Source organism: Acinetobacter sp. CY05 (assembly GCF_059515805.1).
The window spans coordinates 56,006-113,676 of the sequence record NZ_JCAKMW010000005.1 but is presented as its reverse complement, the minus strand read 5'-3'; the positions used below and the strand labels follow the sequence as shown (position 1 = coordinate 113,676).

Sequence of the window (57,671 nt, the reverse complement as noted above, 5' to 3'; positions counted from 1 at the left end):
CCAAAAGGTAGTTCCCACAGACCTGGGAATTTTACTTTGCCTGAAGCACCGTAAATTTTTGTGCCTGGATCTTTTGATTTACCTTGTGATAAACCAACATACCACTCAGGGCCACGTAGCATAATTGCCGGTAAGTTATTGTAAGTCTCTACGTTGTTGACAATCGTAGGACGACCCCAAGCACCAGCAACTTGCGGGAATGGTGGCTTAGTACGCGGATTCGCACGGCGACCTTCAAGCGAGTTAATCAATGCAGTTTCTTCACCACAGATATAACGACCCGCACCAGTATGCACGTGTAACTCAAAGTTCCAACCTGTACCTAAGATGTTGTCACCTAAATAACCTTTAGCGCGAATTTGCTCTAAAGCTTCATTTAAGTATTTTGCAGCTTCGATGTACTCACCACGGATAAAGATATAACCGTGAGTCGCTTCTAAGGTATAGCCTGCAATCAACATACCTTCGATCAATTGATGAGGAAGTTTTTCCATCAACAAACGGTCTTTAAAGGTACCTGGTTCCATTTCGTCGGCATTACAAATTAAGTAACGCGGGCCAGAGTTATCGTTTGGCGCCATCAGCGACCATTTGATCCCTGCTGGGAAACCTGCACCACCACGGCCTTTAACCGTTGCAGCTTTTACAACATCTAAAACTTCTTTCGGTTGCATTGAAAGGGCTTTTTTAAAGCCTGCATAACCGTCAAGTGCTTCGTAGTCATCTACACTACGCACAGCTTCCTGTTTGCTTAAACGCCACGTTAATGGGTGAGTTTCTGGGTTACCGTCGCCGTAAATCGGTTTTGGTTCAGTATTCATACATACTTCTCCAATAACTGTTTCACTGAAGAAACATCCACTAAACCGTGAGTGTCTTCATTAATCATCAAAGTTGGACCTTTGTCACAGTTACCTAAACAGCAAATTGGTAAGATCGTGAAACGACCATCCGCTGTAGTTTGACCAAACTGGATCCCAAGCTCGCGTTGGAACGCTTCTGCTAAAGTTTCCGCCCCCATTAAGAAGCACGCAATTGAGTCACATAATAAAATGACATTGCGGCCTACAGGTTGACGGTAAATACGGTTATAGAACGTTGCAACACCTTCTAAATCCGCCACGCTCATTGAAAGCATTTGTGCAATGGCATTCATTTGCGCATCATCTACCCAGCCATTACGGCGTTGTACACATTTGAGCGCATCTAAGCACGCTGCACGTGGGTACGGGTAGTGACCAATGTGATGTTCAATTTCATGAATTTCGTCAGCTGTCAAAATCCCTTCAACATTCACACGTGGTTTTTTATCAGTCAAAATCATCATAATGCGATTACCCCTTAGCGATCCACGTCAGCCATTACGACGTCAATGGTCGCTAAATAAATGATTAAGTCAGACATTAAGCTGCCGTTAATCACAGAAGGCATTTGCTGTAAATGTGTGAAGGTTGGTGTACGAATACGGGTACGGTAACTCATGGTTGACTTGTCTGAAGTCAAGTAGTAGTTCGATGCACCTTTAACCACTTCAGCCATTACAGACGCTTCGCCTGCTGGCATTACAGGACCCCAAGATACGCTTAAGAAGTGCGTAATCAAGGTTTCAATATCTTGTAATGTCTTATCTTTTGGTGGTGGAACAGCCAATGGATGATCCGCTTTGTACGCACCAGACGGCATGTTATCAAGACATTGCTTGATAATTTTTAATGATTCTTCAATCTCACGATAGTGAACCATCACACGCGCGTAAGCATCACCTTCGTACTCTAGTGGCACTTCGAAGTCGTAGTTTTCGTAGCCGCTATACGGACGATATTTACGCACGTCAAAGTCAATCCCTGTCGCACGTAGACCTGTACCTGTTACACCCCAAGCCAATGCAGATTTTGCATCGTATTGCGCAACATTACGGGTACGACCAATAAATACAGAGTTTTTCAGCGCTGCAGTATGGTATTCCTTCAAACGTTTTGGCATCCAATCCAAGATTTCACGGATTAAATGTTGCCAGTTGTTTGGAAGGTCGTGTGCTGTACCACCAATACGGAACCACGCTGGGTGCATACGGTAGCCTGTGATCGCCTCAATCGCGTCATAGATTTTTTGACGGTCAGCGAACATATAGAATACAGGGGTCATACCACCAGCATCTTGGATTGCGGTACCAATAAACAATAAGTGGTTATTAATACGGAACAATTCAGACATCATGACACGGATACATTGTGCACGGTCAGGAACGGTAATCCCTGCCATTTGCTCAACACCGAGTACATAAGGCATGTTCTGTGCACAACCACCTAAGTAGTCGACACGGTCTGTATACGGAATGAATGAATGCCAAGTTTGACGTTCAGCCATCTTTTCCACACCACGGTGGTGATAACCGATATCCGGCACACAGTCTTTAACTTCTTCACCATCTAACTGCAAAACAATACGGAATGCACCGTGCGCAGATGGATGGTTCGGACCTAAGTTTAGGAACATGAAGTCTTCGTCATCATTACCGCGTTTTAGACCCCAATCTTCAGGCACAAAACGTAAGTGCTCTTGCTCGTAGTCCTGTTTCGCTTGGTTCTGCATATACGGGGTATATTCAGTGGCACGCGCTGAATATTCTTTACGCAGCGGGTGACCTTCCCAATAGGTTGGTAACAAAATACGACGCAGCATTGGATGCCCTTCGAAATTGATACCAAACATATCGTAAGCTTCACGCTCGTACCAGTTGGCGTTTGGCCAAATGTTGGTTGCTGTAGGAATGTTAATGTCATTCTCATTCAACGCAACTTTAATACGAATGTCCGTGTTACGCTCAAGCGATAACAAGTGATAGAACACAGTAAAGTCAGACGCAGGTAAACCGTCGCGGTGAGTACGTAAACGCTCATCTACCGCAGACAAGTCGAACAACATCACGTAAGGACGTGACACTGTACGCAAGAACATTAAAACTTCTTGTACACGTGCGCGCTCAACCCAGACTGTTGGGAAATCCTCAAAAGTCGTTTGCACGTAAAAGTTCTCACCAAATTTGGTTTTGAGCTCTTCTACAATTGCAAATGCTGGGCGTGGATCAATTGGTGTTGATCCTGGCATAGCAATGTCTTCAGCCATTGGCTTGGCTTCCTATTTAATACAAATTCATTCAAACCTAAACGACAACAACACCCATAACGGGTGTAAACAAAAATCTTGTCGCTTAAATTATTTAATTTCATCCATAGAGCGCAAGTTTTTCACAGCCATACGCTGTTCATTCTTACGGTCACGTTCTGGCATCATCTTTGGCTTATAAATTGGCTTAAGATCATCACCAATCACCGCAGAAAGTGGACGGCGCTCTAATTGAATTTGGTCTTGTAATAGCATTAATGCTTGGATTAATGCTTCAGGACGTGGTGGGCAACCTGGGATGTAAACATCCACTGGAATAATTTTATCCACACCTTGTACAACTGAATAGATGTCGTACATACCGCCTGAGTTGGCACAAGCACCCATTGAAATGACCCATTTTGGTTCAAGCATTTGTTCATACAAACGTTGAATTACAGGTGCCATTTTCATAAAGCACGTACCAGCCACAATCATCAAATCGGCCTGACGTGGTGAAGCACGAATAACCTCGGCACCAAAACGTGACAAGTCATGCACGCCGGTTAATGTTGTTGCATACTCTACGTAGCAGCAAGATGTACCAAAGTTAAACGGCCAAACTGAGTTCTTACGACCCCAGTTTACTGCTGTATGTGCTACGTCCTCTAAACGAGTCATAAACACATTTTTATTCACTTCTTCTTGTAAAAGCGGGTCTTCTACGACAATACGCTCTTGAAGTGGATATTGGTCAGCATCCGGATTCGCACGGGTTAAGGTATATTTCATCCCGTATTACTCCTTGTCAGATGATATAGCCGGTGACTTTTGTTTCACACGACCAGAGGATTGCGCTGGGATTTGACCTGTAGGGTCAGTCACCAATTCTTCAATTGAGTTAAAGCGTGTAATTTCTGCAAGGTCCATATTTGGTGAACCAATTTTAGGTTTAATCCCTGCTGCTTTACGTTTATCAGAAGGTGCCCAGTTCAGTGCGCCAGTTGAAAATTCGTAAATCAAACCAACAAGTAAAACTAAAATAAATACAGCTGCAGTTGCAAAACCTACCCAACCTACTTCACGAACCGAAACGGACCATGCGTAGAGGTACAATGCTTCTAAGTCAAATACAACGAAGAAGATTGCCACCAAATAGAATTTTGCCGACAAGCGAATACGTGCACCACCTGCACCTACAACACCTGACTCAAATTGCTCCTGCTTAGCACGACCCCATGATTTACCCCCGAGGAGTAATGGGACAGTGAGCATAAAGACGCAAAGAAATGTAACGCCGATCACGAAGGCAATAATTGCCCATTCGTATGGAGTAATGGCACTCATGCGGGGATAACTCCTGGCAGGCCTAATTTATTAACAAAGAATGTATGTATTGGCCTTCAAATACACCAAACACAAAATTAATCCCGCCAATTGTACCTGATTTTGGATTTCACTTGCTAGCTTATCGGCCTTAGTCTTTTGGATGATTTTTTAACCACTTAAGCGTTTTTGCGCGCTTAAGTGCCTTGTAGTCGCACTTAATCGGTTTATTAAATTAAAAGCGTTAAGCTTATTATTTTTTTCAAAAATCTATGTTGATGTATTGACTGTAAAAATAGCGATTGCTTGCAAGAAATCATAAAAAACAAAAACTAACTGTGAGGCTGTTATTATCAAAATCGTCTCACTGATATAAATTTCTAGTGATCAAGCAACAAGGTGACAAAATTTAAATGCTATTTTTCTGTCTAGGCGGATGTTTTTTTTCACTTTCAAACTCATGAATAGGCCGTTAGCTTTCATGTTGTTTTTCTAAACAACTAAATCTGATTTCAAGCTGTTGCCCACCTCGCTCTTGTGTCAGTTAAGCCAGCTGACCTTTTGTCTTGTTTTTGCAACCTTTGCTGTTTTTTTATGCAGGTCATGCTATTTGTATTAAGCCCACAACAAAAACAGATCAAAATAAGGAGTAAAGACATGAGCTTGGCATTTACCCATAAACCGGATTATTTCTTATTTGCCCAGTTAATTATTCGTCATATTCAAAATTACGTGCAAAAGCATCCTGACAATAACAATGCGAGTTTTGACTTACGTGATATTTATGAGTTATTCCATCAAGATATGGCCTCTGCCACAACCAATTTAGATGGCATTATGAACATTGCAGATGAATATCAAGTTGAAACCTTAGACGGTGATCAGAAGCTGATTCGACGCTATGAAATTGATGGCAAAGAAAATAAATTACTGATTGATTTTGATCCCGCTGCCGTGACTGCACTGCGTAATGGCCGCCCGATTATTCCACCGGATGCCACTTTGCACGAGTAACATCGAGTTTATGATAGCGCTAAAAAAGCAGGCAAGGTGCCTGCTTGATGCATTTCGCTTAACTTTTACGATGCAGTAGGAACTCTGAGATACTGCGTAACTGCTCAGCACCGGTTTCAAAATGCTGTAATGCAGCAAAGGCTTGATCATGCAATTGCTGTGCATACGCCTGTGCTTGTTGTAAGCCCATTAATGCAGGATAAGTCGACTTTTCGACTTGCTGATCCTTGCCTGCAGTTTTTCCTAATTGCTCGGTATCAGCAATAATATCTAAAATATCATCTTGCACTTGGAACGCTAAGCCAATGGCTTGTGCATATTCACGTAGTTTTGGAATCGCTAAATCAGTGCCTTTAAACACCGTGACTGCTGCCAGCATAATCGCTGCGGAAATTAAAGCACCAGTTTTATTGCGATGAATATTTTCTAAGGCAGTTTGGTCAATCTGTTGCCCCTCAGCTTGTAAGTCTAACACTTGACCACAGACCATTTTTGAGCTTGCTGTGGCAAGAATTTGCATTTGTTTGAGCACAATGCCTTGATCCACCGCCTGAGCTTGATCAAACAAACGACTGCCCAACACTTCAAAAGCCATCGATTGCAAAATATCGCCTGCTAATAACGCCGTATCTTCACCAAATGCCACATGACAGGTCGGCTGACCGCGACGCAACAGGTCATTGTCCATACATGGCAAATCATCATGCGCCAGTGAGTAGCAATGTATGAGTTCAATGGCAACTGCTGCACGGCGTACTGCGGCAAAGTTTTGATTCGGGTTTAAGGCAGCTGTGGCATAACACAACGCAGGGCGAACACGTTTCCCACCTAACATCACCGCATGATGCACCGCAGCTTTTAAAGGTTCTGGCAGTGCAAAAGCCTGCAAGGTGGTCATGAGATCTTGTTGAATTTGTTGCTGTGCGGATATCAGTGCATTGTTTTGCTGAAGGGACACTTTCGCCTCGAATCAAGAAGTTAGGATTGCACGGCACATCATACTGTGTTCTGCGCCGAGATGCATCCAAGTTTAAAGAGCATGGTAACGATAAAATTCAGCATGCTGATAGTAATACACACTGTTTTTAAGCTGTTGTTTAGCCGTATACATGGCTTGATCAGCCTGCTCTAAAGCATGAATCACTGTATGAGCAGACGCAACTTCAGCCACCCCAGCTGAAATTGAAATATCGTTATTGGCGAGTGCAAACTCTTGATTTAAAGACAATACCGCTTGTCGAATCTGTTCTACAATCTGGCACGCTTCTGCTAAGTGCTGCTGCTCAAATAAAATCACAAATTCTTCACCCCCAATCCGGTACATGCTGGGCCAAGCATATTCTTGACTCAAACGTCGTAATAATTTTCCTAATTGGCTTAAGACACGATCAGCAAAAACATGCCCATATTGGTCATTTAATGTTTTAAAATTATCTAAATCCAAAATCGCCACAGTCAATGCATTATGTTGCTGCAGTTTTTGTGCAAAGGCATGGCGACTCGCAAGACCTGTGAGTTCATCACGATCGAGTTGCTGTTTTAAATGCCGATTAGATTGTTTGAGTTGGCGCTGTTTAGCAGTTAAATCACTGACATCGACCGCACAGACCAATACTGCCGTAAGATCATGCTTGGCATAATAAGGTTGAAAGCTTAAACGATGCTCGCGCCCTGCAAATACATGCTCAAAAGGTTGTAGCGCTTGCCCTTGCCTTAAAATTCTTAGGTCATTGCAATAGGATTGATAACAAGACTGATCAATCTGTTGTAAATAACGTCCAACTACCTCAGAGAAAGGCTTCAGAAAAAAATCTGCATAATGTTGATTGGCCGCCAGCACTTTTGCATCGGGCGCTAATAATACAGCGGCGACCGGTAAAACGTGGATTAAACCTTGCAATTGCTGCAAGGAATAGTCTTCAAAATCCGTTACTAACATACCATCACACAACCTTTGTCCAAGTTGCATGCTAACAAAATTTAGGACAAAGGTTGAGTTGGATTGAAATTTTTTCTTTAGTTAAGGGTATCTTGCGGAATACGTACCCAACCTTCCATCAAAACGCGGGCACTACGACTCATGACCGCTTTTTTCACTACCCATTGCCCATTTTCTTGAATGGCCTGCGCACCCACACGTAAAGTCCCTGATGGATGTCCAAAACGCACCGCTTCTCGTTCACCGCCACCTGCAGCTAAATTGACCAAAGTACCCGGAATTGCTGCTGCTGTACCAATGGCAACCGCTGCTGTACCCATCATGGCGTGATGTAGTTTACCCATTGACAAGGCACGCACCAGTAAATCACAGTCATGTTCTGTCAACTGCTTAGCACTTGAGGTGATATAAGCTTTAGGTTTGCTTACAAAGGCAATTTTTGGCGTATGCTGACGTTTTGTTGCTTCAGCTACATCATCAATTAAGCCCATGTATTTAGCGCCATAAGCACGAATGGTTTCTAAACGCGCTAAGGTTGCAGCATCGCTATTAATCGCATCTTGTAACTCAGTACCCTCAAAACCTAAATCTTCAGCGTTCATAAAGATGGTTGGAATACCGGCATTAATAAATGTAGCTTGGAATGTACCAATTTCAGGCACTTCAAATGTATCCACCAAGTTACCTGTAGGGAACATGGCACCCCCATCTTCACCATCATCGGCTGGATCTAAAAATTCAATTTGTACTTCTGCCGCAGGGAAAGTTACACCATCGAGTTCAAAATCACCGGTTTCTTGGACTTGACCATTGCTGATTGGCACATGCGCAATAATGGTTTTGCTGATATTTTTTTGCCAAATTTTCACGGTACAGATGCCATGTTCAGGAATTTTATCGGCATCCACTAAACCATTGCTAATCGCAAACGCGCCTACTGCTGCGGTTAAGTTGCCGCAGTTGCCACTCCAATCCACAAATGCTTGATCAATAGACACTTGCCCAAACAAATAATCAACATCATGATCGGTTTGGCTACTTTTGGCCAAAATCACCGTTTTACTGGTACTCGAGGTTGCCCCACCCATACCGTCAATTTGCTTCCCATAAGGGTCTGGACTACCAATGACACGGAGTAAAATTTGGTCACGAATCCGCCCCGGCACTTGCGCAGCTTCAGGTAAATCGTCGAGTTTAAAGAACACGCCCTTACTGGTTCCACCACGCATATAGGTTGAAGCAATTTTAATTTGTGGGGCAAAAGTCATTGTTATTTCATCCTTTTCATCATTGTTATTGGCAGTCACCCTGCTTGCGTTAAGAATACTGCTTTTTGCTTGCAATGACATTGTCTTAGGACTTAAGTATAAAAAATCAACATTTAAGCATCTTTTAAAAACATCAATATTTAAGGATTTCGCCAACCAATAAAATTAATCTATTGATTCAGCTATCATTTATAAAAAATAGAAGTATGATTTTTTTTTATACAAGGCATAACAAAAAATCAACATTAGCGCTCTACTAGGCGAATTGTTTGTGATCTATTACAATCAAATGACTTATCCATTGTCGGGCTGAATACTTTGAATAACGAGTCTTCGCAACTTCAGCGTGGCTTAAAGAACCGTCACATCCAACTCATCGCCATGGGCGGCGCGATTGGTACTGGCTTATTTTTAGGTTCCGCACAGGTCATCCAATCTGCAGGTCCTTCCATCATTTTAGGCTATGCCATTGGTGGTTTTATTGCATTCTTAATTATGCGTCAACTGGGCGAGATGATCGTTCATGAGCCCGTTGCAGGTTCATTTAGTCATTTTGCATATAAATACTGGGGTAAATTTCCAGGCTTTTTAGCCGGCTGGAATTACTGGATTTTATATATTTTAGTGGCCATGACAGAACTCACAGCCGTGGCTAAATATATCAATTATTGGTGGCCACATATCCCGGCATGGGCATCGGTTTTATTTTTCTTTGTGGTGATTACCTTAGTCAACTTAGGTAATGTGAAATTTTATGGTGAATCAGAGTTTTGGCTCTCTATCATCAAAGTGACTGCGGTCATTTCGATGATTGTGTTTGGTATTTACTTGCTCATGACCGCAGGCCCAGACTCAACAGCATCCTTTACCAACCTTTGGACTGCAGGTGGTTTCTTCCCCAATGGTTTTGAAGGTCTATTTTATATGCTGGCCTTCTTAATGTTTGCTTTTGGCGGCATTGAGCTCATTGGTATGGCAGCGGCTGAAGCTAAAGATCCACAAAAGACCATTCCTAAAGCGATTAACCAAGTGGTGTTTCGTATTTTAGTGTTCTACGTGGGTGCTTTAACCATTTTATTGTCACTTGTTCCTTGGAATCAGCTCGAACTTGGCGGCTTGGATAAGAGCCCATTTGTCATGATTTTCAGTCAATTGGGCATTGATTGGGCAGCACATTTGCTCAACTTTATTATCTTAACCGCCGCTTTATCGGTATATAACAGTGGCATGTATGCCAATAGTCGTATGCTGTTTGGTTTAGCGCAGCAAGGCAATGCGCCAAAAGTGTTTATGAAAGTCAATAAACAAGGCGTTCCAATTCCAGCGGTATTGTTCTCAGCACTGTTAATTTTTGGGTGTGTGCTTTTAAACTACTTTGTCCCTGAAGATGCTTTAAGTCATTTAATCTACATTGTGGTAGGTGCTTTGGTTTTAAACTGGGCCATGATCAGCTTAACCCACTTTAAGTTTATTCAAGCAATGAAGAAAACTGGCGAAAAAACCTTGTTCCCAGCTCTCTTCTCACCGTTCGGCAATATCTTAGTATTAAGCTTTATTGGCGTGATTTTATATATCATGTGGACGCAAGGGTTTAAAGAATCAGTACTGATGCTTCCGATTTGGATTATCAGCATGCTGATTTTATTTAAATTACTTAAACCTGGCAAAAAAGCCTAATTGTTAAATATTTAAAAAGTTATTGCTCCGGCAATAACTTTTTTTTTGGCGAAAATTGGCGTACATTATCGCTTGCGCGCCTTTAGCTTAATTGGATAGAGCAGTTGCCTCCTAAGTGACCGGCGTGGGTTCGACTCCCGCAAGGCGCACCATTTTTAGCCTCTATTCTTGCCAACTACGACTTAATATTGATCTTATCAGTATAATTTTCCTGATTTTTTATGTTAATCTCATCACAATTTCTCATGAAAATAACGATTGTGTTGAAGGATAATATTCAGGATGATACAGGACTACATTCCCTACGAACTGAGATCATTGGTTACACAGATTGACCCCTATTTAGATCTCTATTGGCAAAACAATTTAAATAACATTTTTCAGAACATCGATCCCGAACAACGTGATCGTATTTATCGTCAGATTCTAGTTAAAAAAAATATTAAATGGGATTCTGAGCACAATCGCTTTAGCTGTACACCTGCAGCACATTTTGAGCTGGTGGTGCAAGCGATTGTTCACCCGGGTATGAAAAATCTAGGTCAAAAAATTTTAAACTCGCTGAGTGAACTTGAAAAATACCAAGATGCCTTTGAAATTGCCAATTACTTAGAAAGTATCCTCGCGCAGCTTGATAAAACCAATGTGGAAGAAAACCTTAACTTACAACAGATTAAGCTAAACTTACGCCATGGTTTTATTTATACCGCGGCCAGTATAGTCAATGCCAAAACAGAGATTCGATTGCCTGACAATCATCGCCGTTTAACCACCGATATGCTGAAATGCTTTATTTGCGAAGTATTTTTAAAACAACAGCTGCTGCATTTGTATTTTAAAACCTTGCGTGGACGACAATTAACACGCCAGTCGCATCCACTCCTGCACATGTTTTTAGTCGAACAACAAAAATTACGTCAGCTAGAAATTATTAAAACCTCGCGTTATATCTTTGCTTTAGCTCAAAGTGATCAGCCCGATGTCAATCCATTTTCAATCCGCCGCTTTTTAAGCGAAGAACGTTTGGCCTTAAGCGATAATATTTATTTAAATGCCGCTGTATTGGATTTGGCTTATCTGAATGAGCCTGAACATCAGCAATTTTTCCAATGGCAAGTACAGCGCATTATTACCGTTGAAAAACAAATTGGTCAGCATGTGATTGAATTTGTCAGTCAGCTGGAACAAGTCAATAATGAACGTTTACTACCGCTGTTAGTTAAACCCTTAGATGCATCAGGTTTAGTGATTGAAAAAGTGGTGGAAAAACGCTTATTGGCTTTTGAAAAAGAACTGGGCATTCAAATTTTAGAACCCATGCATTATGCACTGCGCCACAAGGCCCAGCATATTGATGAAATGGACTATTTATATATGAGCACACGGCAACTGATTGCTGACATCATTAGTTATTTCTATGACTTCCAATCCCAAGCGGCGGTGATGTTTGATAGTCAAGCAGATCAATTTGCTGCGCGCTTAAAATCTTATCTGGCGTTACATGAAAAACGCCGTAACCAAGTATTTGCTTTGTTATCTCATGAAGATTGGGCACAACATCATGAAATCATGTTGCAGCCGATTAACAATCTTAATTTAACTGTACGTAGCGCCTTAAACCAATATCGTGAGTGTTATCGCCAGCTCAAAGAGCTACAACGTGCTTTGGACAAAGAAGGTCAATCGCTGTTGGGCAAAATGTTCAATAAATCTAAAAAAATTGAAGAGCAGATTCAAGCCTTAAAAGAAAAAGCGTTTCATGAACGGCAAAATGCTTATTTAGATATTATACGTATTCCCAAACAATACCCCAATTTAACCGTGTATCTAGAGTTTGAAGCGTTAATTTCAATTAATCATAAAGAGCGCCATTATGCTTTTCCAGTAGGTGATAACGGTGTTACCCATTTACCGCTTTTGGTGCAGTTGCCGGAAGACCGCGGCTTAATCAATCTGCAAGAAATTCATCAGCATCTTGATTTTGATTTAAAACTGGCCAGTCAAAAATGGTCGGACTACGAACTCGATGATATTGCATAATTAAATCTCATTTTAACCGAGCAGTCATGCTCGGTTATTTTTTTTACTTTACTCAGTTTTATTCTGTGCTAATTTAAGGCAAGATTGAATCAAATGCATGAAGCATTGATGTAATAAAAACGATGACAGTCTCAGACTGCACAACAAGGAATGAATATATGCAATTAAAAAAGTTAACAGCCGCACTTTGCCTTTTGGGATTACCGTTAACCACTTTTGCTGCAGCCCTCGACCGTTCAGGTCAATCTATTGCCGGATTTTTACAGCCAGATAACTACTTTGAAGCAGGGATTAGCATTTTAGATCCAAACGTTTCAGGGCAAGATATTTCAGGCAACAATACTGGTGATATGGCCAGTGACTACTACTATCCACATGCCGTATTAAAATTACAACCAACTGAAAAGTTATCGGTAGGTTTAATTTATGATCAACCTTTTGGTGCTGATGCCGAATATAGCGGGCGTAATAACTTTGTGAGCACAGCCTCAGATGTAATTTTACCGCCGAGCAATTTAACCAATGGTTTAGCTGTCATCACTGGACAACCTAACTTTATTGCACCAGATGGGACGCCCTTACAGGTTAATCCAAGTACAGGACAACCCGTAGCGATTGCACTCAACAATGCCACCACAGGCGGCACTTCAGTTGAAGTGATGACGCAAAATTTGAACTTTTTAGTGGGTTTTCAACCCAATGAACACTGGAATTTCTACGGTGGTGCAGTTTATCAAACCTTAAAAGCCGATGTGAATTTGCGTGGTAATGCCTATAGCTTATTTAATGGCTATGGTTTAGATGTGCCAGAAGATAGCGCAGTAGGTTGGTTGGCAGGTTTTGCGTATCAAATTCCTGAGATTGCTTTAAAAGCATCTGTAACCTATCGTTCTGAAATTGACCATGAATTTACGGCACGTGAAAGTATGCCTTTAGTACCTGCGATGGGAACTTTACTGGTATCACAAGGGTTGATTACACCCGAGCAAGTGGCAGCTTTAGGTCAATCCGGCCAAAGTAAAGTGACCACTCCTCAATCGGTTAATCTAGATTTCCAAACCGGTATCATGGCGGATACGGTGGCTTTTGCCAATGTGCGCTGGGTCAATTGGAAAGATTTCTCTATGCAACCTTACCAGTTTGGACAATTATCGCAGCTGGCCGGAAATTTATTACCTAGTCTTGGCAAACCCGATGGTTTTAATTTAGTCGATTACTCCAAAGATCAATGGTCGGCAAACGTAGGTGTCGGGCGTAAGATGAATGATCAATGGGCAGGAAATGTATCTGTGGGCTGGGATTCTGGCGCAGGTAATCCCGTAACCACCTTGGGCCCGACCGAAGGTTTTTGGAATGTGGGCTTAGGCTTACAATATAGCCCAACACCAAAATCGTTTATTGCAGGCGGGGTCAAATATCTATGGCTTGGTGATGCTAAAGCGCAAACCGGCGCTCACTCACCTGCAGGCCAGTTTAATGACAATGACGCATTGGCCTATGGTTTAAAAATTGGCCATCGCTTCTAAAATTTAGAAACATTTTTTAACAAGACCGAATTTAGTGCTGACTAAATTCGGTATTTTTATACACTTATAAATTAATTGATCAAATTTAAAGCATTTAAGTTTTTAATGTCATTTCAGCCAATGCAATTTATTTTTTATTTTTTTTAACGTTTTAAATCATATAGATATAAATTTACATATATGTCATTTATTAACAATAATATGTCATTTTGTACAAATTTCACCGAATTTAGCTAATTTAAAGCATTTACTCTTTTTTTAATTGTGGTAATTTTCCAACAAAATTTACTTACCGCTTTTATCAAGGACTGAAGCTATGAAGCTTTCTGTATTGTCTGCAGCAGTGCTATTGACTGCGTTGCCGTTGACCACTTTTGCTGCTGGTCTAGATCGTTCTGGTCAATCGATTGCTGCATTTTTACAACCAGGCAACTATGCAGAAGCAGGGCTTTCAGTTCTTGATCCGACTGTAGAAGGTCAAGGTCGCGATCAAAAACCGGTCAGCGATATGGCAGATGATTACTACTTCCCTTCTGCTGCAGTAAAAGTTCAAGCCACTGATCACATTTCTTTGGGTTTGATTTACGATCAGCCTTATGGTGCTGATGCTAGCTACGCAGCCGATAACTTTATGTTTGGTGATGGTACACAAGGGACAACCGTTGAAGTACGTACCAATAACTTAACCGCATTAATGGGCTATCAACCCAATGAAAATTGGAACTTTTATGCAGGTCCAGTGTGGCAAACTGTAGAAGCGGATATTCAGTTACGTGGTGCAGCCTATGGCGGTGCTGCAAAACTTGGTAACTACAATATTAAAGTAGATCAAGAACCTGCTTTTGGTTGGCTTGCTGGTTTTGCGTATCAAATCCCTGAAATCGCTTTAAAAGCTGCAGTAACGTATCGTTCTGAAATTAAACATAAAGCCAATACAACAGAAACCTCAAGCATTCCGCAACTTCCTGCAGGCTACCATCCCTTGTTTCCAAATGGTGTTGATTTAAGCCAAGTGGTGAGTCGTGTTGAAGCGATCACCCCTCAATCGGTGAATGTGGATTTCCAAATGGGTATTGCGGCTGATACTTTGGCCTTTGCTAATCTACGCTGGGTACATTGGGATAACTTTGTGGTTCGCCCAGAGTTGATGAGCCATCCTTTGGTGAATCAAAATCTGATTGATTATTCAGATGATCAATGGTCAGCCAATGTCGGCGTGGGTCATAAATTTAATACCAAATGGGCCGGCAATGTCTCTGTTGGTTATGACTCTGGTGCGGGTAACCCAGTCACGACTTTAGGCCCAACAGAAGGCTATTGGAGCGTAGGTCTAGGCGGTCAATATAGCCCTGCCGAACATTACTTTATCCAAGGTGGAGTAAAATACTTCTGGTTAGGAGATGCAACCGCGCAAACGGGTGGTAATGCAGTCGGTGAATTCTCAGATAACCATGCCATTGGTTACGGTATGAAAATTGGCTACCGTTTCTAACTGAATATGCCGGATCCTCGTGATCCGGTTTTTTTATCCCCCTGCAATAACAATTAATCCCCGATGTTTTGACCTTCAATTAAAAAAATTCCTGATTTAAACTGAGTATTTTAAAGCATCAGGGAAATATTAAATCTATTGTTAGCATGCAAGTTACTAGGCTTATGTATAAAGGCTTACCACTTTACGAGACGCTGGTAATCTGCCGCACTGAAGCTTGAATCAAGGCTTGTTTCAGCGCATCAAAGCCATAAATCGCTCTAAACTGCGGAAATTGCGCAATGACATGTTGCGGTGCTTCAAATAAAAAACCCACCTCAGCTTCACTGAGCATGCCAATGTCATTATAGGAATCACCTGCTGCCAGTACTCGAAAATTTAAATCATGTAATGCCTTCACTGCTTGTGTTTTTTGATCGGCTTGACGCAATTGATAATCAACAATAATACCTGTCGGATCGACCTTTAATTGATGACAAAATAAGCTTGGATAGCCCAGTTGCTGCATCAGAGGCTGAGCAAACTCATAAAAAGTATCCGATAAAATAATCACTTGAAAATGCAAACGTAACTCATCTAAAAAAGCTCTGGCACCATCAAAAGGCTGCATTTGTGCAATCACTGCTTGTACGTCTTGTAATTTAAACCCATGTTGGTGAAGCAAATGAAGGCGCTGTTGCATGAGCACATCGTAATCGGCAATATCGCGGGTGGTGGCTGCAAATTCAGCAATGCCGGTATGTTTAGCAAAACTGATCCAAATTTCTGGCACCAGTACCCCTTCAAGATCCAAACACACCACTTCCATGTACTTTCCCCAGTTTTAGCCTTCAATCAAGTTATAATAGCCAAAACCTAAGGCCATTTTTGTTGTTTTTTTAAATCTATTTAATTCATAACGATCTCATTTTTAGTGCTAAGCAGATAAATTCAATTGGATTAGAATATTTTACCAATCAAGTTATATAGGTTTTGAAGTGCCCAAGCCTATTTGCCAGGAACGCTCATGACAACCATCCCCACTATTGATTTAGTTGATGCCCTTGCGGCCGAATATGCAGAAAAATCGCCTTTTGAAATTATGGCGCTTGCGCTTGAACAACAAGGTGATATTGCCATTTCTTTCTCTGGTGCCGAAGACGTCGTATTGATTGATATGGCTGCTAACTTAGGTAAGCCTTTTCGCGTATTTAGTTTAGACACTGGTCGCCTGCACCCTGAAACTTATCAATTTATTGATAAAGTGCGTCAACATTACGGGATTGAAATTGAAATCTGCTTCCCAGAAAGTCAAACCGTACAACAGCTAGTCACTCAAAAAGGCATGTTTAGCTTTTTTGTGGATGGCCATAAAGAATGCTGCGGAGTACGTAAGGTCGCACCGTTACGTAAAAAATTAGCCACTTTAGACGGTTGGATTACAGGTCAACGCAAAGACCAAAGCCCAGGTACACGTAACGAAATTCCTGTAGTACAAGCAGATGTTGGTTTTTCAGGTCCAGGTAAACAATTGATTAAATACAACCCACTTGCCAATTGGTCAAGTAGCGATGTGTGGAACTATATTCGTTTAATGGAAATTCCATATAATGCCTTACATGAAAAAGGGTTTATTTCGATTGGCTGTGAACCATGTACTCGTCCTGTTTTACCCAACCAACATGAACGTGAAGGTCGTTGGTGGTGGGAAGAAGCCACGCATAAAGAATGTGGTCTACATGCCGGAAATCTAAAATAACTAACTCGCCACTGCCTGCAGTGGCTTTTTTTTAAACAAAGATTGATAAAGTATTTTTTTTAATTACAATCACTTATATAATTCGATTTAAAACACGTCATAACTCTAAAAAGTAATTTAAAAATACGAGGCAACCGGATATGCGTCCCTTACATCCCATTGATTTACTCTTTTTATCTTTAGAAAAACGCCAGCAGCCCATGCACGTTGGGGGATTATTTTTATTTCAAATTCCAGAAGATGCACCCTCCACCTTTATTCAGGATTTAGTGGCTGATATTCGACATGAAAAAAGTATTCCTGTGCCCCCTTTTACCAATAAGCTCAATGGCCTATTTTGGGATGATGATGCTGAATTTGATTTAGAACATCACTTTCGCCATATTGCCCTGCCACATCCTGGGCGTATTCGCGAACTGTTAAGCTATATTTCTCAAGAACATAGCAGCTTAATTGATCGCGCTAAACCGCTTTGGACCTGCCATATTATTGAAGGGATTGAAGGCAATCGTTTTGCCATGTACTTTAAAATCCATCATGCCATGACCGATGGCGTAGCAGGTATGCGTCTATTAGAAAAATCTTTTGCCCATGATCCACAAACCAAAGGCATTATTGCGCCATGGTGCGTGGAAAGTCGCCGTGCTAAACGTCTTAAAAACCCTGAACCGCCCAGCAGTAAAATTAAAAAATTGGCCCATCTCTTACAAAGCCAATGTAAAGCCACCCCTAAAGTCATGGCAGAGTTGGTTTCGGCGTTTAAAGATAAGAAAAATCATCATCCTGATTATGTATCGAGTTTCCAAGCCCCGACCACTATTTTTAATCAACGTGTAAGTGCCTCACGCCGTTTTGCTGCACAATCTTTTGAGTTAGAGCGCTTACGTGGTATTGCCAAGGCCTTAAATGTGACGATTAATGATGTGGTATTGGCAATCTGTTCAGGTGCTTTACGTGAATATTTACTCAGTCAAAATGCACTGCCAGCCAAGCCGATGATTGCCATGGTGCCAGTCTCTGTACGCAATGATGATTCCGACACCTCTAATCGTATTACCATGATTTTGGCCAATTTAGCTACCCATCAAGCTGAGCCACTGGCACGTTTAAATACCATTCGACGCAGTGTAATGAATGCTAAACAACGCTTTAAACGCATGAGTAGTGATCAAATTTTAAGTTATAGCGCCTGTGTCTATAGCCCTGCTGGCTTAAATATTATTTCAGGACTATTACCTAAACGCCAAGCCTTTAACTTGGTGATTTCTAACTTACCCGGCCCAACAGAAGCACTGTATTGGAATGGCGCACGTCTTGATGCTATCTATCCGGCTTCCATTGTTTTAGATGGCCAAGCCCTCAATATTACCATGACCAGTTATATGGGTAAGCTTGAAGTGGGCTTAACGGCCTGTCGTAACGCAGTGCCTAAAATGCAGAATTTAATCACTCATTTAGAAGATGAAATTGCCTGCTTTGAAGCCTTAATTGAACATCCCCAAACTGAAGCCCTAGTTAAGGTAGGCTTGCAGGAAGTTAGCTAGTAATTGGTAGAAATTGCCAATAAATTTACAAGATTAAGGGGCTAATTTAGCCCCTTAATTTTTAATCATTCGACATTGTTGCAATAGTTGATGACACACTGAACGCACCATTGCTGTTGTAATTTGTACTTCTTTACCTTGTTCGTCCACCATGTAGGCATGGTGGGTGTTTTTATGCTGGCTTGGATGATGTTGAACACTTGCTTGCATTATGACTTTACTCATTCCCATACTGACCTCGTTTGCTTGACCGTTATTTTGACATCTCGGTCTTGGCTAGCTTGTACTGTCATATTGAGCAAGATGGAGCAGAAAGTAAAATATCAGATGTAACAAGTGTTTAACGACATCCTGTTACAATTTCAGTTTAAAATGATATCGTATTGCTCTTGCGTATATAAATTTTCGACTTGGAATTTAATCACCCGATTAATGAAATGCTCTAGATCCGCTACTGCTGGCGCTTCAATGGTGAGTAAGCGATCAATCACCAAAGGATGGGCAACGACAGTAAAGCCAATCTGCGAACTAAAAGCACGGGTATAACGTAGAATCTCTCGAAAGATTTCGTAACACACTGATTCCGCTGTTTTGATGTAACCACGCCCCTGACAGGTTGGGCAAGATTCACATAATAAGTGCTCTAAAGATTCACGGGTACGTTTCCGCGTCATTTCCACCAAACCCAATTCCGAGACTTGGGTAATTTTGGTTTTGGCATGATCACGCTCTAACATCTGCTCAAACTGGTTCATCACTTCTTCACGATGCTGCGCTTCTTGCATATCAATAAAGTCAATAATGATGATGCCACCTAAATTACGTAAGCGTAACTGACGGGCAATGACCTGTGTGGCTTCCATGTTGGTTTTAAACACAGTGTCTTCAAGCGTGCGTCCACCCACGTAAGAGCCAGTATTGACGTCAATCGTGGTCATGGCTTCGGTTTGGTCGATCATGAGGTAACCACCCGATTTTAGCGCGACACGGGTTTGTAGCGCCTTTTGAATGTCTTCTTCAACATTATATAAATCAAAGATTGGACATTCACCCGGATAATGCAATAAACGATCCTGCATCATGGGTACAAATTCTGCGACAAACTCTTGTAACTTGCCATGGACTTCACGTGAGTCAACATAAATTTTTGCGGTTTTTTCGTTGGCTAAATCACGAATAATGCGCTGTGGTAGTGGCAGCTCTTCAAAGATTAACGACGGTACTGCAATGCTTTTTTGCTTACGTTGAATATATTCCCAAAGCTTGGCCAAATAGGCCATATCTTGCGCAATATCTTCTTGACACACGCCTTCGGCTGCAGTACGTACAATCACTGAACCCGGGAGTTTATGCTCGGCTTGAATATTTTCAATAATACCGCGTAAGCGATTGCGTTCTTCTTCAGCCTCAATGCGCTGTGACACACCGGTATGACTGCCATACGGCATCAGCACCAAATAACGCGACGGAATAGACAGGTCAGTCGATAAACGTGCGCCCTTGGTGCCAAGCATATCTTTCATGACTTGGACAGTCAGAATTTGCCCGGGCTGTAATAGTTCAAAGACATTGGGGGTTGGCTGCTGACGTGGCCATACCATATCGTTGATATGTAAAAATGCGGTCCGTGATAAACCAATATCTACAAATGCAGCTTGCATACCCGGCAATACACGTACCACTTTGCCTTTATAAATATTGCCGACCAAACCACGTTTGGCAGTACGTTCAACGAATAACTCATTGACGGTACCATTTTCAATTAACGCCACCCGACATTCCATCGGGGTGACGTTAATTAATAATTCGTCAGACATAATAAAACTCAAAACATTATAAAAATTCTTTTTGCGCAGTGTTTAATTTAATGCCTTAAACGCTGTTAATAACTGTACTGTTTCATGTAAAGGCAAACCTACGACATTGCTATAACTGCCTTGTATACTTGGAATATAACGTGCCGCAATGCCTTGAATTGCATAGCCACCCGCCTTACCAAGCGGTTCACCTGTGGCCCAATAGTCTTCCATATCTTTTGGACTTAAGTGTTGAAATTCAACTTGGGTACGTACCACTATACTGGAAATTTGTTGTTTTGTACTCACGCAAACACCTGAAAACACGTCATGTTTACGATCAGAGATCATCTGCCACATGGCAAATGCATGTGCTTTCGATTCAGGTTTTCCTAAAATTTTCCCATCGACACCGAGCGATGTGTCCGCGGCAATGACTAAAGCATCAGGAAAACGAGCCAACACAGCCTGTGCTTTAGCACGCGCCAAACGCTCCACATAGTGGGCGACATCTTCCCCTGCCAACACAGATTCATCAATGTCAGGGCTATAAACCTCAAAGTTTAAGCCCAATTGGCTTAATAACTCGCGGCGCCGCGGTGAGCTCGACGCTAAAATTAAATGCGCCATCGTTTCAGTACAGCATAAATCAATGGAAATACTGCAATACTAGTCAGTAAAGGCTGCCAGTGTCGCGCTAAAGCAAAATCAAGCCCACCCATGACCTGCATAAACCATTGTAAGAGTAAATGTGCAGTGGTGGCCAAGCTTGCAATAATCCAAATATGTAAAAAGGTTAAAATCCGTTTTTCACGGATTAAAAAACGTGTGACAAAGGTCGTCAACACAAAGCTTAAAGCATTTAAGCCCAGAGGTGAGCCGACCAGTAAGTCTAAAAACATACCTGTGGCAAAGGCAAACCATACGCCACACCACGTTGGCTGACACATGACCCAAAACATCACCACCAACAGCATATATTCTGGTCGCCAACCTGAGGTGCTATAAGACAGCGGATAAACGATCAGCACTGATGCCACGATCACCGATACAATAATGGCAATCAGAGGATCTTTTTTAGCCTGTGGATTGAATCTATTGAGCGACATGCGGTTGCTCCATCGCCAGTGAATCAGAGAACAAGACCACGACGTGTTGACCTCCACCAAGCTGTGCGGCTGGTTTAATATCAATTTGAGCAAATTCACCACTGTTATGGCGACTCACTTTTTGTACTGTACCGACCAAATAACCGGCTGGAAAATGTGCGCCTAAGCCTGAGCTATAGACTTTTTCTCCAACTTTAACGTCTGCACTGGTGGGTACGTATTCCATTTTCAGCTGGGCTAAATCGCCTTTACCACTGACAATGGCACGAATTCCACTGCGCTCTAGTCGTACCGATAAGGCATGTTCTTTATCTGACAATAACATGACACGACTACTATGCGGATACACGGCCACCACTTGCCCCATAATGCCTTTATCATCGAGCACCGTTTGACCGACTTTTAAGTCACTGGTCGAACCACGATTAATGACAATAATATGGCGTAAAGGATCAGCATCTGTACCTATCACTTCAGCAATTTCCATACGTCCATCAATAATCAGAGGCGTATCAATCAAGCCACGTAAACGGGTATTTTCAGCAGAAAGTTCAGATAATTTTTGCAAACGCACTTGCGCCTGTAACAGCTCCGCCTGCATCGCAGTATTTTCACGACGCAGTTGTGCTTCAGACTTGGTTTGTTGAGTGAGCCACTCTCGCGATAACACGGGATAACTTGCTAAGGCATAAATCGGATTATATGCCGCATACAAGACATCTCTTGCGGGCTGAATCACATGTGGCACGCGCCAGTTTAAAAACAGCACAACCAAACATGTGATGACCGCAATGATAAATGAGCGAAAAGATGGCGGCTGTCTGGAAAACAGATTTGCTTGCACCGCCTAGGTCCTTTTAGCCAACGAATAACATATCGTGATTTGGGTTATCAAAGAATTCAAGCACTTTACCACCACCACGTGTCACACAAGTCAGTGGATCTTCTGCCACAACCACAGGTAAACCTGTTTCTTGCGCCAACATCTTGTCAAGGTTACGAAGTAAAGCACCACCACCGGTTAACACAATACCGCGCTCTGCAATATCTGAAGATAATTCCGGCGGGGTTTGTTCAAGTGCTGATTTCACCGCAGAGACAATACTTTGCAGCGGATCCGCAATCGCTTGAGTCACTTCTGTTGAAGTCACTTTAATGGCGCGTGGTACACCCTCTGCCAAGTTACGACCGCGCACTTCAATTTCAAGTGCTTTGGCGCCTTCATCTGGCAATGCCATACCGACTTCTTTTTTAATGGTTTCTGCTGTTGTCTCACCAATCACACAGCCATGCGCTTTACGTACATAATTAATGATCTGTTCATCAAACACATCACCACCAATACGCAGCGAATCCGCATACACACAGCCTTGTAAGGAAATAATCGCGATTTCAGTTGTACCACCACCAACATCAACGACCATTGAACCACACGCTTGCTCAACTGGCATACCAGCACCAATTGCCGCAGCCATTGGTTCTTCAATTAAACGTACATCGCGCGCACCTGCATTAAATACCGCCTCACGAATCGCACGGCGTTCAACCAATGTCGATTTACACGGTACACACACCACAACGCGTGGCGCAGGTGGGAATAAACGCTTTTCATGCACTTTACCAATAAATTGGTTGAGCATGGTCTCGGTTACTTCAAAGTCAGCAATCACACCGTCTTTCATTGGACGGATGGCTGAGATGTTTGCAGGAGTACGACCAAGCATTTGTTTCGCATCAAGACCTACGGCGGCAACAATTTTTTGTGAACCACTGTGACGAATCGCCACGACGGTTGGTTCATTTAAGATAATGCCGCGTCCTGGTGCATAAATAAGGGTATTCGCTGTACCTAAGTCAATGGCCAGATCAGGCGAAAACAAGCCAATTAGTCGTTTTAGAATCACGGGGACGTTCTCAATTAAACTTTATGTGGACGCAAGTGGGCAACTTTAACTAAATGTGATGCTTTGAACAAGTCAATCGCTTATTATAACGCACGATATTTTGAAAATTTTTAATACTGATGAGGTGATGTTATGTCGACATCGGATGCTCAGCATTCTGCAGATTTAAATGCACAAACAGTTTCAGCAATTGCCCATCTCGCAAGATTATCGCTTAATGATACGCAATCTGCTGAATATGCTCAAAGTTTAAATAAAATTTTAGGCATGATGGAATCACTCAAAGAGATCAATACCGATGGTGTTGAGCCACTAAAAAGCCCATTTGACCATCCGCAACCCCTACGCGTTGATGAAGTTTCTGAAAGCAATCATCGTGAAGAATATCAAGCTGTTGCTCCTGCTGTAGAAGCGGGTCTATATCTTGTACCACGCGTCATTGAATAATTCTGATTCATCTCAAGCTTTTTCTTACATTTTAGTGAAGATTTTTCTCTCATGACTGATTTACATCGTTTATCGATTCGTGAACTGACTGAAGGTTTAGCCAATGCTCAGTTTTCATCACGCGAAATTACCGAACATTATTTAAAACGCATTGAAAAAATCGATGCACAAGTCAAATCATATGTGACTGTGACCGCTAAGCAAGCATTAGCAGATGCCGATGCTGCCGATGCACTACGCCGCGCAGGTGGTGCCAATGTGTTAACGGGTGTACCCATTGCCCATAAAGATATTTTCTGTACCCAAGGCATTAAAACCACTGCTGGTTCTAAAATGCTGGATAACTTTATCTCGCCTTATGATGCGACTGTCGTGGCAAAGGCTAAAGCTGCGGGTCTTGTGACTTTAGGTAAAGTCAACATGGACGAGTTTGCCATGGGTTCTACCTCAGAAAACCCATTCTATGGCGCAACTGCCAACCCATGGAACTTAAACCATGTTCCGGGTGGTTCTTCAGGTGGTTCTGCGGCAGCAGTTGCGGCTGACCTTGCACCGTTTGCCACAGGGACTGATACTGGTGGTTCAATCCGTCAACCTGCATCGTTCTGTGGTTTGACTGGTCTTAAGCCAACTTACGGCCGCGTATCACGTTTTGGTATGATCGCCTATGCATCATCACTGGATCAAGGCGGCCCAATGGCGCGCTCGGCTGAAGACTGTGCTTATCTTATGAACGTAATGGCAGGTCATGATGCCAAAGACTCAACCTCTGTAGACAAAGAAGTTGATGATTACGTAGCGAACCTCAACGGCACATCGGTTAAAGGTTTACGTATTGGTATTCCTAAACAGTACTTTAACGTCGAAGGTTTAGCAGCTGACGTTAAAGCGCGTGTTGAAGAATCACTGAAAAAGTTAGAAGAGATGGGCGCGACTTTGGTTGAGATTGATCTGACCATGACCGAAAGCTACGTACCAACCTATTACTTAATCGCACCTGCTGAAGCATCGTCTAACTTGTCACGTTTTGACGGCGTGCGTTATGGCTACCGCTGTGAAAATCCTGTGGATTTAATGGATTTATACAAACGTTCACGTTCAGAAGGTTTTGGTAAAGAAGTTCAGCAACGTATTTTAATTGGTACTTACGCGCTGTCTGCGGGTTATTACGATGCATACTACGTGAAAGCACAAAAAGTACGTCGTTTAATTCAACAAGATTTCTTAAAAGCATTTGAAAATGTCGATGTGATTGCTGCCCCTGCTGCACCAACCACGGCATATAAGATTGGTGCAAACTTGTCACCTGTTGAAATGTACTTAGGTGATATCTACACCATCGCAGTGAACTTAGCCGGTCTACCTGCCATTAACGCGCCTGTTGGTTTTGACGCAAATAACTTACCGGTTGGCTTACAGCTGATTGGTAACTACTGGTCAGAATCGCAATTGTTGTCTGTAGTACATCAGTATCAACAAGCAACCGATTGGCACACTAAACGCGCTGCAATTGCTGAGGAGAACGCATAATGGCGAAGAACGCTGCAAAACCAAAGTCAAACTTAATTGACGGTTGGGAAGTGGTTATTGGTATTGAGATTCACACTCAGCTTGCCACCAACACCAAAATTTTCTCAGGTTCATCGACTGTTTTTGGTAATGATCCAAACACGCAAGCCAGCCTTGTTGACCTTGCAATGCCGGGCGTATTGCCTGTACTCAACAAAGAAGTGGTTGACCTTGCCATTCGCTTTGGTTTAGGTATTGATGCGTATATTGATCAAGCATCAGTATTTGCACGTAAAAACTATTTCTACCCTGACTCGCCAAAAGGCTACCAAATCAGCCAAATGGACAACCCGATTGTGGGCTTGGGTCATATCGATATCCAACTTGAAGATGGCACAGTAAAACGCATTGGCGTAACCCGTGCCCACCTTGAGGAAGATGCTGGTAAATCCATCCATGACCAATTCGAAGGCATGTCAGGCATCGACTTAAACCGTGCAGGCACACCTTTACTTGAGATCGTATCTGAACCAGATATGCGTTCGGTTGAAGAAGCAGTTGCCTACATTAAAGCGATTCACACCCTTGTACGTTGGTTAGGTATTTCTGACGGTAACATGGCGGAAGGTTCATTCCGTGCTGACTGTAACGTGTCTTTACGTCGTCCGGGTCAACCATTTGGTACACGTTGTGAATTGAAAAACCTCAACTCATTCCGTTTCATTGAACAAGCGATCAATGTTGAAATTGAACGTCAAATGGAAATCTTGGAATGGGATGGCACCATCGACCAAGAAACGCGTTTGTTTGACCCTGTGAAAATGGAAACGCGTTCGATGCGTTCGAAAGAAGAAGCGAACGATTACCGCTACTTCCCAGATCCTGATCTTCTACCTGTGATCATTGCAGATGAGCAAATTGAAGCGGCACGCGCTGCCCTTCCTGAGCTTCCTGCTGCACGCCGTGCGCGTTTTGTAGCGGACTTTGGTGTGACTGAGTACGATGCGCACGTTTTAACACTGACGCGTGAAATGTCAGAGTTTTATGAAGAAGTGGTTAAGGCTGCGGGCGGTGCTGCACAAGGTAAAATTGCGGCTAACTGGGTAATGGGTGAATTCTCAGGTGCTTTAAACAAAGCAGGCTTAGAGTTAGCTGATTCTCCTGTATCTGCTGAAAAACTTGGCGGTATGATTGCACGTATTGTGGACAACACGATTAACGGCAAGATCGCAAAACAAGTCTTCGGCTTTATGTGGGAAGAAGGCAAAACTGCGGACCAGATTATTGCGGAAAAAGGCTTGAAACAGGAAACTGATACAGGCGCAATTGAAGCGATTATTAAAGACGTACTTGCTGCTAACGAGAAGATGGTTGAAGAGTTTAAATCTGGTAAAGAGAAAGCCTTTAACGGTCTTGTTGGTCAAGTGATGAAAGCAGCAAAAGGTAAAGCCAACCCTGCGCAAGTCAATGAATTAATGAAGAAATTGATTGGTTGATTTATTCGCTAATCAATTGATTTTGTGTTATAAAAACCTCGCTGAATGCGGGGTTTTTATATTATGTCTTACGCCATCACACATGAAATCATTGATATCGACCAACAAATTGAAATTATAAAAGTCAAAAGCAAAAAAATGAAGGAATATGAAGAACAATTTATACGGCACAAATCTATAGAGCATTTCTATGAGTGTCTTAGAGAGCTAAAACCTGAAGATAATTTTTTAATCTCAAAAATCTATGGAAAAGGGCGCGATACTACTATTTCTTTAAACCATATTATTTGGGAATTCACAGACTATACTCATACACCAATACTAAATGAACTCATTGATGGTTTATCAGCAAATCTTGAATATCATAAAAATATTTGTGAAAGCACATATCAAGCTGTTGAAAAAAGAATTCATGAACTTGAATTTTATCAATGGTCTATCATTGAGATGATCAATATTTGCAAATATATATGTGCAGATATTGACCAAATCTCTGATATATTGAACTTACTAAAACAAACAAAAACATATCGTCTTCAGAAAGGTACTTTAAAAATGGATGATATTGATAATGCGATGAAAGCCGTACCAACTATTCAAAACTACTACTCTGGTACATTTCAACAGAGCCAATTCCAAAATGGAGCTAATAGCACCATGAATGTAAATCAAATCAATAACCAAGCCTTACAACAATTGTGTAGTAAAATGCGTGAAGTTATTGATCAGGCAAGTGAATCCACTGAAGTAAAACAAGGTATAAAAAATATTGTTGATGACATAGAGAGAACTAACGATCCATCAACATTTAAAAATGCCTATGCAAAGCTCACAACTACTTTATCTAATCACATTACAATTCTTACTGCATTTGCCTCATCAGGAATTTTAACCGAATTAACTAAATATCTTGGGTAAATTCTGATGACTATTAAAAAGTATCATCTATTACAAAACTCAAAAACTTAGGACGTATTCAACTTTCAAAGTCATGATTTATGCATGACTTTTCAATCCCCCTCCTTGCGAAGCTTCACTTCTTACGTTTTTCAAAGGGGGATTTGTCACGTAATTACATTGATACGCGTAGTTCTCTCTCCTGAGCGAGTTTTAAAGCACTGCTTTTAAAACGAAGCGCAAGAAAGGAGGAGGGCTAGGGAAAATATTCATTTCATTTGTAATCAAGCAACTCAGACAAGCAGACCAATTACATTGCCGCTCATCTTTAAGCAGACTAAAATAATTCAAAATCCAAAAAAGATTTGAGGGTTAAATCATGTTTAAAAAACTTGCCCTACTTACCACAACATTACTTAGCTTGAGCAGCATCTACGCTGCCGAATGGTTTGAACTGACCCAAAGCGACGAAAAAAAATATTACGCCTCACCTGAACACATTAACCCGATCAGACGCTCAAGCACCCCAGCCACAGAACTAGAAATGTGGGTCAAAGCCGTCATCTATAACGACCTCACCAAAGACGGTATGACCATTAACGACTACCAAATGATTTTATATAAAATTAACTGCCCTGATCGCGAGTTTGGCATTAAACAAAACGTCAACTATAACGCCAAAGGCAAAATGCTTGATTCCAACAGTGCAAGCAGCATTACGATGAATAAAGCCATTCCCGAAACCATTGCCGACTCAATTGTCAGTAACGGCTGCGCAGCCTTAGAGATTTTAAATAACCCTGAAAAATATACCTAATGCTTGTAAAGATTCAGCTTTTGGCAAGCTATCACTTGCCAAAAGTAAGCTTTAATCTTAACGAATGACGCCCAATTTATTCCAAATATCAGGCGTTAAAAACGTCGTCACCAATTTTCCCATTTCCACATGCTTCAATACCCCATTAAGCTGACTTTTCACTTGTGGGGTTTTTAAAATTTCGTTACCGGTAATGGTGCCTAATTCTTGAAAACTCTCCCCCACTGCTTCTAAACCATCGCTTTGAATCACGGCTTTGGTTTGGCTGCTACATTGCTCAACCAAAATACGTTGCAATACTTGGGCTAAATTCTTATCCAATTGCTCTTTTTGTGCAGTGGTGACACTGCTCATAGTGTTTAAATCAGGATGCTGACCAAGCGCAGCAAAGGTCCATTGCAATACCGTGGTTTTATCTGTAGCCGTGGTCGATTTCACTAAACACTGGCTTAAAGCATCCACTGTGCTGCTCGCTTGCGTGGTAGCAACGACACCTACAGTTAAACTGGTTGCTAATGCAATTTGACCGAGTAATTTTTTCATCATGCAGTTCCTTTCATTTGGCTGTGTTGTAGCATAAAGTGCAGCTTACGCCTTTTATCTTTATGTAAAAAAGCCCACACAATGTGGGCATCATTTTAGTCATCGAGTGCTGATTCAAAGGCTTTTAAACGCTTATAAATTGAGAGTAATTCAATAATCGTCGGCCATGAGGCAATTAAATATTGGAATGATTCACGCACTTTGCCAAACACATTGGAAATTTGCATCATTAAACCTAAAGTAATGGTACCTGCTGCAATACTTGGGAATAGCACAAATAAACCAAATAGATTATCAAGCTGCATATACCAAATCCGCACCAAGTTAAAATAGGCATAATGGAAATATAAACGGAAATAATTGACGCGTACTTTGCTAAACAGTTCTTTTAAAGTCAAAGGATCGGCGCGGTTTTCGTAATCTTCACCATAGACCAATTCTTTACGATAGGCGGCTTCAACTTTTTGGTTATTAAACTCAAGCCCCGGCAATTTAAAGCCCACAATCACTAAAATAATAGTACCTAAAACCGACCATGTTACCGCAGCCCAAACCAAGGCATGCGCGATTTCACCAACAAAGGGTAAGCTTTTCACATGACTAGATAGAGTAAATAACACCGGTAAAAAGGCTATCAGCACCATAAAGGCTTCAATCAGGCTTACGCCTAAGCCTTCCATGGTTTTGGCAAACCGCATGGTATCTTCTTGAATACGCTGCGACGCACCTTCAATATGGCGTAATTTTTGCCAATGCGCGCTGTAAAAGTCGTTCATGGCGGTACGCCAGCGGAAAATATAATGACTGACAAAAAATAAGTTAAATACCGCAAAGGTCACATACACCATGGCGATGTATAAAAAAGTCAGGGTCTCGTTATATAACAAACTGACATCACCACCGCCTTGGGTCAGCATTTTTTGAATCAAATCATAAAATGGGCTATACCATGCGTTAATCACCACATTGACTTGTACCCCAAACCAAATATTAAACAGAATAAAAGCCGAGCCCCACACTGACCACTTTTGCCAAGGATTATTGGATTTTAAGCGCCAAAACGTGGCAAAAATGCTGGTCGATAGCACAAACCACAGATAAAACCATAAAAAATTGCCTGACCAAAAACGGCTGACGCCTATGGGTAAAGCATCATCCGCCACTAAATTTAAGCCTAAATAACTGCCCCAGCTGTGCCCGCCCGAATACCACAGCGCAATATTGATGGCAAACCATAGAATTAAGGATAAAAAAAACCATTTGGGATGCGGAAAAAATGACTTAAACACAATGATTTCTCTGTATTTTTTACTAAGGAGGTCATCATAAAACTTTTCTAAAATAATAGGCGGCTTTTTTATGTACTTTATGTAGTTGTATTTTGGTCACTTTGGTCAGCGTCATTAGCAAAAATATGCTTATAATTTAAACAAAACTTTAATCAAGGATGCGGGCGTGACTAAACAAATTTTAATGTTGGTAGGTGATTATGTCGAAGACTATGAGTGCATGGTGCCATTTCAATTTTTACTGGCTTTAGGTTATCAAGTGCATACGGTTTGCCCAGATAAGCAAGTCGGAGATACGGTCGCCACGGCGATTCATGATTTTGAAGGTGAACAAACCTATAGCGAAAAGCGTGGCCATAATTTCGCGATTAATTATGATTTTAATCAAGTTAACAGCGAAGATTATGTTGGACTAGTGATTCCGGGTGGTCGTGCGCCTGAATATTTACGTTTAAATCAACGTGTGCTTGCAATTGTACAAGAATTTAATACAGCCCAAAAACCGATTGCAGCGGTGTGTCATGGCCCGCAAATTTTAGCTGCGGCAGGCATCTTACAAGGCAAAACCTGTGCGGCTTATCCTGCCTGTAGCGCAGAAGTGAAGTTAGCCGGCGGCAACTTTGCAGACATTGGCGTCACTGAAGCAGTTACCGATGGCAACTTAGTCACAGCCCCAGCTTGGCCCGCACATCCGGCTTGGCTTGCGCAATTTGTGGCAGTCTTAGGTGCAAAAATTAGCATTTAACCTGCTGTAACTATTCTATTTTTACCTTGCTTTTGCTGGCATAAACGGAGCCTACAGATGCAACAGCGTGTGATTGAAATTTTGCTCCCGATGACCTTAAGTCGCGATCAACAACACCCCGTGCACCTTGAGCAAGGTACCTTACTCAAAGTGCTGTTGATGACCCCGCAAAGTCTTTTGGTGGCCAATGACGACTACTTTAATTTTGTCTTGGCGATTAAGGATGAAAATAAATATTGGCGTTATTTTTAGCCATTGCCCAAGCACTAGGCTTGGGCAGCACGCCTAAAATAAGATTTGCTGATTGTATAGCAGCTCATCTAAGCTTAAAGCTTGGCTTTGATTGGTCAGGTAAAGTAGATTTTCCTCGGTAAAATGACTGCCTTGACCATCCCGATCAATACTTAAAGTCACCATTTGGCTCGCCTCATCATAATTTAACATTAAATAATCGCTAAGCTGCTCAGGCGCAAGCTGTGGCAACAATTGGCTTAAATCAATTTTATCGGCATTGCGATTTTGATTGACATGACCGGCTTGGAAATCATGCCAAATAGTGCTGCCATTGCCGCCTGTGGCGCTGTTATTGTCTAATAAACTAAACAAAAGCGTGTCCTGACCAAGCCCCAAATGCAGTTGATCATGGGCGCTACTTGCAAGCACAGTTTCATCTGCACTGCTCGCTTGAATATGCTGTGCTACTTCAATTTCAAGCACAGCTTTACTTTGCGAGCCAACTGCCGAATTTAAGCTATATTCAAAGCGCTCAATGCCTGAGGCATTGCCATAGGCTTCGTAGCGATATTCACCGTCAATATTTAGATATAAACGCCCATATTGACCATTGACCCACATGCTGTGCTGACCTGCACCGCTATAGATGCTTTGGTCTGCGATGCTAATATTGCTGACATGGCTTAAACCTAAATCATTTTCAAGCAAATTACCTTGTACCACAGGCACTGTATCGGCATTAAATTCGGTTAAATAAACACTATTTTGGCTAATAATCACCGATGTAATGGTTCCGGCTAAACCACTACTCGCCTCTAAATTAAGGCTTAACACATAGTCGCCGGCGCTTAATCCAGTCAATTTCAACTGCTCTAAACTTGGGTTTTTGCCCGTAACACTGCCCTGTTGCATTTGACCTGTTGTGATATTGGTTAAGGTATATTTTAACTCACGGTTGTCATTCAGCAGTGACAACACTTTGGCTGATAAGGTGATATCCGTTTGCGTTGCAGCATCTACCTTAAAACTATAGCTATAGTCTTTACGATGGGGCTTGTCATTTTCGTTATGGGTAAAGACATTATTTGTAGTATCTAGCACTACACGATTTACATCATGGTTGGCATGTTGGCTATCTATTTGAATATTAATTACTTCGATACGTTGACTGCCATCGGCATGACGCACTAAATATGAGAAACTCTCAATTTGCCCATAAGCTGCAGTATTGTCAGTGTAAAGCGTATAGTGATATTCGCCATTACGTGCAATATTGAGCACACCAAATTGACCTGCAACTTCAGTTGTACCTTCAGCATTTAAAAAGCTTTGATTCACTTTGAGCACTTGATCTGCGTCAGCTAAAGTTAAATCCCCACTTAAAGGATCAAGCACAGTTTGCTGCACAGGCTGACTATAATCTTTGACGATATCCTCAACCACTTCCACCACAGTGCCTTTTAGCGCCCCAAGCAAGGTTTTACCGCTCAGCACCACTTTGTATTGTCCTGGGGTAAAGCTCAGTGTCGTTTTGGCTGATGCACCACCAAAAACAATGACTTTAAACCAATCTTCTTCTACATGATGCTGAATATAATCACCTGTAGCAGGATCAAGCTTATAGATCACTAAATCATATTTTGAGCCAATTTCAATACCACCTGAAGCGCCTTTAAAGGTCAGTTCACGTAAAGTTTGTTCGGCTACGTTAAAGCTCATCGCACCCTTAAATGCTAAAGCATCGGCACCTAGAATTGGGTTGAGCAAATCTACATCTAAAATGCTGTAATCCACTACTTTACCCAGTTGCTCACCGGCATACACCATCGCTTCCGGTTGCACCATCAGGTAATGGTCAATTTCAGTTTGCGCTTGCTGTGTAGCATTAATATGAATGCTTAAATTAGCGCTGCTATAGACTCCACTTAAAGTTGCCACTTCATAACTAAAGGTTTCCACCACGCTATGGGTCAGCTTAAATTCAGGATGAATTTCATAGCGATAGCTGCCATTGGACTGAATATACAACACCCCATATAAACCCTGTACAGAATAAGTGCCTTGATCACCCACTAAGTAATTATCGACATGACCAGCTTCATTCAGGACTTTCACATTTAAAATACGGGTGCCTTGTGGCAGCACATCTAAGCCATGTTTAAGGTCAATGTCTTGTAACACATTACCGCGCACATCGCCTTTCGCGCCCACAGGTTGGCTGTAATCTAAAGTAATATCGGAGATGGTTTTTAAGGTATAACCGGTGAGTGCAGCAACGCCTAAGCCATTACCCAATACCATCATGTATTGGCCGGCATCCAAAGTAATATCAAAATCACCAGATACGCCACCAAGCAACAGCGCCTTTAACCAATTCTGCTCTACATATTGACTAACCCATTCGCCAGTGACTTGATCGAGTTTATAAATATGTAGATCGTACATGGCCGCCACTTGTACCCCGCCCGATTGGGCTTTTAAGCTCAATTGGCGCTGAGTATTATCAGCCACATCAAAATGTAAGGCTGCACCAAAGACGCGTGTTACAACGTCAGCCGACAAAACTGGGCCTAAATCCGCAGAGAGGAAAGAAAAACTGGTTTTATCTTGCAACTCATTTGCCATCTGCGTGCCCGCAAATTGGGTGTGTAACACAGCTTGATTATCGGCACTTAAGAGGATTTTCTCTACCAGTAGCGGTGCTTGGAGGGCTATATGTGCAGATGGATTTAAAGCTTTATCGGTAGCGGTGATATAGACTGTTTCCGCATTGGTTAAAGCGGGCAGATAAATCGTATACTGCCCATGCGCATTGACCATGGTGGAGGCTAAGACTTTAAGCTGCCCATCAATCATTGCTTCAACTTTAATTGTTGAGCCTGCCTCAGCTAAACCACTGATAGATTGCCCATCATTTGAAAATGCAGCAGTCGGTGCCTCAGGCGGGGTATGATCTACTGTGATGTTGCCTAATAAATAGGGAAAATCATATTCACTACGTTTGAGTAAAACATTGTGCCGTCCTTCAGGTAAAGTAAAGCTTGTACCATAGCTCTCCAGCCAAGTTGTGCCGCCATCTATACTCAACCACCAAGCTTGCTCGGCACTTACCCCTTCTACCCTGACCAAACCATTGGCTGTAATACCATCATAACGACCTGTATCTTCAACTAAATATGCCAAAAAAAAATCTGTACTCATTATTTGCTCTATATGTTTATGCAGCGCTTAAACCATCCCCAAATTTTTAGCGCCAACATGACTGCCTCTTTTCGTTAGACCATCCACGTTCTAACGAACCCCACTGAACTGCATTTAAGCTCAACTCAGTATTGTTGAATATGTATAAACTACAACCACAATTATTGCAGGCATATTATGACTTCTTCTGTGTACTTTGTTGATAGAAAATAAGCTATGACATAAAAATCATCTGAGTTTTTTCAATTCAAAAATTTAAATAAAATATAGCTCTCTCCTGACCTGACTATCTTGATCAAGATAAAATTCATCATCCTTTAAAAAATCGCATAAGTATCAATTGAAAAACCCAAGCCTAAGCTTGGGTTTTGTCTCAGCACAACAATGATAGATTAGAAAATAATTTGATTATTTTCTAATAATTGCTGCAAGCTAACATCAGTTGTCTGCTGACCTAAATGAATCAAGGCTGTACTTTGGAAAGTTGTCCCTGCACCATCACGATCAATGCTTAAGGTCACGTGACCTTCAGCATCTTGTTCCACAGTTAGATACTGATCAAGATTGTCCGCAGTCACTTCATTCCCTAGTAATTCGCTGACATCAAGGATATCTGCATCGAGATTCTCCTCTGGATTACCAAGCTCAAAGTCTTCCCACGTATCCACGCCGTTACCGCCTGTAGCATCATTGGCATCCAGCAGCTTAAATAAGACTGTGTCATTGCCTGCTCCACCGACGATATAGTCATCACCTGCATTGCCTTGGATCTGATCTTTGCCTTCACCGCCACGAATCACATCACTGCCCTGACCACCAATGAGTACATCATTGCCATCGTGACCGTATAAACGTACTGAGCTGGTTGCTTTAGATTGATCCAAGGTATCATCTAGCACTGCGGTGATATTTTTATCAGCCCCTTCATAGATAGCTTGACCTGCAAGGAGATTATCCAAAACTTCAGCCCCCAATAGAGAAGCTAAATCGGATGTGTTACTGCTGCCGTATTCATCAGTTACCGTCACAGTCAGCTTTTGTAAGACATCTAATTGCAAGATACTACCTAGCAACCCACTCAGACCCAAGACACCTGTTTGCGGTTCTAAGGCAACAGTGGCTAGGAATTCCAATACTTTCTGGTTATCTAAAGTGCCACCATCGAGCGCTTCAATCACAATACTCGACGCCGATAATTGCACAAGCCCTAAGCCGAGTAAGCTACCACCTTTAACAGGGCTGATTTTTAGACCAAAATCTTCAGCCAGTTTTTGTGAATAGCCAAATTGCAGCGCGACTAAGGAAATAAAGCCACCTTGGGTAATTTCAATTTTACTCAAGTTATTGTCAGTATCTAGTGCGGCAAACATTTGCTGATTTAAGTCAATTAAGCCTGCTACATCGAGCCCAACTAAACCCAGCAAGCTATTGCCGTTGGCCACTGCAATAGGCACGCTATTTTCAAACTCACCTGTATTACCAAAAGCGTCACGAACTGTGGCTTCGATCTTATCACCACCCGCTAAAGGTGCGCTTAAGCTAAGTTGCACCGACTGACCTGCTACGACGGTACCCGTAAAGGTCTGACCACCGGCAGTTACTGTATATTGACCATCTTCTGTCGAAGTTAATACGAGTGTGGTTGAGTCTGTTTGACGTACTTCTACCGTTGGTGCTTGTAAATCAAGGATCAGGCTATCTGATCCTGTATTACCTGCTTTGTCAGTGACTGTTGCGATCACTTCAAGTGCGTCTTCAGTAACATCTAACAACTCAATGGTGACCACTTCATCCTTAGCAATTGTACCGCTGTAACTTTGCTCACCAATATTGACTTCATAGCTGCCATCTTCAGTTGAAGTAATAGTTACACTGTTGTCTAAGGTTTGATTCACTGTCACTTGCGGTGGCGTTAAGTCAGCAACTAAAGTCGCTTCACCTGTATTGCCTACTTGATCTTTTACTTCAGCAACGATCTCTTCGGCTTCAGTTAATGGACGATCAAGCGTAATTTCCACAGTTTCGCCGGCTTTAATCTCACCTGTGTAAACGTCATCACCAATAGTTACGGTGTATTCGCCATCTTCATTTGAAGTGATGTCGACAGTTTCAGGAGAGGTCTGTTCAAGCTCAACTACAGGATTCGTCACATCTGCAGTTAATGTCGCTTCACCTGTATTGCCCGCTTGGTCTTTCACTTCAGCAACAATCTCTTCGCCTTCAGTTAATGGACGATCAAGCGTAATTTCCACAGTTTCGCCGGCTTTAATCTCACCTGTGTAAACGTCATCACCAATAGTAACTGTATATTCGCCATCTTCATTTGAAGTGATATCGACAGTTTCAGGTGAAGTTTGTTCAAGCTCAACCGTAGGATCAGTCACATCTGCAGTTAATGTCCCTTCACCTGTATTGCCTGCTTGATCTTTTACTTCAGCAACAATCTCTTCGCCTTCAGTCAATGGACGATCAAGCGTAATTTCTACAGTTTCGCCGGCTTTAATTTCGCCAGTGTAAACATCATCACCAATAGTTACGGTGTATTCACCGTCTTCATTTGATGTGATGTCGACAGTTTCAGGTGAAGTTTGTTCAAGCTCAACCGTAGGATCAGTTACATCTGCAGTTAATGTCGCTTCACCTGTATTGCCTGCTTGATCTTTTACTTCAGCAACAATCTCTTCGCCTTCAGTTAATGGACGATCAAGTGGAATTTCTACAGTTTCGCCGGCTTTAATCTCACCTGTGTAAACGTCATCACCAATAGTGACTGTATATTTGCCATTTTCATTTGATGTGATGTCGACAGTTTCAGGTGAAGTTTGTTCAAGCTCAACCGTAGGATCAGTCACATCTGCAATTAATGTTGCACTACCTGTATTGTTTACATCATCAGTTACATAGGCAACGACTTCATCACCATCAGTTAAGGCTGGAGATAATGTCACAGTCACCGGTTCATTGGCTGTAATGTCACCTGAATAGCTGACACCATCTACAGTGACTACATATGTACCATCTTCATCTGAGATTAACACGACTGCATCTGGTGCAGTTTGAATTAATTCAACCTGTGGATCAGTCACATCGGCAACTAGGGTTGCTTCACCTGTATTGCCTGCAGCGTCAGTCACTGTTGCAGTCACTGTTTCATTTTCTGCTAATGGCTGGTCAAAAGTCACAGTAATTGATTCGTTTGCTGCAATTGTACCAGTATAAGTTTGACCACCCGCTATGACGCTGTAATTACCTGCCTCATTTGAAGTTAATAATACGGATGATTTTGAATTTTGCACCAACTCAACCTCCGGCTGAGTGGTGTCTTCAGCATCAGAATCTGAATCGCTGTCCGCGTCACCATCAGCATCGCCGTCCGCGTCACCGTCCGCGTCGCCATCCGCGTCGCCATCAGCATCGCCGTCCGCGTCACCGTCCGCGTCGCCATCCGCGTCGCCATCAGCATCGCCGTCCGCGTCACCATCAGCATCGCCGTCTGCGTCGCCATCAGCATCGCCGTCTGCGTCACCATCAGCATCGCCATCTGCATCACCATCAGCATCGCCGTCCGCGTCGCCATCTGCGTCGCCATCAGCATCGCCGTCTGCGTCACCATCAGCATCGCCGTCTGCGTCACCATCAGCATCGCCGTCCGCGTCACCATCAGCGTCGCCATCCGCGTCGCCATCAGCATCGCCATCTGCGTCGCCATCAGCATCGCCGTCCGCGTCGCCATCAGCATCGCCGTCCGCGTCACCATCAGCATCGCCATCTGCGTCGCCATCAGCATCGCCGTCCGCGTCACCATCAGCATCGCCATCAGCATCGCCGTCCGCGTCACCATCAGCATCGCCGTCCGCGTCACCATCAGCATCGCCATCTGCGTCGCCATCAGCATCGCCGTCCGCGTCACCATCAGCATCGCCATCAGCATCGCCATCAGCATCGCCGTCTGCGTCACCATCAGCATCGCCGTCTGCGTCACCATCAGCATCGCCGTCCGCGTCACCATCAGCATCGCCATCTGCGTCGCCATCAGCATCGCCATCTGCGTCGCCATCAGCATCGCCGTCCGCGTCGCCATCAGCATCGCCGTCCGCGTCACCATCAGCATCGCCGTCCGCGTCACCATCAGCATCGCCGTCCGCGTCTGAGTCCGATTCATCTGCACGACGGCTAGAATCAGAATCATGTGCCCATGCTAAAATACCTGCCGTTGTCACAATCGGTGCTAGCCATGGTAATAAATCTGAGCTTTGGCTATCGAGTAAAGGTTCAATCTCTTCAATTGGGTTGTAATTGACTGCAAGAGGATTAGCCGCATCGCTAGGCACTTCTAAAATATGTAACTGACCATTTTCATCCGCAAACACGATGTCATGGTTAGCATTGGCATCAAAGTAATTTGCGACAACTAAAATTTCACCATCGCTTAAAGTAACAATAAGATCATTATCTTTACGCTCTAAGTGCTGTACATTCTGTGGCGAACCTTTAATCACAATAACGCTAGGTTCTTGTAAAGTGATCTTATTCGATGTAGTTGTTTCCGAAGCAGTATGTGCTGCTTTAGAAATGACTTGGACTTGTGCCATAAATAGAAGTCTCCCAATGACTTAAATATAAAAATTGTTATAAAAATAAAGAAATAAAAATTAAGCCGCTGTAATATAATTTTTTTTAAAAGTTTGTGAAAGTTTGACTAAAATCGCACTATGATTCAGTGCAGATCAGTTGTAATTTACCAAGCAAAATGGTGACTATTGATGCAAAAATTAGCACATTTTTAAAATAAATAGCCAACTACATCACTTTTTATTTTAAAACAAATACCTATAAAAATTAATTACAAAAAAATATATAAAAAAACATAATTTTGACACTTAGTTATGTAATTTTTTTAGATATTTTTTAAGCCTATATAACAATGGCTATAACTACCATTACTTATAATTTATGATCAAGATTAACTAAATAATCCAGCAATTTTAAGTATAAAAAAAGGAGCCGAAGCTCCTCTTATTGGTTTAAGTTTCTTAGGCTGGAATACGTAACACTTGGCCTGGGAAAATATCATCGGCATTTTTAAGCAATGGACGATTGGCTTCAAAGATTTTGTTATATTGATTGGCATCGCCATAATACTGTTTAGCAATTTTAGATAAATTATCACCTGATTGTACAGTATAGAATTGACTTTCAGGCGCAGCTTCAGCCACCGTCATTTGATCATCCACTTGTGCGACATGATCGACATTACCCACAGCTAAGACAATTTTTTCTCTATCGGCTTGGCTTTTGACTTGCCCCTTAATGGTCGCAAGATCAGCCGCACCGTTATAGGTGACAGATAATCCTTCTACCCCAAGCCCCAAGCTTTTGACCAAACCTAATAATTGATTCGCGACTTCTTGTGCCGATGGTTCACTTGGTGTTGCAGCTTGCGGCTGTGGCTCTGGAGGAGCTGTATTTTTTTTACCAATACCTTTTACGAAATCAAATAAACCCATATTTTTACTCCAGTTGTTATTGTGTAGTTGTAGTTGGCTTTATTTTTATACTCAATATTGAACAGTCAAGATGCTAGTGTTTGGTAGTAATCAGTTAAGTTATGTAAATAAAAAAGCCACTCAAACGAGTGGCTTTTTTTAAGCATGCGCTTAAATCATCAATTAACCAAGTTTCTTAGAAACATAGTCGATTGCAGATTGTACAGTTGTGATTTCGTTAGAATCTTCATCAGGAATTGTGATGTCAAAGTCGTTTTCGAAAGACATTACAAGTTCAACTAAGTCTAAAGAGTCAGCACCTAAGTCATCCATGAAAGATGCTTCGTTTTTGATGTCTTCAACTTTGATACCAAGTTGTTCTGCAACTGCTTGTTTTACGCGTAGTTCGATATCGCTCACAGGAATTCTCCTCAATGCTTTGTAGCGTTTTTAATTTGCGGTTAAGTGTAATTGAATCTAGTAAATTTGGAAAGTTTCTACATGAATCAATTAGTTCATGTAAAGACCACCATTTACATGGAGTACAGTACCAGTAATGTAGCTTGCCTTCTCAGAAGCCAAGAAGCTTACTGCATTCGCAATGTCTTGTGGCTCACCTAAACGATTAAGCGCCACTTGATCACTCATTTTCTTACGAATTTCTTCACTCAGCTGTTCAGTCATTTCAGTTGCAATAAAGCCCGGTGCCACTGAGTTGACCGTGATTTGACGGCTACCCATTTCTTTAGCAAGGCTACGGCTAAATGCTTCCATACCTGCTTTGGCAGCAGAGTAGTTTGATTGACCTGGGTTGGCAAAATGTGCAACCACAGAGCTGATATTGATAATGCGGCCAAAACGTGCCTTAGTCATCCCCTTAAGCACACGTTTTGATAAGCGATACACTGCTTTTAAATGAATGGTCAGAATATCATCCCAATCATCTTCAGACATACGCAATAATAAATTGTCTTTGGTAATACCAGCGTTGTTTACTAATACTAATACTGGGCCAAAGCTTTGTTCGATCTCACCCACTAAAGCATCAATCGCTGCACCATCACGTACATCAAGTACGCGACCTGCACCGTTTTCTGCAAATTGTGCGCTTAATTTTTCTGCACCACTTTCAGAAGTGGCTGTCCCCACCACAAAAAAACCATCTTGAATCAATTGTGCTGCAATGGCAGCCCCGATGCCACGGCTTGCACCAGTAACTAAAGCAACTTTACGCTCTTGTGTCATGCAATTTTCCCTTCTGCCACTAAAACGGCGTTTAATGCATCTTCTATTCGCGCTTGGGTATCAAGCGGGAAAGCTTTTTCAATGTTTGGCAAACGCTTGGCAAGGTTGGCAAGCACATTACCTGGACCGCATTCCATGAGGTAATGAATACCTTGCTGTTCAAAGACTTGCATCGTCTTGGTCCATTGTACTGACTCATACAATTGAGCCGTCAATGCTAAACGTACTTGCTCGACCGTTTGCGCCGCTTCTGCATTTACATTTTGTATTACAGGAATGCGTGGTAGCTCAATGGCGGTTTGTTCCAATGCCTCAGCAAATTTTTCTGCTGCAGGTTTCATTAGGGAACAATGTGAAGGTACAGATACAGGTAATGCAATCGCTTTACCTGAGTTCTCTTTGACTAAGGCAATTAAGGCATCCACTGCAGCTTTAGTGCCCGCTACCACCACTTGACCGTTGGCATTATAGTTTGCAGCTTCAACTGAACCGAAATCTTGTGCTGAAATTTGCGCGCAGAGCTCTACTACTTTGGCATCATCAAAGCCTAAGATTGCAGCCATAGCACCTTGACCTTGTGGAACAGCAGCTTGCATGTATTGACCACGTAAATGCACCAATTTAGCTGCATCACCTAGGCTTAAGCTATCTGCGGCAACCAAAGCGCTGTATTCACCCAGAGAATGACCTGCTAAGAATTTAGGCGCAACCCCACCTAAATCTAACCATAAACGCCAAAGTGCAATACTTGCCGTGAGTAAAACAGGCTGAGTATATTGGGTCTCATTAATGCCTTCACCACTTTGTGCAATATGCCAGAGGTCAAAACCTACTGCATCTGAGGCTTCTTTAAAGGTCTGTTCAATGATTGGAAATTGGGTAGCTAAATCCGCAAGCATACCCGTCTTTTGTGAACCCTGACCCGGGAAAACAAAAGCAGTTTGGGTGGCTTGAGCGGCTTGATCAAGTCGATTTGCCGACATAGAAAAATCCTTTCATGTTGTTTTTAGCTGAGATGGACGCGAATTTAACACTTAAAAACAGCTTTGGTAATTGCCAAATACAACAAAAATAGCGACAAAAAAAGGGAGCTTTACGCTCCCATTTTTTTCACTAAGCTCAAAGCTTAATGCATCAACAATTATTCAGCAGATGCTTTAGCGAATAATTGACGACCACGGTAGATACCATCTTTAGATACGTGGTGACGACGGTGAGTCTCGCCAGTAGCTTGGTCTACAGTTAATGCATTCTCGGTTAAAGCGTCATGTGAACGGCGCATGTCACGGCGAGAGCGACTTTTACGGTTTTGCTGAACGGCCATGATGGCTCCTTACAAATATCGAAAAAATGGATCAGAACAAATTCAGTTGTCTTAACCAAATAGTATAACACGATTTAGTTAAGTTTACCTTTCAAACTTGACAAAACATCAAACGGATTATCGCGTTTTTCTTCGACAATGTCTTGAATGGCAGGTTGATGCTTATGTTCGCAAGCGTCATGCTTGGCAGACAACGGCAACAACAATAACAATTCATCTTCTATCAGCGAGAGTAAATCAGCAGTCGCAGGTGCATCATATGAACCTTTGGTTGTTGCTTCACTTTCACCTAAAACGATGAAATCAGCATCCTCATCCAAGCGCTCTATCAGTGACTCATCATCGACTAAAGCTAAATGAAAATCCAAAACAAGTGGGATCTCAACAGGTTCCAAACAACGTTGGCACTCCATTGGAACTTTTGTTTCAACACTGCCATCTAACCATACAATGCGATGATACGCATCCATTGATAGCTTACAGTCTATGGTAATCAATTGATCATCAATTGATCCAACAGCTTCACGAGCAATACGAACAAAGCGAGACAATGGCAGGGTACCTGACCATGTAAAGCCCTGTTCAGCCCATTTAAACGGCTCAATCTGTGCCGGAAAGGTATTTGCTGACATAATTAAGGCGGCAATTCTACAAATTCATAAGTACTCTGTCAAAGATTAAGATACAATTTTGTACTTATTCAGACAGATCATTTGGGTAATACAAGTCATGCATCAGTTGCAGCCGCAACCTGAAGTCACAACTTCATTACAGTTAAACTCTCCTACTCGTTCAAGTTTGATCGATTCCGTAGACCGCGTGCAACTCGCACCTTGGATTAATCTGCAAACTGAAGCTCAACAGGTAGATTGGCTTATCTTACACTTTAATCACTGGTTTTCCCACTTAAATGTGACTTTAGTGCGCGGTGAGTTCGAGCCAGAATATTTCCCTGAAAATTCAAATAGTTGTGCGAAAATTCAATTTGCGCATGGCTTCTTTAACAGTGCTTTACATGAAATTAGTCATTGGACCATTGCTGGCTATGCACGGCGTAAGTTGCCAGATTTAGGTTATTGGTATGCCCCAGATGGCAGAACCAAAGAACAACAAGCGCTATTTGAACAAGTCGAAATCAAACCACAAGCCATTGAATGGCTATTTGCCAAAGCTTTTGGACGCAAATTTCGTGTCTCTTTAGATAATTTAACGGGTGATGCGGGTGATGGCAGCACTTTTAAAGACAATGTCTATGCTCAAGTGCAACGTTATTTTAATGGCGAAGCCAAGTTACCGCGTGATGCTGCACATTTTATTGCCTGTATTTGTACCTGTATACGAGGTGGCAAAAGCTTACAACAGGCAGAATTTTTACGAACTGAATTGGATCAATAACATAATCTTTCAACAGCGCAGGGAAATCCTGCGCATAATAAAGCTATTCCCTGCCAGCCGTTTTAAACGTGCCCGCTTGATAAACACAACAATATTGGGAGAACAACATGCTGCACTTAAGAATTCATCCAGATAATCCACAGCCACGTCTAATTAGTCAGGCAGTTGAGCGCATTCGTGCTGGTGACGTGGTGGTATACCCCACAGATGCCGCTTATGCGATTGGCTGTCAAATTGGTAATAAAGCCGCTATGGAGCGCATTGCACACATTCGTCAACTGGATGCCAAACATCAATATGCGATTTTGTGCTGTGATTTATCCGACATTGCCACCTATGCCCGCGTTGACAATGCCATGTATCGTTTACTTAAAAACAATACCCCTGCCATTAGCACTTTTATTTTGCCCGCCACCAGTGAAGTGCCCAAGCGTTTGATGCACCCAAAAAAGAAAACCATTGGTTTACGTATTCCGACTAACCCAATTTGCCAAATGTTATTACAAGAATTGGAGGAGCCTTTACTCACCTCAACCTTGATTTTACCTGGACAAAGCGACCCATTAGATGACCCTTATGAGATTGAGATGCAATTGGGCAAACGGATTGATGTATTAATTGATGGTGGTTTGGGCACTCTTTCAACCACCAGTATTATCGATTTATCGGGTGATTATCCTGTCGTAGTACGTGAAGGTGCCGGAGACGTCAGCGCTTTTACTTAAATTTTACGAATAAATTGCATTACATTTATATAAAATGGCGACATTTTAGACATAATGGATTGAATTCGGTCATTTTAATTTATTGAAATATCACATAAATAAATGACCGGTATTTATTTTGGGCTTTTTTTAGTATTTGCCGATGTAAGTAATTTATTCATTGCCCTTTTTGCTTTACACTAAGCGCATTCTTGTATTTGTTATTTCAACCTCCCTTTTTGTTGAAATAATTTTTCATGCCTTTGAAAATTCGCGTGGCTCATAACTGTAATGAATCAATCTGTCCAATCTGCTTTGGCACAAGCGCCGCACATCCGCGTGTTGGATGAGTGGCAAGAGACGATTCCTGAGGATTTGTATATTCCTCCTGCTGCATTTGAAATCTTGTTAGAGCATTTCGAAGGACCACTCGACTTTTTAATTTATCTGATTCAAAAAAACGGTTTTAATTTACTCCAGCTCGATATTGCTCCAATTGCCAGTCAATATTTATCCTATATTGATAACATGAAAAGCTTAAATATCGAGCTGACTGCAGATTATATGGTGATGGCAGCCTTGCTTGCTGATTTAAAGTCCCGTTTATTACTACCTAAAGCCGCCAAGATTCAACTGGAAAAAGATCCACAAAAAGATTTAGTCGAACGTTTAGAAGCCTATTTACGTATTAAACAGGCTGCTGAGCGTTTAGGAAAAATGTCGCTATTAGAACGCGATACTTTTCCGGCGCATATTGGCAAACTCGAATACGATGCTGTACCCCTGGGCTTTGCAGCTTCTCAGCTGCGTGACGCGATGTTGTGCATTTTTCAGCGCCCTGAGCCTGTAACCCATGCGGTTAAAGCAGAACCTGTACGCCTCGAAGAGCGCATTGCTTTTATTGAAACTAAAATTGCCTCTGGGCAGGTATTAGATTTTACCCAACTATTACACCCGGACCAAGGGCGTATGGGTATGGTGGTGACCTTTATGGCGGTGCTTGAACTGACCCGTCAGCAAAAAGTCCACATCATTAGTGATGGTAGCGAGCAGCGCTTACAGATTCAAGGAGTAATGGCATGACTCAGGTGGAGCAACAACATGAGGTGCTGATGTTGCTTGAGGCACTGATTTTTGCCAGTGAAACGCCTATACCGCTTTCTCGTTTAAAAGAAGCTTTAGGCGACCGCTACGCCAAAGCCGAATTACGACAGTATTTGCAACAACTTGCTGTGCTACAACACGGCAGATCAATTGAACTGGTGGAAACCGCGCAAGGTTTCCGTTTTCAAGTACGTGCAAAGTATCAACCGATCATTGCGCAAACATGGCCAGAACGACCAACTCGTCTGTCACCATCTATGCTCGAAACGCTTGCTGTGATTGCTTATCATCAACCAGTAACCCGAGCAGACATTGAACAAATTCGTGGAGTGTCAAATAATAGCCAAGTGATACGCACATTATTTGATTGGAACTGGATCAAAGAATCTGGTTTTCGTGAACTCCCAGGAAAACCGGCGTTGTTGGTTACGACGCCTCAATTTTTAAATGCATTTGGTCTAAATTCCTTAGATCAAATGCCTCCCCTACAGGATGCCAAGGAAGCTTTTGTGGCGCTGGGTGCTCAGGCACTTAGCTCATAAATAGGTGGACTGTTGTGATAATTTCTAAGGTTATGCTGTCATGAGTGAAAAATTGCAAAAGGTGCTTGCACGCGTTGGTTTGGGTTCTCGCCGTTATATGGAAGAAGTCATTGCTGCGGGTCGCGTGAGTGTCAACGGTCAAGTGGCCCAAGTGGGTGAACGTATTGAGCCAGGCGATGAGCTTCGTATCGATGGTCGTAAAGTACAGTTCCAAATTGAAGATGAAATTCGTCGTCGTGTTTTAATTTACTACAAACCAGAAGGCGAAATCTGTTCACGTAACGACCCAGAAAAACGCCCAACGGTATTTGATAACTTACCTACTTTAGCGGGTGATCGCTGGGTGATGGTCGGTCGTCTAGATATTAACTCGACTGGCTTATTGTTATTCACAAACGATGGTGAACTTGCCAACCGTTTAATGCATCCATCGAATGAAATTGAGCGTGAATACGCAGTACGTGTGATGGGTGAAGTGACACCACAGCTAAAAAATAATATGCTTAAAGGCGTGGTGTTAGATGATGGTCCAGCCAAGTTTGAATCATTCTCTGAAATTGGTGGTGACGGTATTAACCGTTGGTATCAAGTGGTGGTAAAAGAAGGTCGTAACCGTGAAGTACGTCGTATCTTTGAATCACAAGGTCTAAAAGTAAGCCGTTTATTACGTACCCGTTATGGTTCAGTGATTTTACCGCGTGAATTACGTACGGGTCGTTGGATTGAACTCGACAAGCAAGATATCGACAACTTAACCAAATCGGTTGAGTTAAAACCACGTCAAGGTACGGGTCTTTACGGTATGGCAAAACGTCGTACTGAACGTATGCAAGATAAACCACTCAATGCACGTCGTGGTGGCTTCTTACGTCAACAACGTCGTGACAACGAATCAACTACACCGTCTATTCCACCGCGTGAACGTGGCGAGCGTCGTGATGATCGTCGTGACCGTGATGATGCAGGTCGTAAGCCGTATGGCATCAACAAAGGCTTTAAAAAGTTCTAAGTTGTAAAGCATAAAAAAAGCCGCGATTCGCGGCTTTTTTTATTAGATTTGCGATTGAATATAATTTTTTAAACCAATTAATTCAATCAAACGTAATTGTTTTTCTAACCAATAGGTATGATCTTCTTCTGTATCTGACATTTGTTGACGCAGCATGTCACGGGTAATGTAATCGCCTTTTTCTTCGCAAAGTTTTACCCCTGCCGCCAATTTGGCACGTACTTCATATTCCAGTTCTAAATCTGCTTTTAAGCAACTGACCACATCGGTACCGACATTAATGTCGTCACGTTGCATATTGGGTGTGCCTTCTAAAAACAATACACGGCGAATAATTGCATCGGCATGTTGTGCTTCTTCTTGCATTTCATGGTCAATACGTTCAAAAATTTTGCTTAAACCCCAATCTTCATACATACGTGAATGAATCAAATACTGGTCACGCGCTGCAAGTTCGCCGCCAATCAGCATATTTAAATAATCTACAACCTCAGGATTGCCACGCATCATCCATCTCCAATAGTATAATTTATTAATTCTGTAAAAATTATCTCGGATTTAAGCTCACTTTGCAAAGCAATTTTTTCGTAAGTTAATGATTTTTATATAATTAAAATGAGAAGTACTTGCATTTACACTACTCAAACTAGTAATTAATACATATAAAAGAACATCTTAAACTCATTGCTTAGCTTAAATTCACATCATTACAGTGCTTTTATGGCGTATTGTTTTTTTGTAACAGAATGGAACATTATTGGGCCTAGCGACATGACCTTGATCGCTAAAAAATTGAGCTTGTGCATTAGTATGTACTGACAAGCTCACAATTTTTAGTAAAAATCAGTTTAAGCCGAATTCCAACGCGCATTTTTCCATGCTTGCTGTTGCTTTGCATCTAAAAATGTCCACGCCACAAAACGGCTTTCTTTTTGTCCCTGTGTCATTTTAATGGTTTTCACATCCACCGCACCGCTCTTGGCCAAGGTCTTTAATAGCAGTGGCAAAGTGGTTTTCTTAGATACCAGTGTACTAAACCAAAGACATTGCTCTGCAAATTGGGTACTTTCTTGTACCATCTGACACACAAAACGTGCTTCACCGCCATCACACCATAACTCGTTCTTTTGCCCGCCAAAGTTTAATACCACTTTAGTGCGATCTAATGGTTGACCAAGTTTACGTAATTTTTGTGTTGCTGTGGCATTGGCTTCATCTTGTGAGGCATGAAATGGTGGGTTACACAGGGTTAGATCAAAACGATCTGTGGCTTTAATCAGCCCTTTAAAAATATTGCTCGGTGTTTTTTGTAAGCGAATCTGAATGCCCTTTTTTAAATTCGGATTGGCCTCGACAATAAATTGCGCACTCTTCACTGATGCAGCATGAATATCTGAGCCAACAAATTTCCAACCATAGCTTTGACGCCCAATGATCGGATAAATACAGTTTGCGCCAACGCCAATATCGAGTACTTGAACAGCGTGTCCAGTTGGAATCTGACCTTTGTTGTTATCACTCAGCAAGTCAGCCAAATAGTGAATATAGTCGGCTCGACCCGGAATCGGTGGGCAAAGATAATCTTGCGGAATATCCCAATATTGAATGGCGTAAAAATGCTTGAGCAAAGCTTTATTGAGCATTCTTACAGCCTGTGGATCAGAAAAGTCGACTGAAAGATCATCATATTGATTTGGACGGACAAAAGGTGCAAGTTCTGGACAGCTCTTGATCAGCTCAGGAAAATCGTAACGACTGCGATGCAGATTTCGTGCATGTAATTGCGATTTTTGTTGTGGAAAAGATTTCTTTGCTTGCGCCATGTGTATGCCAATCATTAACGGGAGAACAGAATCATTTGCTCAGGCAGCAAATGAATCGATATTGTACACAATAACGACCCTGTCTTTGTATTTGTCTGCGCCATAGCATGCTCAGCAACGCTGATCCTTACGTAAGTGGCATAAAAAAAGACACCAAAAGATTAATTATCCTCGGTGCCTTTTTTATGTCAGTCACTGTTTAGACAGATGAGTCCTCGATTTGACCATGTTCTTTCATCAGGGCAATAAACTGTTGTTCATTTAATACGGTAATACCCAATTTTTCTGCTTTGTCTAATTTAGAACCAGCTTTTTCACCTGCAACGACACATTTGGTTTTACTTGAGACACTGCCACTCACGCGTGCACCTAAAGCTTGCAGCAATTGTGTCGCTTCATCACGCCCCATGCTGCTTAATGTACCTGTGACCACCCAACTTTCGCCATTGAGTGGTTGACGCGTTGGCGCAATCGGTGCATCCCAATGAATGCCCGCCTCAATTAAACGCTGTACCACTTCCAAATTATGCTCTGCTTGGAAGAAATCTAAAATCCATTCTGCGGTAATATCGCCCACATCAGGCGTTTTCTTTAAGGCGTCTAAATCAGCAGCTTTGAGCGCCTCTAAAGTTTGGAAGGTGTTGGCCAGCATACGGGCGGTGGTTTCTCCCACGCCACGAATCCCAAGCGCATAAATAAAGGCTGCTAGCGTGGTTTTCTTGCTTTTTTCAATCGAATCAATCAGGTTTTGCACTGATTTTTCGCCCATTTTTTCAATCGTTAGTAGCTGTTCACGATGCTCATGTAAATGGTAAATATCAGCCACATCTTTAAGTAAATCCAGATGTAATAACGATTCCACCCAACGATCACCTAAACCTTCAATATCCAAAGCTTTACGCGACACAAAGTGACGAATGGCTTCGATGCGCTGCGCGGCACAATACAAGCCACCCGAACAACGCGCGAGTGCTTCACCTTCTGGCATGACTACAGGCGAATCACACACTGGGCAATTTTTTGGTAAATGGATTTCTACAGCATCTACAGGACGAAATTCTGGCCAGACTTTTTCCACTTTTGGAATCACATCACCACTACGATAAACACTCACCGTATCACCCACGCGCACATCTAAACGGTGAATTTCACCAATATTATGTAGGGTTACATTGGACACTGTCACGCCACCGACTGCCACAGGGTTTAAACGCGCCACAGGTGTTAAAGTACCTGTACGTCCCACTTGCCAGTCAATATTGTCGACTGTGGTCAAGGCTGCCACTGCGGGGAATTTATAAGCGGTTGCCCAGCGTGGCTCACGGCTTAAGAAACCCAACTGTTGCTGTTGTTTCAGGTCATTGACCTTAATCACCATACCGTCAATTTCAACCAACAACTCTGGGCGTTCACGGTTGATTTGTTCATAAGCGGCTTGTACAGCTTCAATGGAATCACAGACAAAATGACGTTCGCCCACGGCAAAGCCGAGTTGATTGAGCCATTCAAGACTCGCTGACATGCTGATTAAACCATGATGTGGCTGGCACTGAGCAATTCCGTAAGCATAAAACGCCAAAGGACGCGCTGCGGCAATGTTTGGATCGAGTTGGCGTAAACTCCCTGCCGCGGCATTACGCGGATTGGCAAAGGTTTTTTCGCCACGTGCTTGGTTATCGGCATTGAGTTTCTCAAAACCTGCTTTTGGCATTAAAACTTCACCGCGTACTTCTAACAGTTGAGGTACGCTGCCATCGGCTAACTGAATGACTTTAGGTAAGTTACGAATAGTTTTGACGTTTTGAGTAATATCTTCGCCAGTTTCACCATCACCACGCGTCACACCACGGCTTAACACGCCATTTTCATACCATAGCGAAATGGCTAAACCATCAAATTTCAGCTCAACATCATATTCAACAGTTTGATTGGGTAAACGCTCTTCGATACGACGCGCAAAGGCTTGTAAGTCTTCGTAGTTAAACACGTTACCCAATGACAGCATTGGCACCACATGCGTCACCGATTCAAACTTCGACAATGCTTGACCACCCACTTTTAAGGTTGGGCTATCGGCTTGGACTAAATTCGGGTATTGCTGCTCTAAGGCTTTGAGTTGGTGAAACAGTTGGTCATATTCACTATCGCTAATGGTCGGTTGATCCATCACGTAATAGGCATGGTTATGCTGGGCTAAGATTTGGATCAATTGTCGCATTTGCGCAATGATTGTGGCCTGTTCTGTCATCAATATTCACCATAAAAAAGGGCGGTTTCCCGCCCTAAACATCATTTATCTACACTATTATAAAAACCGTCGCGATGGGTTTCAATTCAGGATTTAGCCTTGTGAGACTTGCCCTGAACGATAGTCAATCGCTTGATGACGCCAATGCTCGCGTAATTGTGGGGTAAATTCTTGATTATTTTGATCATAAACCGTGCCTTCAATTTCACGGGCAATTAGGCCTGAAATGCTGACCATGGTATCGAAGGCATTTTGTACATCATTATGTGGCAGAGCCAAGAAGAAAGCTAAACCTTTGACTTCTTCTGTTGAAAGTGCTTCTAAATCAAAGCCTGAAGCGCCTTCGTCAGTCACTTGTAACACAGAGAATAATAGTTTCGTGCCGTCTTCGTTATAACGATGGAAACATGCCATTTCGCCATAACGTAATCCGTATTTCATTAAGACTTTTAAGGTTTTTTCACCTGTTAGCAAACGACGCTCCGGATACACATTCAACGCCACAAAATCTTCTGCAGTGGCTAAAGCACTTTCTTCATCGACCAATTGTTGTTCATGTAGATGCGCATCTAAAATACTACTTTCATCGGCAAATTCAGCAATTTCAGCTTTTTCAATAGTGCTGTTTAAGCTAAATTCAGGCGTTTTTTCGACTTTAGGCGCTTCAGGCTGCACGTCGAGGACTGGTTTTTCTTCGACGCTTTGCTCTACATGCTCAGCTACTGGCGTGCTTTCTGGTTGTGGTACAGGCTGCTTCTGGGCAGCAACCACCGGTGCTTCACTTGCGGCAATAGGTGCTACGGCTTCAGCTGGTGCATCTGCTTGCAGCTGATCACGTACATGACGTGGAATAACAGGTTGCTGACTTTCTTGGTTAATATGTAGTTCAGAATCTAAAGATGGCGCTGCGTCATTACTTTTTCTAAGCACCATTTTTAAACCAACACCAATAATAATAATGGCGACAACAATACCAACGATTGTGGTGATTTCCATCTATGACTCCGCGACTAAACTGTATTCTTCTGCCTGTTCTAAGTTGACAGTGACTAATTTGGATGCACCCGGTTCTGGCATCGTGACACCCAATAAATCTGTTGCCATCGTCATTGCAAGCTTATTATGGGTAATATAAATAAATTGTACCTGTTCGGACAGCTCTTTGACTAGATTACAAAAGCGTCCGACGTTGGCATCATCAAGTGGTGCATCAACTTCATCCAGCACACAAAATGGTGCAGGATTGAGTCTAAAGATCGCAAACACCAGTGCCAAAGCAGTTAAGGCTTTTTCGCCCCCAGAGAGTAAGGCCAAGGAGCTATTACGTTTACCTGGCGGGCGCGCCATTAGTTTTACACCCGACTGCCAGTCAGATTCAAGACTTAAACTCGCTTCACCGCCATTAAATACTTTCGGAAACAAGCTCGCAAGCTCATGATTGACTCGATCAAAGGTCTCCATAAACAATTTACGGGTTTCTTGATCAATACTTTTCATAGCGGCTTGTAATTGGGCCACTGTATTTTCTAGGTCTTGCATTTGATGTTTAAGTTCATCATAACGCGCCAAAACCTGTTCATATTCTTCAGATGCTGCCAAATTCACTGCACCAAGTTTGGCAAATTTTTGCTGTGCTGCCTCTAAAGTCTGTTGGGTAGAGTCTAAGTCCAACTCAATGGCTACAGCCTCAGCGCCCATTTCCGTCAGCTGTGCGGCATAATGTGCTGCATCTGACTTGGCAGCTTGCCAAGCTAAGCGTTTGTCTTCTAAAGTTTGACGTAATTGTTGGTCTTGTTGCTGTGTCTGTTGTCTTTTTGCAGTTAAGCTTTGTTGCTGCGTTTGCACAGCATTGAGCTCTTGTTGCCAAATCTGCCAGTTCTGTTGCAAAGTGCTTGCCTGTTGCTGCTGCTGCTCAACAGCCTCAGTTAAGCTTGGCAATTCTTGACTGAGCGGCTCAATCAAACGGGTGGCTTGCTGGATTTGTAAGTCGACTTGCTGTTGCTGCTCAGCTAAAAATGACGCCTCTTTTTCACATAAACTAATTTGTTGCTGCAGCTCTTGGCAACGCTGTTGCACGTGCGCAAAATTTTGCTTGGCCAATGACGCCTCGTGTTCAGCTTGCTGTAAGATATTGCTCGATTCTTCGAACTGAAATTGCAGGGTTTTATATTCAGGTTGTTGTTGTTCAAGCTTAAGATGAATGGCATGCAGGTCAATTTCCATCTCATCACGCTGCATAGCATCATCTTCAATTTGCTCAGCCAAGGTGATCATCTGCTGCTGTAGCTGTTGCTGTTGCACCGCAAAAGCTTGCACGGCAGTTTGCTGTTTAACAATATCCAGACTCAGTTGATGCTGCTGATCATGCAAACCTTTTAAATCGGCTTGTTGCTGTTTTAAACTCACTTTGGCAGAGGATAACTGATTTAAATTGGCAGCACGGCGTGGTTTTAACAGCGCCACTTGCTGCTCAAGCAAACTAATTTCTTGCTCAATTTCCTCTAAGCGCAAGCGCTGAGTTAAACCCGAGACTTGGGTGTGTTCATAATCGAGTGCAATTAACCAATCTGGCCCCACATGATAGCCATCTAGAGTTAAAATACTTTGCCCTGTTTGCAACTGAGTTTGCTGTGCTAATGCTTGCTGTAAAGTTTCAGCCAGTGCCACATTTGCCCATAAAGAATGTGCTGGCGCGATAATCCACGTGCTAAGCGGTGCCAATCCTGCAATATGGGCTGCACTGCAACAGGAGAGTTTCATTTGTCTGGCCAGATCAGGGGCAAAATCAGTGTCTTGATCCAAAATCTGACTATTAAGCCAATGACTGCAGAATTTTTCTAATAGATGGGCATAGGGCTTAGCTTGTTCAGCAAGCTGCAAAGCTTGCATCAAAGTTTGACCCTGCGCCGCATGTTGGGGCTGCTTAGGCAGCGCTTTGAGTAGCTGCTGCTGTTCACGTTGTAGCAGTTGAATTTGGTTTTGATGCGTTTGTAACTGTTGCTGTAAATCACGCTCAGCATTTTCTAAGTTAGCTAATATGCTTTGGCTATGTGTGACTTTTTCTGTCAGTTGCAATACGCTGATATTTAAATCACTATGTTCAGCCTGTAAAGCGGCAATTTCATCCTGCTGATAATGTCCAGCCAAAGCATGGGCTTGGGCGTGCAGCATGTCATGTTGCTGCTGCTGGCGTTCGATACCTTTATTGAGCTGTTCAATTTGGCTACGCATGTGCAACTGCTGCTGTTGCTGGCGTTCAACTTGGCTTTTAACAGCATGATAGTGCTGCTGTAACTGATGTTGTTGCTGTTTGAATGCTGCTAGATGTTGCGCTGCTGCCTGAGTAGTTTGTTGCGCTTCTTGTTGTTTAACTGTCTCTTCGCTGTGTTGCAGACTTAAATACGCTAATTGTTGTTCAATCAGTTGTAGACGTTGTTGGCTATGCTGTTTTTGCTGATTGAGCTGGCTTAAAGTGGCTTGGTTTTGCGCAATGAATTGTTGTTTATGTTGCAACTGACCTTTTAGCTCAGTCAGTCGTTGCTCAGCCGTTTGCCAGTTGTGTTGGAGGGGTATAGATTGGCTCATCAAACGTTCAAACAGCTGCTGACTTGAGTTTAAGTCATGTTCAAGTGTGGTGAGCTCAGCACTTACCAGCTGAAAGCGCTCGCCTAAACTGTTCATGTCATGGCTATATTCTTGTTGTAAACGGACACTTTGCCCATATTGAAATGACAATACTTCAATTTTTAAGCTGCGGATTTGAGCTTTAAGCTGCTGATAGTGTAATGCTGCTTCTGATTGGCGTTTTAACGTTTTCAGTTGGCTACTGAGTTCAACACGAATATCTTCTAAACGTTCTAGATTTTGCGTGGTGTGTTCTAGATGATTTAAAGTTTCACGGCGCCTCGCTTGATAACGTGACACCCCTGCTGCTTCTTCAATATAAACCCGCATTTCTTCCGGTTTAGCGTCCACTAAACGATTAATCATGCCTTGTTCAATAATGGCATACGAGCGTGGGCCTAAACCGGTGCCCAAGAAAATATCGGTAATATCCCGGCGACGACATTTGGTGCCATTTAAAAAGTATTCTGATTTACCCTCACGATTGACCTGACGCCGTACCGATAATTCAGTATAGGCATTATACATGCCACCTAATTTACCTTGCGTATTCTCAAAACGTAGTTCAACACTGGCCATCCCCACCGGTTTACGCTTGGCTGTACCAGTAAAAATCACGTCTTGCATGCTACCGCCACGCAATTGCCGTGCACTCGACTCACCCATCACCCAACGAATGGCGTCAATCACATTGGATTTACCACAGCCGTTAGGACCCACCACCGCAGTACGGTTGGCTTTAAAATTTAAGGTACTACTGTCGGCGAATGATTTAAAGCCGGAAAGTTTTAAACTGCTTAAACGCATAATGTCCTAATTACCGCCGTGAACGTTTTGCCCAGGCCAATTCAATTTGTTTCATTCGTGTCAGCGACTGCAACACAAGCTGTTGCAAGTGTCGACAAAAATCGTGCATAAATAAAGTGGCTTGTTGGGTTTTTTGGCTTAAAATTGCAGCAATCACCAATTTAAACTGGGCTTCGGATTGCTCAAGCTCATACTTGGCGGTATTTAAGGTTAAAAAATAACAGCGTCTTAAACTTGGCAACAGTTCTTGATAAAACCTCCCCACATATAAATAACGTTCAGCTTGTAAACACTCTAAAAAGCAGAAGAAAATCGCATCATAAAAATGTTCAATATCGGTTTGCGTTACATAATCATGTAATTGTTGCTCTAATTGGCTCAGATACATTCTTTGTGAAATGCTTAAATCTTCAGTCATATTGGTGGCAATCTGGCCTAAAATTAATGCCAATGTGTCAAACAAGGCATTGACTTGTGCTGTCGACATTTCTGTGACAATCGCCCCACGGCGCGGGTAAATTGCAATTAAATGGGTGCGTTCTAATAATAGTAAGGCTTCACGTACCGAACCGCGGCTGACTTTTAACTCATCCGCAATACGTAACTCTTGAATACGTTCCCCTTCAACCAAGTCACCTTGAATAATTTGTTTTGCAATATGCTCAGCGATCTGCTGTGCCAAGCTGCTGCCCTCATGTTGTGGCATAGTGATCCTGTTGTTGTTATTGCACTAAGAATTAAAATCATCTGGTGTCATTTTAACCAACAATATAAACAAGATGCACTTTTATTTTATGCCATTATGCCTTGATAGATAAAATACAGCCCAACACAGATCAGTAATAGCGAAAAACAGCGTTTGAGCATAGCAGGTGACAGACGATGTGCAACTTTTGCCCCCAATTTTGCAGTGATAAAACTCATCACACTAATGCCAATAAAAGCGTAAATGTGCACATAGCCAATGGTATGGGGGATCGTTACGCTACTGTTTGCGCCAAACCACATAAAACCTAAAGCCCCAGCAATGGCAATCGGTAAACCACACGCAGCCGAAGTCGCAACGGCTTGTTGCATCACCACGCCCTGCTTATTTAAATAAGGAACGGTTAAGCTGCCACCGCCAATGCCAAAAATTGCCGAGGCGACACCAATGCCACCCCCTGCTAACATTTGAGCGGCTGTACTGGGTAAGCGCTGTGCGGGATCGACCTGCGCTTGAGCACCGCTCAACATACGATAACCGACCCACAATGCAAAAGCACCAATGATCAGCTGTAAACCCTGACCTGATAAATAATCTGCAATCCCTGCGCCTAAGAATGAACCGATCACCAAACCAGGTGCTAAGTTCTTAAACACAAGCCACAGCACTGCACCCTTTTTATGATGAGCAGTCACTGAGCTGATTGAGGTGATAATAATCGTGGCTAAGGAGGTCCCGACCGCCATATGCATAATGACGCTTGGATCAAAACCGGCTTGGCTAAACACCACAAATAAAATTGGCACAATAATTAAGCCACCACCGACACCAAACAAACCTGCGGCAAATCCGGCAATTGCACCAATCAATAAATATGTGATTAACTCCATAAGACTTTTTTACTCAATTTAAAATTAAATGGATTTAGAAACTCGCCAGTTACAGCAATGCTTACAACAGGTCGGACAACTACCAGAGGTGCTGTTGGTTAAACCAAT

53 protein-coding genes, 1 tRNA gene and 1 pseudogene (2 of these 55 running past the window's edge) are annotated in these 57,671 nt (G+C 42.4%); 21 read left to right on the top strand and 34 right to left on the bottom strand.

Going from position 1 to position 57,671, the window contains the following annotated elements; all coding sequences use genetic code 11:
* The 5 genes from nuoF to AC5YCD_RS06835 all read right to left on the bottom strand — a co-directional run.
* Window positions 1-821 carry the 5' portion of an NADH-quinone oxidoreductase subunit NuoF gene (gene nuoF, locus AC5YCD_RS06855; RefSeq protein ID WP_496129325.1) on the bottom strand. It extends 511 nt beyond the left edge of the window, so 821 of the gene's 1,332 nt are visible here — the first part of the coding sequence; its start codon is at window positions 819-821; the stop codon falls past the left edge of the window.
* Window positions 818-1,327, bottom strand: a complete 510-nt coding sequence (gene nuoE / locus AC5YCD_RS06850) for an NADH-quinone oxidoreductase subunit NuoE (protein WP_122899213.1) — start codon at window positions 1,325-1,327, stop codon at window positions 818-820. The genes nuoF and nuoE overlap by 4 nt, the downstream gene beginning before the upstream one ends.
* A gap of 14 nt (window positions 1,328-1,341) precedes the next feature.
* Window positions 1,342-3,126, bottom strand: a complete 1,785-nt coding sequence (gene nuoC, locus AC5YCD_RS06845; protein ID WP_496129324.1) for an NADH-quinone oxidoreductase subunit C/D — start codon at window positions 3,124-3,126, stop codon at window positions 1,342-1,344.
* 90 nt (window positions 3,127-3,216) lie between these two features.
* On the bottom strand, window positions 3,217-3,897 hold the full coding sequence (locus AC5YCD_RS06840; protein WP_496129323.1) for a NuoB/complex I 20 kDa subunit family protein: 681 nt from the start codon (window positions 3,895-3,897) through the stop codon (window positions 3,217-3,219).
* 6 nt (window positions 3,898-3,903) lie between these two features.
* Entirely contained in the window at window positions 3,904-4,452 is a 549-nt protein-coding gene (locus tag AC5YCD_RS06835) for an NADH-quinone oxidoreductase subunit A (RefSeq protein WP_496129322.1), read from the bottom strand.
* 636 nt (window positions 4,453-5,088) lie between these two features.
* On the opposite strand from AC5YCD_RS06835, the gene AC5YCD_RS06830 reads away from it, so the two are divergent.
* Window positions 5,089-5,445, top strand: coding sequence for a hypothetical protein (locus AC5YCD_RS06830; RefSeq protein WP_496129321.1), 357 nt, complete (start codon window positions 5,089-5,091; stop codon window positions 5,443-5,445).
* Between the two features lie 58 nt (window positions 5,446-5,503).
* Here the strand turns inward: AC5YCD_RS06830 and AC5YCD_RS06825 are convergent, their stop codons facing one another.
* From AC5YCD_RS06825 to prpF, 3 genes are all read right to left on the bottom strand, one after another.
* Complete coding sequence (locus AC5YCD_RS06825) at window positions 5,504-6,403, bottom strand: polyprenyl synthetase family protein (protein ID WP_496129320.1); 900 nt, start codon at window positions 6,401-6,403, stop codon at window positions 5,504-5,506.
* Between the two features lie 72 nt (window positions 6,404-6,475).
* On the bottom strand, window positions 6,476-7,384 hold the full coding sequence (locus AC5YCD_RS06820) for a GGDEF domain-containing protein (RefSeq protein WP_496129319.1): 909 nt from the start codon (window positions 7,382-7,384) through the stop codon (window positions 6,476-6,478).
* Between the two features lie 77 nt (window positions 7,385-7,461).
* Window positions 7,462-8,652 carry a 2-methylaconitate cis-trans isomerase PrpF gene (gene prpF, locus AC5YCD_RS06815; RefSeq protein WP_496129318.1) on the bottom strand — a complete coding sequence of 397 codons (1,191 nt, stop codon included), beginning with the start codon at window positions 8,650-8,652 and terminating at the stop codon, window positions 7,462-7,464.
* 318 nt (window positions 8,653-8,970) lie between these two features.
* Here prpF and AC5YCD_RS06810 point away from each other — a divergent pair, with 318 nt between their 5' ends.
* From AC5YCD_RS06810 to AC5YCD_RS06790, 5 genes are all read left to right on the top strand, one after another.
* Complete coding sequence (locus AC5YCD_RS06810; protein WP_496129317.1) at window positions 8,971-10,329, top strand: amino acid permease; 1,359 nt, start codon at window positions 8,971-8,973, stop codon at window positions 10,327-10,329.
* A gap of 76 nt (window positions 10,330-10,405) precedes the next feature.
* Window positions 10,406-10,481 (top strand) — tRNA-Arg (locus AC5YCD_RS06805).
* Between the two features lie 130 nt (window positions 10,482-10,611).
* Entirely contained in the window at window positions 10,612-12,369 is a 1,758-nt protein-coding gene (locus AC5YCD_RS06800) for a hypothetical protein (RefSeq protein ID WP_496129316.1), read from the top strand.
* A gap of 158 nt (window positions 12,370-12,527) precedes the next feature.
* Window positions 12,528-13,895, top strand: a complete 1,368-nt coding sequence (locus AC5YCD_RS06795) for an OmpP1/FadL family transporter (protein WP_496129315.1) — start codon at window positions 12,528-12,530, stop codon at window positions 13,893-13,895.
* Between the two features lie 316 nt (window positions 13,896-14,211).
* Window positions 14,212-15,387: an OmpP1/FadL family transporter gene (locus tag AC5YCD_RS06790; protein ID WP_496129314.1), complete on the top strand. Its 1,176-nt coding sequence runs from the start codon at window positions 14,212-14,214 to the stop codon at window positions 15,385-15,387.
* A 184-nt stretch (window positions 15,388-15,571) separates the two neighbouring features.
* Here the strand turns inward: AC5YCD_RS06790 and thrH are convergent, their stop codons facing one another.
* Window positions 15,572-16,195 (bottom strand): bifunctional phosphoserine phosphatase/homoserine phosphotransferase ThrH, encoded by a 624-nt coding sequence (gene thrH / locus AC5YCD_RS06785; RefSeq protein ID WP_496129313.1) that lies wholly within the window; start codon window positions 16,193-16,195, stop codon window positions 15,572-15,574.
* A gap of 198 nt (window positions 16,196-16,393) precedes the next feature.
* On the opposite strand from thrH, the gene AC5YCD_RS06780 reads away from it, so the two are divergent.
* Both AC5YCD_RS06780 and AC5YCD_RS06775 read left to right on the top strand, forming a co-directional pair.
* Window positions 16,394-17,125, top strand: coding sequence for a phosphoadenylyl-sulfate reductase (locus AC5YCD_RS06780; protein WP_496129312.1), 732 nt, complete (start codon window positions 16,394-16,396; stop codon window positions 17,123-17,125).
* 140 nt (window positions 17,126-17,265) lie between these two features.
* Window positions 17,266-18,669, top strand: a complete 1,404-nt coding sequence (locus AC5YCD_RS06775; protein WP_496129311.1) for a WS/DGAT/MGAT family O-acyltransferase — start codon at window positions 17,266-17,268, stop codon at window positions 18,667-18,669.
* A gap of 54 nt (window positions 18,670-18,723) precedes the next feature.
* Here the strand turns inward: AC5YCD_RS06775 and AC5YCD_RS06770 are convergent, their stop codons facing one another.
* From AC5YCD_RS06770 to AC5YCD_RS06745, 6 genes are all read right to left on the bottom strand, one after another.
* Window positions 18,724-18,900, bottom strand: a complete 177-nt coding sequence (locus AC5YCD_RS06770; RefSeq protein ID WP_496129310.1) for a PA1571 family protein — start codon at window positions 18,898-18,900, stop codon at window positions 18,724-18,726.
* Window positions 18,901-19,031: 131 nt separating this feature from the next.
* Window positions 19,032-20,486 (bottom strand): ribonuclease G, encoded by a 1,455-nt coding sequence (rng, locus tag AC5YCD_RS06765; RefSeq protein WP_496129309.1) that lies wholly within the window; start codon window positions 20,484-20,486, stop codon window positions 19,032-19,034.
* 42 nt (window positions 20,487-20,528) lie between these two features.
* Entirely contained in the window at window positions 20,529-21,095 is a 567-nt protein-coding gene (locus AC5YCD_RS06760; RefSeq protein ID WP_496129308.1) for a Maf-like protein, read from the bottom strand.
* Window positions 21,083-21,574 carry a rod shape-determining protein MreD gene (gene mreD, locus AC5YCD_RS06755; protein WP_496129307.1) on the bottom strand — a complete coding sequence of 164 codons (492 nt, stop codon included), beginning with the start codon at window positions 21,572-21,574 and terminating at the stop codon, window positions 21,083-21,085. The genes AC5YCD_RS06760 and mreD overlap by 13 nt, the downstream gene beginning before the upstream one ends.
* On the bottom strand, window positions 21,561-22,418 hold the full coding sequence (mreC, locus tag AC5YCD_RS06750; RefSeq protein ID WP_496129306.1) for a rod shape-determining protein MreC: 858 nt from the start codon (window positions 22,416-22,418) through the stop codon (window positions 21,561-21,563). Before mreC ends, mreD begins: the two co-directional genes overlap by 14 nt.
* Before the next feature lie 13 nt (window positions 22,419-22,431).
* Entirely contained in the window at window positions 22,432-23,478 is a 1,047-nt protein-coding gene (locus tag AC5YCD_RS06745) for a rod shape-determining protein (RefSeq protein ID WP_496129305.1), read from the bottom strand.
* Window positions 23,479-23,610: 132 nt separating this feature from the next.
* On the opposite strand from AC5YCD_RS06745, the gene gatC reads away from it, so the two are divergent.
* The 5 genes from gatC to AC5YCD_RS06720 all read left to right on the top strand — a co-directional run bounded on the left by gatC (window position 23,611) and on the right by AC5YCD_RS06720 (window position 28,644).
* On the top strand, window positions 23,611-23,925 hold the full coding sequence (gene gatC, locus AC5YCD_RS06740; protein WP_496129304.1) for an Asp-tRNA(Asn)/Glu-tRNA(Gln) amidotransferase subunit GatC: 315 nt from the start codon (window positions 23,611-23,613) through the stop codon (window positions 23,923-23,925).
* A gap of 51 nt (window positions 23,926-23,976) precedes the next feature.
* Complete coding sequence (gene gatA / locus AC5YCD_RS06735; RefSeq protein ID WP_496129303.1) at window positions 23,977-25,455, top strand: Asp-tRNA(Asn)/Glu-tRNA(Gln) amidotransferase subunit GatA; 1,479 nt, start codon at window positions 23,977-23,979, stop codon at window positions 25,453-25,455.
* Window positions 25,455-26,930 (top strand): Asp-tRNA(Asn)/Glu-tRNA(Gln) amidotransferase subunit GatB, encoded by a 1,476-nt coding sequence (gatB, locus tag AC5YCD_RS06730; RefSeq protein WP_496129302.1) that lies wholly within the window; start codon window positions 25,455-25,457, stop codon window positions 26,928-26,930. Before gatA ends, gatB begins: the two co-directional genes overlap by 1 nt.
* A 63-nt stretch (window positions 26,931-26,993) precedes the next feature.
* Window positions 26,994-27,848 (top strand): hypothetical protein, encoded by an 855-nt coding sequence (locus tag AC5YCD_RS06725; protein ID WP_496129301.1) that lies wholly within the window; start codon window positions 26,994-26,996, stop codon window positions 27,846-27,848.
* Between the two features lie 358 nt (window positions 27,849-28,206).
* Window positions 28,207-28,644: a hypothetical protein gene (locus tag AC5YCD_RS06720; RefSeq protein WP_496129300.1), complete on the top strand. Its 438-nt coding sequence runs from the start codon at window positions 28,207-28,209 to the stop codon at window positions 28,642-28,644.
* 57 nt (window positions 28,645-28,701) lie between these two features.
* Here the strand turns inward: AC5YCD_RS06720 and AC5YCD_RS06715 are convergent, their stop codons facing one another.
* A complete protein-coding gene (locus AC5YCD_RS06715; protein ID WP_496129298.1) occupies window positions 28,702-29,187 on the bottom strand; it encodes a hypothetical protein in 486 nt (161 codons plus the stop codon).
* A gap of 95 nt (window positions 29,188-29,282) precedes the next feature.
* The gene (sbmA, locus tag AC5YCD_RS06710; RefSeq protein WP_496129296.1) at window positions 29,283-30,476 is read right to left on the bottom strand and encodes a peptide antibiotic transporter SbmA; all 1,194 of its coding nucleotides are present in this window, start codon (window positions 30,474-30,476) and stop codon (window positions 29,283-29,285) included.
* A 166-nt stretch (window positions 30,477-30,642) separates the two neighbouring features.
* On the opposite strand from sbmA, the gene AC5YCD_RS06705 reads away from it, so the two are divergent.
* Both AC5YCD_RS06705 and AC5YCD_RS06700 read left to right on the top strand, forming a co-directional pair.
* Complete coding sequence (locus AC5YCD_RS06705) at window positions 30,643-31,221, top strand: DJ-1/PfpI family protein (protein ID WP_496129295.1); 579 nt, start codon at window positions 30,643-30,645, stop codon at window positions 31,219-31,221.
* 57 nt (window positions 31,222-31,278) lie between these two features.
* Entirely contained in the window at window positions 31,279-31,473 is a 195-nt protein-coding gene (locus AC5YCD_RS06700; protein WP_496129294.1) for a hypothetical protein, read from the top strand.
* Between the two features lie 33 nt (window positions 31,474-31,506).
* On the opposite strand, the gene AC5YCD_RS06695 is transcribed toward AC5YCD_RS06700, so the two are convergent.
* The 10 genes and pseudogenes from AC5YCD_RS06695 to AC5YCD_RS06650 all read right to left on the bottom strand — a co-directional run bounded on the left by AC5YCD_RS06695 (window position 31,507) and on the right by AC5YCD_RS06650 (window position 43,343).
* Window positions 31,507-34,656 carry a BapA/Bap/LapF family large adhesin gene (locus AC5YCD_RS06695; protein WP_496129293.1) on the bottom strand — a complete coding sequence of 1,050 codons (3,150 nt, stop codon included), beginning with the start codon at window positions 34,654-34,656 and terminating at the stop codon, window positions 31,507-31,509.
* A gap of 392 nt (window positions 34,657-35,048) precedes the next feature.
* The gene (locus AC5YCD_RS06690) at window positions 35,049-37,952 is read right to left on the bottom strand and encodes a hypothetical protein (protein ID WP_496129348.1); all 2,904 of its coding nucleotides are present in this window, start codon (window positions 37,950-37,952) and stop codon (window positions 35,049-35,051) included.
* On the bottom strand, window positions 37,922-38,845 hold the full coding sequence (locus AC5YCD_RS06685; RefSeq protein ID WP_496129347.1) for a hypothetical protein: 924 nt from the start codon (window positions 38,843-38,845) through the stop codon (window positions 37,922-37,924). The genes AC5YCD_RS06690 and AC5YCD_RS06685 overlap by 31 nt, the downstream gene beginning before the upstream one ends.
* Window positions 38,846-38,903: 58 nt before the next feature.
* Window positions 38,904-39,248 (bottom strand): annotated as a pseudogene (locus AC5YCD_RS06680) (BapA/Bap/LapF family prefix-like domain-containing protein); the annotation flags it as partial.
* 441 nt (window positions 39,249-39,689) lie between these two features.
* Complete coding sequence (gene lysM, locus AC5YCD_RS06675; protein WP_496129292.1) at window positions 39,690-40,163, bottom strand: peptidoglycan-binding protein LysM; 474 nt, start codon at window positions 40,161-40,163, stop codon at window positions 39,690-39,692.
* A gap of 162 nt (window positions 40,164-40,325) precedes the next feature.
* Window positions 40,326-40,562: an acyl carrier protein gene (gene acpP / locus AC5YCD_RS06670; protein ID WP_122899152.1), complete on the bottom strand. Its 237-nt coding sequence runs from the start codon at window positions 40,560-40,562 to the stop codon at window positions 40,326-40,328.
* A gap of 90 nt (window positions 40,563-40,652) precedes the next feature.
* Complete coding sequence (gene fabG / locus AC5YCD_RS06665; RefSeq protein WP_496129291.1) at window positions 40,653-41,387, bottom strand: 3-oxoacyl-ACP reductase FabG; 735 nt, start codon at window positions 41,385-41,387, stop codon at window positions 40,653-40,655.
* Window positions 41,384-42,370, bottom strand: coding sequence for an ACP S-malonyltransferase (gene fabD / locus AC5YCD_RS06660; RefSeq protein ID WP_496129290.1), 987 nt, complete (start codon window positions 42,368-42,370; stop codon window positions 41,384-41,386). The genes fabG and fabD overlap by 4 nt, the downstream gene beginning before the upstream one ends.
* 158 nt (window positions 42,371-42,528) lie before the next feature.
* On the bottom strand, window positions 42,529-42,711 hold the full coding sequence (gene rpmF, locus AC5YCD_RS06655) for a 50S ribosomal protein L32 (protein WP_004279227.1): 183 nt from the start codon (window positions 42,709-42,711) through the stop codon (window positions 42,529-42,531).
* Window positions 42,712-42,785: 74 nt separating this feature from the next.
* A complete protein-coding gene (locus AC5YCD_RS06650; protein ID WP_496129289.1) occupies window positions 42,786-43,343 on the bottom strand; it encodes a YceD family protein in 558 nt (185 codons plus the stop codon).
* 97 nt (window positions 43,344-43,440) lie between these two features.
* On the opposite strand from AC5YCD_RS06650, the gene AC5YCD_RS06645 reads away from it, so the two are divergent.
* The 5 genes from AC5YCD_RS06645 to rluB all read left to right on the top strand — a co-directional run bounded on the left by AC5YCD_RS06645 (window position 43,441) and on the right by rluB (window position 47,465).
* A complete protein-coding gene (locus tag AC5YCD_RS06645; RefSeq protein ID WP_496129288.1) occupies window positions 43,441-44,106 on the top strand; it encodes an elongation factor P hydroxylase in 666 nt (221 codons plus the stop codon).
* A gap of 107 nt (window positions 44,107-44,213) precedes the next feature.
* Window positions 44,214-44,831: an L-threonylcarbamoyladenylate synthase gene (locus AC5YCD_RS06640; protein ID WP_496129287.1), complete on the top strand. Its 618-nt coding sequence runs from the start codon at window positions 44,214-44,216 to the stop codon at window positions 44,829-44,831.
* 270 nt (window positions 44,832-45,101) lie between these two features.
* Entirely contained in the window at window positions 45,102-45,893 is a 792-nt protein-coding gene (locus AC5YCD_RS06635; RefSeq protein ID WP_496129286.1) for a segregation and condensation protein A, read from the top strand.
* A complete protein-coding gene (gene scpB, locus AC5YCD_RS06630) occupies window positions 45,890-46,456 on the top strand; it encodes an SMC-Scp complex subunit ScpB (RefSeq protein WP_496129285.1) in 567 nt (188 codons plus the stop codon). The genes AC5YCD_RS06635 and scpB overlap by 4 nt, the downstream gene beginning before the upstream one ends.
* A 40-nt stretch (window positions 46,457-46,496) precedes the next feature.
* Window positions 46,497-47,465 carry a 23S rRNA pseudouridine(2605) synthase RluB gene (gene rluB, locus AC5YCD_RS06625; protein ID WP_496129284.1) on the top strand — a complete coding sequence of 323 codons (969 nt, stop codon included), beginning with the start codon at window positions 46,497-46,499 and terminating at the stop codon, window positions 47,463-47,465.
* 42 nt (window positions 47,466-47,507) lie between these two features.
* Here rluB and ftn read toward each other — a convergent pair whose 3' ends face one another.
* The 7 genes from ftn to AC5YCD_RS06590 form a co-directional block, all read right to left on the bottom strand.
* Window positions 47,508-47,972, bottom strand: coding sequence for a heteropolymeric bacterioferritin subunit Ftn (gene ftn / locus AC5YCD_RS06620; protein ID WP_496129283.1), 465 nt, complete (start codon window positions 47,970-47,972; stop codon window positions 47,508-47,510).
* A gap of 341 nt (window positions 47,973-48,313) precedes the next feature.
* Window positions 48,314-49,288 (bottom strand): 23S rRNA (adenine(1618)-N(6))-methyltransferase RlmF, encoded by a 975-nt coding sequence (gene rlmF / locus AC5YCD_RS06615; protein WP_496129282.1) that lies wholly within the window; start codon window positions 49,286-49,288, stop codon window positions 48,314-48,316.
* Window positions 49,289-49,487: 199 nt separating this feature from the next.
* Window positions 49,488-51,536, bottom strand: coding sequence for an NAD-dependent DNA ligase LigA (gene ligA / locus AC5YCD_RS06610; protein WP_496129281.1), 2,049 nt, complete (start codon window positions 51,534-51,536; stop codon window positions 49,488-49,490).
* 93 nt (window positions 51,537-51,629) lie between these two features.
* Window positions 51,630-52,532, bottom strand: a complete 903-nt coding sequence (locus tag AC5YCD_RS06605; protein WP_496129280.1) for a cell division protein ZipA C-terminal FtsZ-binding domain-containing protein — start codon at window positions 52,530-52,532, stop codon at window positions 51,630-51,632.
* Entirely contained in the window at window positions 52,533-55,967 is a 3,435-nt protein-coding gene (smc, locus tag AC5YCD_RS06600; protein WP_496129279.1) for a chromosome segregation protein SMC, read from the bottom strand.
* 10 nt (window positions 55,968-55,977) lie between these two features.
* Window positions 55,978-56,673 carry a GntR family transcriptional regulator gene (locus AC5YCD_RS06595; protein WP_496129278.1) on the bottom strand — a complete coding sequence of 232 codons (696 nt, stop codon included), beginning with the start codon at window positions 56,671-56,673 and terminating at the stop codon, window positions 55,978-55,980.
* 86 nt (window positions 56,674-56,759) lie between these two features.
* Window positions 56,760-57,563 (bottom strand): sulfite exporter TauE/SafE family protein, encoded by an 804-nt coding sequence (locus tag AC5YCD_RS06590; RefSeq protein ID WP_496129277.1) that lies wholly within the window; start codon window positions 57,561-57,563, stop codon window positions 56,760-56,762.
* Between the two features lie 28 nt (window positions 57,564-57,591).
* Here AC5YCD_RS06590 and AC5YCD_RS06585 point away from each other — a divergent pair, with 28 nt between their 5' ends.
* Window positions 57,592-57,671, top strand: the beginning of a protein-coding gene (locus AC5YCD_RS06585) for a biotin--[acetyl-CoA-carboxylase] ligase (protein ID WP_496129276.1). It continues 679 nt past the right edge of the window; only the first 80 of its 759 coding nucleotides appear in the window; it begins with the start codon at window positions 57,592-57,594; its stop codon lies off the right edge, out of view.

Excerpts from the sequence above, each read along its gene's own strand:
- nuoE (WP_122899213.1), bottom strand. The coding sequence starts at position 1,327 with ATGATGATTTTGACTGATAAAAAACCACGTGTGAATGTTGAAGGGATT.
- nuoC (WP_496129324.1), bottom strand. The coding sequence starts at position 3,126 with ATGGCTGAAGACATTGCTATGCCAGGATCAACACCAATTGATCCACGC.
- AC5YCD_RS06840 (WP_496129323.1), bottom strand. The coding sequence starts at position 3,897 with ATGAAATATACCTTAACCCGTGCGAATCCGGATGCTGACCAATATCCA.
- AC5YCD_RS06835 (WP_496129322.1), bottom strand. The coding sequence starts at position 4,452 with ATGAGTGCCATTACTCCATACGAATGGGCAATTATTGCCTTCGTGATC.
- AC5YCD_RS06830 (WP_496129321.1), top strand. The coding sequence starts at position 5,089 with ATGAGCTTGGCATTTACCCATAAACCGGATTATTTCTTATTTGCCCAG.
- AC5YCD_RS06820 (WP_496129319.1), bottom strand. The coding sequence starts at position 7,384 with ATGTTAGTAACGGATTTTGAAGACTATTCCTTGCAGCAATTGCAAGGT.
- prpF (WP_496129318.1), bottom strand. The coding sequence starts at position 8,652 with ATGACTTTTGCCCCACAAATTAAAATTGCTTCAACCTATATGCGTGGT.
- AC5YCD_RS06800 (WP_496129316.1), top strand. The coding sequence starts at position 10,612 with ATGATACAGGACTACATTCCCTACGAACTGAGATCATTGGTTACACAG.
- AC5YCD_RS06795 (WP_496129315.1), top strand. The coding sequence starts at position 12,528 with ATGCAATTAAAAAAGTTAACAGCCGCACTTTGCCTTTTGGGATTACCG.
- AC5YCD_RS06790 (WP_496129314.1), top strand. The coding sequence starts at position 14,212 with ATGAAGCTTTCTGTATTGTCTGCAGCAGTGCTATTGACTGCGTTGCCG.
- thrH (WP_496129313.1), bottom strand. The coding sequence starts at position 16,195 with ATGGAAGTGGTGTGTTTGGATCTTGAAGGGGTACTGGTGCCAGAAATT.
- AC5YCD_RS06780 (WP_496129312.1), top strand. The coding sequence starts at position 16,394 with ATGACAACCATCCCCACTATTGATTTAGTTGATGCCCTTGCGGCCGAA.
- AC5YCD_RS06775 (WP_496129311.1), top strand. The coding sequence starts at position 17,266 with ATGCGTCCCTTACATCCCATTGATTTACTCTTTTTATCTTTAGAAAAA.
- AC5YCD_RS06770 (WP_496129310.1), bottom strand. The coding sequence starts at position 18,900 with ATGGGAATGAGTAAAGTCATAATGCAAGCAAGTGTTCAACATCATCCA.
- rng (WP_496129309.1), bottom strand. The coding sequence starts at position 20,486 with ATGTCTGACGAATTATTAATTAACGTCACCCCGATGGAATGTCGGGTG.
- AC5YCD_RS06760 (WP_496129308.1), bottom strand. The coding sequence starts at position 21,095 with ATGGCGCATTTAATTTTAGCGTCGAGCTCACCGCGGCGCCGCGAGTTA.
- mreD (WP_496129307.1), bottom strand. The coding sequence starts at position 21,574 with ATGTCGCTCAATAGATTCAATCCACAGGCTAAAAAAGATCCTCTGATT.
- gatC (WP_496129304.1), top strand. The coding sequence starts at position 23,611 with ATGTCGACATCGGATGCTCAGCATTCTGCAGATTTAAATGCACAAACA.
- gatA (WP_496129303.1), top strand. The coding sequence starts at position 23,977 with ATGACTGATTTACATCGTTTATCGATTCGTGAACTGACTGAAGGTTTA.
- gatB (WP_496129302.1), top strand. The coding sequence starts at position 25,455 with ATGGCGAAGAACGCTGCAAAACCAAAGTCAAACTTAATTGACGGTTGG.
- AC5YCD_RS06725 (WP_496129301.1), top strand. The coding sequence starts at position 26,994 with ATGTCTTACGCCATCACACATGAAATCATTGATATCGACCAACAAATT.
- AC5YCD_RS06720 (WP_496129300.1), top strand. The coding sequence starts at position 28,207 with ATGTTTAAAAAACTTGCCCTACTTACCACAACATTACTTAGCTTGAGC.
- AC5YCD_RS06715 (WP_496129298.1), bottom strand. The coding sequence starts at position 29,187 with ATGAAAAAATTACTCGGTCAAATTGCATTAGCAACCAGTTTAACTGTA.
- AC5YCD_RS06700 (WP_496129294.1), top strand. The coding sequence starts at position 31,279 with ATGCAACAGCGTGTGATTGAAATTTTGCTCCCGATGACCTTAAGTCGC.
- AC5YCD_RS06695 (WP_496129293.1), bottom strand. The coding sequence starts at position 34,656 with ATGAGTACAGATTTTTTTTTGGCATATTTAGTTGAAGATACAGGTCGT.
- AC5YCD_RS06685 (WP_496129347.1), bottom strand. The coding sequence starts at position 38,845 with ATGATTCTGATTCTAGCCGTCGTGCAGATGAATCGGACTCAGACGCGG.
- lysM (WP_496129292.1), bottom strand. The coding sequence starts at position 40,163 with ATGGGTTTATTTGATTTCGTAAAAGGTATTGGTAAAAAAAATACAGCT.
- fabG (WP_496129291.1), bottom strand. The coding sequence starts at position 41,387 with ATGACACAAGAGCGTAAAGTTGCTTTAGTTACTGGTGCAAGCCGTGGC.
- fabD (WP_496129290.1), bottom strand. The coding sequence starts at position 42,370 with ATGTCGGCAAATCGACTTGATCAAGCCGCTCAAGCCACCCAAACTGCT.
- rpmF (WP_004279227.1), bottom strand. The coding sequence starts at position 42,711 with ATGGCCGTTCAGCAAAACCGTAAAAGTCGCTCTCGCCGTGACATGCGC.
- AC5YCD_RS06650 (WP_496129289.1), bottom strand. The coding sequence starts at position 43,343 with ATGTCAGCAAATACCTTTCCGGCACAGATTGAGCCGTTTAAATGGGCT.
- AC5YCD_RS06645 (WP_496129288.1), top strand. The coding sequence starts at position 43,441 with ATGCATCAGTTGCAGCCGCAACCTGAAGTCACAACTTCATTACAGTTA.
- AC5YCD_RS06640 (WP_496129287.1), top strand. The coding sequence starts at position 44,214 with ATGCTGCACTTAAGAATTCATCCAGATAATCCACAGCCACGTCTAATT.
- AC5YCD_RS06635 (WP_496129286.1), top strand. The coding sequence starts at position 45,102 with ATGAATCAATCTGTCCAATCTGCTTTGGCACAAGCGCCGCACATCCGC.
- scpB (WP_496129285.1), top strand. The coding sequence starts at position 45,890 with ATGACTCAGGTGGAGCAACAACATGAGGTGCTGATGTTGCTTGAGGCA.
- rluB (WP_496129284.1), top strand. The coding sequence starts at position 46,497 with ATGAGTGAAAAATTGCAAAAGGTGCTTGCACGCGTTGGTTTGGGTTCT.
- ftn (WP_496129283.1), bottom strand. The coding sequence starts at position 47,972 with ATGCGTGGCAATCCTGAGGTTGTAGATTATTTAAATATGCTGATTGGC.
- rlmF (WP_496129282.1), bottom strand. The coding sequence starts at position 49,288 with ATGGCGCAAGCAAAGAAATCTTTTCCACAACAAAAATCGCAATTACAT.
- ligA (WP_496129281.1), bottom strand. The coding sequence starts at position 51,536 with ATGACAGAACAGGCCACAATCATTGCGCAAATGCGACAATTGATCCAA.
- AC5YCD_RS06605 (WP_496129280.1), bottom strand. The coding sequence starts at position 52,532 with ATGGAAATCACCACAATCGTTGGTATTGTTGTCGCCATTATTATTATT.
- smc (WP_496129279.1), bottom strand. The coding sequence starts at position 55,967 with ATGCGTTTAAGCAGTTTAAAACTTTCCGGCTTTAAATCATTCGCCGAC.
- AC5YCD_RS06595 (WP_496129278.1), bottom strand. The coding sequence starts at position 56,673 with ATGCCACAACATGAGGGCAGCAGCTTGGCACAGCAGATCGCTGAGCAT.
- AC5YCD_RS06590 (WP_496129277.1), bottom strand. The coding sequence starts at position 57,563 with ATGGAGTTAATCACATATTTATTGATTGGTGCAATTGCCGGATTTGCC.